52 protein-coding genes, 1 tRNA gene, 1 pseudogene and 1 riboswitch (1 of these 55 only partly in view) are annotated in these 56589 nt (G+C 74.4%); of the genes and pseudogenes, 23 read left to right on the forward strand and 31 right to left on the reverse strand.

The window, feature by feature from the left end; genetic code table 11:
- The 5 genes and pseudogenes from B085_RS50005 to B085_RS42240 all read right to left on the reverse strand — a co-directional run.
- A pseudogene (locus tag B085_RS50005) lies at positions 1-186 on the reverse strand (ABC transporter); the annotation flags it as partial.
- Between the two features lie 80 nt (positions 187-266).
- On the reverse strand, positions 267-1217 hold the full coding sequence (locus B085_RS0113300) for an ABC transporter ATP-binding protein (RefSeq protein WP_026250998.1): 951 nt from the start codon (positions 1215-1217) through the stop codon (positions 267-269).
- Between the two features lie 13 nt (positions 1218-1230).
- Positions 1231-1674, reverse strand: a complete 444-nt coding sequence (locus B085_RS0113305; RefSeq protein ID WP_106434930.1) for a GntR family transcriptional regulator — start codon at positions 1672-1674, stop codon at positions 1231-1233.
- 196 nt (positions 1675-1870) lie between these two features.
- Entirely contained in the window at positions 1871-2764 is an 894-nt protein-coding gene (locus B085_RS0113310) for a DUF4232 domain-containing protein (RefSeq protein ID WP_018559057.1), read from the reverse strand.
- A 95-nt stretch (positions 2765-2859) separates the two neighbouring features.
- The gene (locus B085_RS42240) at positions 2860-3084 is read right to left on the reverse strand and encodes a hypothetical protein (protein WP_018559058.1); all 225 of its coding nucleotides are present in this window, start codon (positions 3082-3084) and stop codon (positions 2860-2862) included.
- A 228-nt stretch (positions 3085-3312) separates the two neighbouring features.
- Between B085_RS42240 and B085_RS0113320 the strand changes: the two genes are divergently transcribed.
- The gene (locus B085_RS0113320; RefSeq protein WP_018559059.1) at positions 3313-4365 is read left to right on the forward strand and encodes an alpha/beta fold hydrolase; all 1053 of its coding nucleotides are present in this window, start codon (positions 3313-3315) and stop codon (positions 4363-4365) included.
- Between the two features lie 145 nt (positions 4366-4510).
- Here the strand turns inward: B085_RS0113320 and B085_RS0113325 are convergent, their stop codons facing one another.
- The 3 genes from B085_RS0113325 to B085_RS0113335 form a co-directional block, all read right to left on the reverse strand.
- Positions 4511-4921 carry an ester cyclase gene (locus B085_RS0113325; RefSeq protein WP_018559060.1) on the reverse strand — a complete coding sequence of 137 codons (411 nt, stop codon included), beginning with the start codon at positions 4919-4921 and terminating at the stop codon, positions 4511-4513.
- 93 nt (positions 4922-5014) lie between these two features.
- Complete coding sequence (locus tag B085_RS0113330; protein ID WP_018559061.1) at positions 5015-6685, reverse strand: LCP family protein; 1671 nt, start codon at positions 6683-6685, stop codon at positions 5015-5017.
- A gap of 376 nt (positions 6686-7061) precedes the next feature.
- Positions 7062-7922, reverse strand: coding sequence for an alpha/beta fold hydrolase (locus B085_RS0113335; protein WP_018559062.1), 861 nt, complete (start codon positions 7920-7922; stop codon positions 7062-7064).
- 110 nt (positions 7923-8032) lie between these two features.
- Here B085_RS0113335 and B085_RS0113340 point away from each other — a divergent pair, with 110 nt between their 5' ends.
- The gene (locus B085_RS0113340) at positions 8033-8998 is read left to right on the forward strand and encodes a DUF1152 domain-containing protein (RefSeq protein WP_018559063.1); all 966 of its coding nucleotides are present in this window, start codon (positions 8033-8035) and stop codon (positions 8996-8998) included.
- Between the two features lie 25 nt (positions 8999-9023).
- Here the strand turns inward: B085_RS0113340 and B085_RS0113345 are convergent, their stop codons facing one another.
- Both B085_RS0113345 and B085_RS0113350 read right to left on the reverse strand, forming a co-directional pair.
- Positions 9024-9953: an SDR family NAD(P)-dependent oxidoreductase gene (locus B085_RS0113345; RefSeq protein ID WP_018559064.1), complete on the reverse strand. Its 930-nt coding sequence runs from the start codon at positions 9951-9953 to the stop codon at positions 9024-9026.
- 86 nt (positions 9954-10039) lie between these two features.
- Entirely contained in the window at positions 10040-11236 is a 1197-nt protein-coding gene (locus B085_RS0113350) for an Ig-like domain-containing protein (protein WP_018559065.1), read from the reverse strand.
- 228 nt (positions 11237-11464) lie between these two features.
- Here B085_RS0113350 and B085_RS0113355 point away from each other — a divergent pair, with 228 nt between their 5' ends.
- The 9 genes from B085_RS0113355 to B085_RS0113395 all read left to right on the forward strand — a co-directional run bounded on the left by B085_RS0113355 (position 11465) and on the right by B085_RS0113395 (position 22306).
- Positions 11465-12685: a lipid II:glycine glycyltransferase FemX gene (locus B085_RS0113355; protein ID WP_018559066.1), complete on the forward strand. Its 1221-nt coding sequence runs from the start codon at positions 11465-11467 to the stop codon at positions 12683-12685.
- On the forward strand, positions 12682-14361 hold the full coding sequence (gene murJ / locus B085_RS0113360; RefSeq protein WP_018559067.1) for a murein biosynthesis integral membrane protein MurJ: 1680 nt from the start codon (positions 12682-12684) through the stop codon (positions 14359-14361). Before B085_RS0113355 ends, murJ begins: the two co-directional genes overlap by 4 nt.
- Positions 14362-14378: 17 nt before the next feature.
- Positions 14379-15059: a response regulator transcription factor gene (locus B085_RS0113365; protein WP_018559068.1), complete on the forward strand. Its 681-nt coding sequence runs from the start codon at positions 14379-14381 to the stop codon at positions 15057-15059.
- Between the two features lie 7 nt (positions 15060-15066).
- Complete coding sequence (locus B085_RS42245; protein WP_018559069.1) at positions 15067-16536, forward strand: sensor histidine kinase; 1470 nt, start codon at positions 15067-15069, stop codon at positions 16534-16536.
- Complete coding sequence (locus B085_RS42250) at positions 16533-17087, forward strand: GerMN domain-containing protein (protein ID WP_018559070.1); 555 nt, start codon at positions 16533-16535, stop codon at positions 17085-17087. Before B085_RS42245 ends, B085_RS42250 begins: the two co-directional genes overlap by 4 nt.
- Positions 17088-17198: 111 nt before the next feature.
- Positions 17199-19625, forward strand: coding sequence for a SpoIIE family protein phosphatase (locus B085_RS0113380; RefSeq protein ID WP_018559071.1), 2427 nt, complete (start codon positions 17199-17201; stop codon positions 19623-19625).
- A 65-nt stretch (positions 19626-19690) separates the two neighbouring features.
- Complete coding sequence (locus B085_RS0113385) at positions 19691-20542, forward strand: class II glutamine amidotransferase (protein ID WP_026251000.1); 852 nt, start codon at positions 19691-19693, stop codon at positions 20540-20542.
- A gap of 46 nt (positions 20543-20588) precedes the next feature.
- Positions 20589-21218 carry an RNA polymerase sigma factor gene (locus B085_RS0113390; protein ID WP_018559073.1) on the forward strand — a complete coding sequence of 210 codons (630 nt, stop codon included), beginning with the start codon at positions 20589-20591 and terminating at the stop codon, positions 21216-21218.
- Positions 21215-22306: a CU044_5270 family protein gene (locus B085_RS0113395; protein ID WP_018559074.1), complete on the forward strand. Its 1092-nt coding sequence runs from the start codon at positions 21215-21217 to the stop codon at positions 22304-22306. Before B085_RS0113390 ends, B085_RS0113395 begins: the two co-directional genes overlap by 4 nt.
- A 7-nt stretch (positions 22307-22313) precedes the next feature.
- On the opposite strand, the gene B085_RS0113400 is transcribed toward B085_RS0113395, so the two are convergent.
- The 3 genes from B085_RS0113400 to B085_RS0113410 form a co-directional block, all read right to left on the reverse strand.
- On the reverse strand, positions 22314-22799 hold the full coding sequence (locus B085_RS0113400; protein WP_026251001.1) for a universal stress protein: 486 nt from the start codon (positions 22797-22799) through the stop codon (positions 22314-22316).
- Between the two features lie 5 nt (positions 22800-22804).
- On the reverse strand, positions 22805-24061 hold the full coding sequence (locus B085_RS0113405; RefSeq protein ID WP_078619881.1) for an SLC13 family permease: 1257 nt from the start codon (positions 24059-24061) through the stop codon (positions 22805-22807).
- Between the two features lie 67 nt (positions 24062-24128).
- On the reverse strand, positions 24129-24854 hold the full coding sequence (locus B085_RS0113410; protein WP_018559077.1) for a Clp protease N-terminal domain-containing protein: 726 nt from the start codon (positions 24852-24854) through the stop codon (positions 24129-24131).
- Positions 24855-24947: 93 nt separating this feature from the next.
- On the opposite strand from B085_RS0113410, the gene B085_RS0113415 reads away from it, so the two are divergent.
- Positions 24948-25022 (forward strand) — tRNA-Pro (locus B085_RS0113415).
- 27 nt (positions 25023-25049) lie between these two features.
- Here B085_RS0113415 and B085_RS0113420 read toward each other — a convergent pair.
- Positions 25050-26006, reverse strand: coding sequence for an NADP-dependent oxidoreductase (locus B085_RS0113420; RefSeq protein ID WP_037731633.1), 957 nt, complete (start codon positions 26004-26006; stop codon positions 25050-25052).
- Between the two features lie 70 nt (positions 26007-26076).
- Here B085_RS0113420 and B085_RS0113425 point away from each other — a divergent pair, with 70 nt between their 5' ends.
- Entirely contained in the window at positions 26077-27021 is a 945-nt protein-coding gene (locus B085_RS0113425) for a GlxA family transcriptional regulator (protein WP_037731625.1), read from the forward strand.
- Positions 27022-27193: 172 nt separating this feature from the next.
- Here B085_RS0113425 and B085_RS0113430 read toward each other — a convergent pair whose 3' ends face one another.
- The 4 genes from B085_RS0113430 to B085_RS42255 all read right to left on the reverse strand — a co-directional run bounded on the left by B085_RS0113430 (position 27194) and on the right by B085_RS42255 (position 30303).
- Positions 27194-27997, reverse strand: coding sequence for a maleylpyruvate isomerase family mycothiol-dependent enzyme (locus B085_RS0113430; protein ID WP_018559080.1), 804 nt, complete (start codon positions 27995-27997; stop codon positions 27194-27196).
- A 168-nt stretch (positions 27998-28165) separates the two neighbouring features.
- Positions 28166-28627 (reverse strand): transglycosylase SLT domain-containing protein, encoded by a 462-nt coding sequence (locus B085_RS0113435; protein ID WP_026251004.1) that lies wholly within the window; start codon positions 28625-28627, stop codon positions 28166-28168.
- A gap of 334 nt (positions 28628-28961) precedes the next feature.
- The gene (locus tag B085_RS0113440; protein ID WP_018559082.1) at positions 28962-29765 is read right to left on the reverse strand and encodes a putative protein N(5)-glutamine methyltransferase; all 804 of its coding nucleotides are present in this window, start codon (positions 29763-29765) and stop codon (positions 28962-28964) included.
- Between the two features lie 220 nt (positions 29766-29985).
- The gene (locus B085_RS42255; protein WP_018559083.1) at positions 29986-30303 is read right to left on the reverse strand and encodes a hypothetical protein; all 318 of its coding nucleotides are present in this window, start codon (positions 30301-30303) and stop codon (positions 29986-29988) included.
- A 171-nt stretch (positions 30304-30474) separates the two neighbouring features.
- Between B085_RS42255 and B085_RS0113450 the strand changes: the two genes are divergently transcribed.
- Together B085_RS0113450 and B085_RS0113455 are read left to right on the forward strand one after the other, a co-directional pair.
- Positions 30475-30954: a hypothetical protein gene (locus B085_RS0113450; protein ID WP_018559084.1), complete on the forward strand. Its 480-nt coding sequence runs from the start codon at positions 30475-30477 to the stop codon at positions 30952-30954.
- A 326-nt stretch (positions 30955-31280) separates the two neighbouring features.
- Positions 31281-33206, forward strand: coding sequence for an Ig-like domain repeat protein (locus B085_RS0113455; protein WP_051102046.1), 1926 nt, complete (start codon positions 31281-31283; stop codon positions 33204-33206).
- Positions 33207-33321: 115 nt separating this feature from the next.
- On the opposite strand, the gene ppk2 is transcribed toward B085_RS0113455, so the two are convergent.
- Positions 33322-34218, reverse strand: coding sequence for a polyphosphate kinase 2 (gene ppk2 / locus B085_RS0113460; RefSeq protein ID WP_018559086.1), 897 nt, complete (start codon positions 34216-34218; stop codon positions 33322-33324).
- Between the two features lie 132 nt (positions 34219-34350).
- Positions 34351-35820, reverse strand: coding sequence for a PstS family phosphate ABC transporter substrate-binding protein (locus B085_RS0113465; protein ID WP_051102047.1), 1470 nt, complete (start codon positions 35818-35820; stop codon positions 34351-34353).
- A 494-nt stretch (positions 35821-36314) separates the two neighbouring features.
- Here B085_RS0113465 and B085_RS0113470 point away from each other — a divergent pair, with 494 nt between their 5' ends.
- Entirely contained in the window at positions 36315-37052 is a 738-nt protein-coding gene (locus B085_RS0113470) for a DUF4142 domain-containing protein (RefSeq protein ID WP_018559088.1), read from the forward strand.
- Positions 37053-37056: 4 nt separating this feature from the next.
- Here the strand turns inward: B085_RS0113470 and cobN are convergent, their stop codons facing one another.
- Positions 37057-40668, reverse strand: a complete 3612-nt coding sequence (gene cobN / locus B085_RS0113475) for a cobaltochelatase subunit CobN (RefSeq protein ID WP_018559089.1) — start codon at positions 40666-40668, stop codon at positions 37057-37059.
- A 52-nt stretch (positions 40669-40720) separates the two neighbouring features.
- Positions 40721-40805: riboswitch (cobalamin riboswitch) on the reverse strand.
- Between the two features lie 127 nt (positions 40806-40932).
- Here cobN and cobG point away from each other — a divergent pair.
- From cobG to B085_RS0113490, 3 genes are read left to right on the forward strand one after another with little or no spacing between them, the layout of a single operon-like run.
- A complete protein-coding gene (gene cobG / locus B085_RS42260; protein ID WP_051102048.1) occupies positions 40933-42273 on the forward strand; it encodes a precorrin-3B synthase in 1341 nt (446 codons plus the stop codon).
- Positions 42270-42902, forward strand: a complete 633-nt coding sequence (locus B085_RS0113485) for a precorrin-8X methylmutase (protein ID WP_018559091.1) — start codon at positions 42270-42272, stop codon at positions 42900-42902. Before cobG ends, B085_RS0113485 begins: the two co-directional genes overlap by 4 nt.
- Positions 42899-44395 (forward strand): precorrin-2 C(20)-methyltransferase, encoded by a 1497-nt coding sequence (locus B085_RS0113490; RefSeq protein WP_018559092.1) that lies wholly within the window; start codon positions 42899-42901, stop codon positions 44393-44395. The genes B085_RS0113485 and B085_RS0113490 overlap by 4 nt, the downstream gene beginning before the upstream one ends.
- Before the next feature lie 16 nt (positions 44396-44411).
- Here B085_RS0113490 and B085_RS0113495 read toward each other — a convergent pair whose 3' ends face one another.
- Positions 44412-45170 carry a cobalt-precorrin-6A reductase gene (locus B085_RS0113495; protein ID WP_018559093.1) on the reverse strand — a complete coding sequence of 253 codons (759 nt, stop codon included), beginning with the start codon at positions 45168-45170 and terminating at the stop codon, positions 44412-44414.
- Positions 45171-45191: 21 nt separating this feature from the next.
- Between B085_RS0113495 and B085_RS0113500 the strand changes: the two genes are divergently transcribed.
- Positions 45192-46292, forward strand: a complete 1101-nt coding sequence (locus tag B085_RS0113500; RefSeq protein ID WP_018559094.1) for a cobalt-precorrin-5B (C(1))-methyltransferase — start codon at positions 45192-45194, stop codon at positions 46290-46292.
- A 344-nt stretch (positions 46293-46636) separates the two neighbouring features.
- Here the strand turns inward: B085_RS0113500 and cobM are convergent, their stop codons facing one another.
- Together cobM and B085_RS0113510 are read right to left on the reverse strand one after the other, a co-directional pair.
- Positions 46637-47407: a precorrin-4 C(11)-methyltransferase gene (cobM, locus tag B085_RS0113505; RefSeq protein WP_018559095.1), complete on the reverse strand. Its 771-nt coding sequence runs from the start codon at positions 47405-47407 to the stop codon at positions 46637-46639.
- Positions 47404-48642: a bifunctional cobalt-precorrin-7 (C(5))-methyltransferase/cobalt-precorrin-6B (C(15))-methyltransferase gene (locus B085_RS0113510; RefSeq protein WP_018559096.1), complete on the reverse strand. Its 1239-nt coding sequence runs from the start codon at positions 48640-48642 to the stop codon at positions 47404-47406. Before B085_RS0113510 ends, cobM begins: the two co-directional genes overlap by 4 nt.
- Before the next feature lie 100 nt (positions 48643-48742).
- Here B085_RS0113510 and B085_RS42265 point away from each other — a divergent pair, with 100 nt between their 5' ends.
- Positions 48743-49231 carry a pyridoxal-phosphate dependent enzyme gene (locus tag B085_RS42265; protein ID WP_078619883.1) on the forward strand — a complete coding sequence of 163 codons (489 nt, stop codon included), beginning with the start codon at positions 48743-48745 and terminating at the stop codon, positions 49229-49231.
- 63 nt (positions 49232-49294) lie between these two features.
- Here B085_RS42265 and B085_RS42270 read toward each other — a convergent pair whose 3' ends face one another.
- The 6 genes from B085_RS42270 to B085_RS42275 form a co-directional block, all read right to left on the reverse strand.
- Positions 49295-49504 (reverse strand): hypothetical protein, encoded by a 210-nt coding sequence (locus B085_RS42270; protein WP_018559098.1) that lies wholly within the window; start codon positions 49502-49504, stop codon positions 49295-49297.
- Entirely contained in the window at positions 49501-49899 is a 399-nt protein-coding gene (locus B085_RS0113525) for a hypothetical protein (RefSeq protein ID WP_018559099.1), read from the reverse strand. Before B085_RS0113525 ends, B085_RS42270 begins: the two co-directional genes overlap by 4 nt.
- A gap of 47 nt (positions 49900-49946) precedes the next feature.
- On the reverse strand, positions 49947-51455 hold the full coding sequence (locus B085_RS0113530) for a sensor histidine kinase (protein ID WP_026251006.1): 1509 nt from the start codon (positions 51453-51455) through the stop codon (positions 49947-49949).
- Positions 51452-52198, reverse strand: coding sequence for a response regulator transcription factor (locus tag B085_RS0113535; RefSeq protein ID WP_018559101.1), 747 nt, complete (start codon positions 52196-52198; stop codon positions 51452-51454). The genes B085_RS0113530 and B085_RS0113535 overlap by 4 nt, the downstream gene beginning before the upstream one ends.
- 62 nt (positions 52199-52260) lie before the next feature.
- Positions 52261-54075: an APC family permease gene (locus B085_RS0113540; RefSeq protein WP_018559102.1), complete on the reverse strand. Its 1815-nt coding sequence runs from the start codon at positions 54073-54075 to the stop codon at positions 52261-52263.
- Between the two features lie 117 nt (positions 54076-54192).
- Positions 54193-55485, reverse strand: a complete 1293-nt coding sequence (locus B085_RS42275; RefSeq protein WP_018559103.1) for a hypothetical protein — start codon at positions 55483-55485, stop codon at positions 54193-54195.
- A 95-nt stretch (positions 55486-55580) separates the two neighbouring features.
- Between B085_RS42275 and B085_RS49260 the strand changes: the two genes are divergently transcribed.
- Together B085_RS49260 and B085_RS0113555 are read left to right on the forward strand one after the other, a co-directional pair.
- Positions 55581-56066, forward strand: a complete 486-nt coding sequence (locus B085_RS49260; protein ID WP_026251007.1) for a hypothetical protein — start codon at positions 55581-55583, stop codon at positions 56064-56066.
- 26 nt (positions 56067-56092) lie between these two features.
- Positions 56093-56536 (forward strand): DUF7144 family membrane protein, encoded by a 444-nt coding sequence (locus B085_RS0113555; protein WP_018559105.1) that lies wholly within the window; start codon positions 56093-56095, stop codon positions 56534-56536.
- Here the strand turns inward: B085_RS0113555 and B085_RS0113560 are convergent.
- A protein-coding gene (locus B085_RS0113560) for a YhjD/YihY/BrkB family envelope integrity protein (RefSeq protein ID WP_018559106.1) crosses the window boundary here: on the reverse strand, positions 56506-56589 show its 3' portion. The gene runs 864 nt beyond the window's last position; 84 of the gene's 948 nt are visible here — the last part of the coding sequence; its start codon lies off the right edge, out of view; the stop codon is at positions 56506-56508. The two genes, B085_RS0113555 and B085_RS0113560, sit on opposite strands and share 31 nt — an antisense overlap.

Raw genomic sequence — 56589 nt, forward strand, 5'->3', positions numbered from 1 at the left:
GAGCCGGGCGCTGTACGGGGTGATGTCCTCCATCCACGTGTCGGGGGAGGAGCGCGGCCAGCCCTTCGCGGTGAGGTGGTCGAGCAGGCCGGCGCGCTGGTAGAGCATCCACGCCACGGCGAGGGCGGTCAGGGCCAGCATGGTCCAGAAGGCGGCGCGGTGCTGGCGCCAGATGAGCCAGGTCATGCCGCNCANCCGNGGGCGGCGGCTGCCACCCCCGGTGACCGGGAGCGCGGGCGGTGCGGACGGGGTCGTGGTCGCGTTGCTCATGCCGCCGCCCCCCGCGGGCCGGACGAGCGGCCCGGTATCCGCGCCACGGGACTGATCAGCGGCGGCGCCTCGGGCGAGCGCAGGTAGGCGAGCAACAGTTCCTCCAACTGCGGGGTCTGGGACTGCCACTGGCCGCTCACCGGACCGTCCGGCCGGATCAGGGCGGTGGCCTGGCGCCCACTGGTGCGGTACTCCACGACGGTGTGCCGGGCCAGCTCCGCGGGCACCCCCACGCCCTCACCGCCGCTCACGCCCTGCAGCAGCACATGGGCACTGCGGATCTCGTCCACGTCCCCGGCCATACGCAGGCCACCGGTGGAGATGACCAGCAGGAAGTCGCACACGCTCTCCAACTCGCTGAGCATGTGCGAGGACATCAGCACCGTGGTGCCGTGCTCGGCGGCCTCCGCCATCAAGGTGCTCATCATCTCGTGGCGCACCAGCGGGTCCAGGTCGGACATCGGCTCGTCGAGCAGCAACAGGTCGGGCCGCTTGCCGAACGCCAGCGCGAAGGCCACCCGGGTGCGCTGGCCGCCCGAAAGGGTGCCGACCTTCGCGTGCAGAGGCACATTGCCCGCGCGGACGATCTGCTCGGCGGCCCGCTGGTCCCAGCCCGGGTTCAGCTCACGCCCCAGCCGCAGCGTCTCGGCCACCGTGAAACGCTTGAACAACGGCTTCTCCTGCGCCAGGAACGCCGTACGGCGCCCCGCCTCCGCCGACCGCGGCTCCGCCCCGAACACCGTCAAGGTGCCCTCCGTCGGCTCCAGCAGATTCGCCGCGATCGACATCAGCGTCGTCTTGCCCGCACCGTTGGGACCCACCAGCCCGCAGATCCGCCCCGCCGGCAACCGGAACGAACAGTCCCGCAGCGCCCAGCCCCGACGGTACCTCCGCCCCACCCCATGAGCCTCGATCGCCGACTCCTCCAAAGGACCCCCCATGTCCATGGGGTCCGTGGTCTCACGCACTGGTCATCCTCTTCTCCCGACCTTCCGGTGTTCCGCCTGCCGCCGGGATACCGGCGTACCGCTCCTCCAGGACCGCCGCGACCAGCGCGGCCACGTCCTCCCGTTCCAGGCCCGCCTCCTGGGCCCGGGCCATCCACGCCTCCAGTTCCCCCCGCAGCGGGGAGTCGGCGCCCGCCTGGGGGCGGGCCAGTGAGCGGCGGATGAAGGTGCCGAGGCCGGGCCTCGGCTCGACCAGACCCTCGCGTTCCAGTTCGCGGTACGCCTTGAGCGTGGTGTTCGGATTGACGGCGCTGCTCTCGGCGACCTCCTTGGCGGTGGGCAGCCGGTCCCCCGGCATCAGGACGCCCAGCCGGAGAGCCTGTTTGGTCTGCTGCACGATCTGCTGGTACGCGGCGATCCCGCTGCGCCGGTCGATGCGAAACTCCACGAGGTTCAACACCCTTTAGCTACTCGATTAGTGGAATGATGATGGGAGGGCGGCGCGAGCCGTGTCAAACAGAGCGGCCACCTCGGTGTCCCTCGGGACAGAACCGTGACAATCGTGATGCGGGGGAAGCGCGTGGTCCCGGACAGCACAAAGGCCCCGGGCGGGCGGCCCGGAGCCTTCGTGCGGACGGGGGGAGTTCAGCGGTTCACGGGGCCGGCGCGGCCTTCCAGGCGCTGACGCCGAGCTTCCCCGTGGTGCCGAGGTCGAACTCCGGGGTCAGCGTCACCGGAGCGGAGCCGGGTGTCGCCCGCACCCTCGCGTAGGGCGCGTCGACGGGCGTGCCGTCGGTGACGGTGTTGCGCCACATCAGGCCGGCCGTCGCACTCTCGCCCGGTGCCAGGGTGACCGGGCGGGGCGGGTCGTCGAAGCCGGTCACGAGGGCGACGCCGCCGCTGCCGCGGAACACCTCGACGTCCGTGACGGGCTTCCGCTCCTCGTCGAGGAGCCGGACCAGCGGATAGCCCTCGACGCGCCGCACACCGGACGAGCAGTTCTCCAGGCGGAGTCCCACCACGCGCAGCCCCATGGCGGCGTCCCCGTCGTCGGCGGTCAGGCGCAGCCCGGAGGCCGGGCAGGGGCCTCCCGGGGCCGGCGCCTCGTCCGCCGGGACGCTCCTGACCTTGACGACGCGCACCCGTTCGCCGCCGGACCGCGGCGCGAGCGGTGCGCCGAGGTCGGCCTCGCCCCGCACGGTCCGGCCGGGCGGGACAGCGGGCACGGTGTGCGGCACGTTCGCCAGAGCCTCTCCCGCACCGGTCGTCAGCCCGAAGGTGACGGTGTACGTGAGGGGTTCGCCGGAGTGATTGGTGACACGGAACGCGACGTGGAACGGGGCGGGGCCGGTGCAGTGGGCGGGCCGGGTGCCCACCGCGGTGATCTCGACGTCGCCGTCCCCCTCGGCGGCCCCGGACGCCGGGGCGACCGGGACCACCGAGGAGGCGCACGAGGGGCGGCCGTCCCCGTGCGGTACGTCGCAGGCCGTCGCCAGGAACAGGGGACCGGCGAGCACGGCCGGGAGGAGGAGGGCGGGGGAGCGCATCCGGCGACCCCATCAGGGCCCTCCCGTCCCGGCCGTGGCGGAGGCCACAATTCCCGTCACACGACGGTCACAAAGTGCGGCGCGCGGGACGGCGGTCAGCGGGAGGCGGCGCTGTCGATCCACGCGACGACGGCGCCGACCGTGGCGTCGTCGAGCTGCCGGGCGATGGTGTGCACGGCGTCGCTGTCCCCCGGGAGCGGGGGCACCCCGGCCGCGATGAGCGCGGCGTGGAGTTCGATCCAGCGCGCGTCGACGGCGTCCAGATGGGCCCCCAGCGGGACACCACCCGGTGACTGATGCGGAGTATCGAGAAGGTTCATGGTGTTTCCTCTCGGATCTCGGACGGTGTCGACCGGACTCGCCGTGCAGGACTGCCGCGCCGCGCCCGCCGGTTGCGCCGCGACCCCGACTTCACCCGTCCGGCCCTCACCGTGTCCCCCGGGGCCTGTGCCATGGGGATGACATTCGGCGCTCCGGCGACGCGGGCTGTGCCGCACGGGGCATGGCCTATCCCAGTGCCCGCGCCCGCATCCCACGGAAGGCCTCGGATGATCGACAGGCGGACCTTCGGCACGATCGTCGGCACGGGAGCGGTCGCGGCCACAGTGGCCGGGCTCGCGACGGGGTGCGCGACGACCGGACCGGACGAGAACAAACCGGCGCCGCCCATGGCGCCCGGCAAGGAACGGCCCGGCGACGCGGCGGCGTTCGGCCCGCTGAAGCAGGTGGAGGCCGGGGTCCTGGACGTCGGCTACGCGGAGGCCGGACCGGCCGACGGCCCCGCGGTGATCCTGCTCCACGGCTGGCCGTACGACATCCACAGCTATGTCGCCGTCGCCCCGCTGCTGGCGGCGAAGGGCTACCGGGTCGTCGTCCCCTACCTGCGGGGCCACGGGACGACGCGCTTCCTGTCCCGCTCGACACCGCGCGACCCCCAGCAGGCGGCGTTCGCGCTGGACATCGTCGCGCTCATGGACGCCCTGGGGATCAAGAAGGCGGTCCTCGCCGGCTTCGACTGGGGGTCGCGGACCGCGGACATCATCGCGGCGCTGTGGCCGGAGCGGGTCAAGGGACTCGTCTCGGTGACCGGCTACCTGATCACCAACCGCGAGGCGAACAAGCAGCCGCTCCCGCCGAAGTCGGAATGGGCCTGGTGGTACCAGTACTACTTCTCAACGGAGCGAGGCCGTAAGGGGCTGGAGCGCTACCGGGACGATCTGGCCCGGCTCGTGTGGAAGTTCAACTCCCCGACCTGGGGGTTCGACGACGCCACGTTCGAGCGCACCGCGACCGCCTTCGACAACCCGGACTACGTCCCCATCGTCATCGGCAACTACCGCTGGCGCCTGGGGCTGACGGAGGGCGACCCGCGTCACGCGGACATCGAGGCGCGGCTCGCCCGCGGGCCCGTCATCACCGTGCCCACGATCACCCTCGACGGGGCGGCCGATCCGTTCACCCCGCCGGGCGACGGCTCGGCCTACCGGGCCAAGTTCACCGGGAAGTACGCGCACCGCACGCTGCAGGGCATCGGGCACAACGTGCCGCAGGAGGCGCCCGCGGCGTTCGCGCAGGCCGTGGTGGACGTCGGGCGGCTCTGACCGTTCGCCGGCCGTCCGGGGCCGCCGCCAGGGTCGTCCGCAAAGCGGCCGGCCCCCGTGACCCGGCCCGTCGGCGCGGCCCCGGCGGGCGGGGCGCTGTTCGAACTCCGCCTGCCGCCGGCGGCCCGGGACCGAGACGCGTCGGTCAGGGGGTGAGGCCGAGCTGGCGCAGCATGCCGAGCTGGTCGCTGCTCCCCCAGCGCTCGACCATCTTCCCGTCGGCGAACCGGCTGATCTGCATGCCCCGGTAGCTGACGGTGCGCCCTGTCGGGGCGTGGCCCATCAGTTCACCGAGGTGCGTGCCGGTGATGGTGTACGCGAAGGCGATCTCGTCGTCGGTGGCCATGACGTGCTCGACCTCGACGTGCAGATCGGGGAACGCCCGCCGCATCTCGCCGAACATCTCCTCGTAGCCCTCCGGCCCGGGCCCCTGGCCCGGGGCGGGGTCGTGGTCCACCGATCCGGCCGCGACGAATGCGCCGAGTTCGTCGAGATGGCCGCCGTTCACCGCTGTTCCGAAGCCCTCCAGGACGGAGATGTTGTCGCTGCGGGACATGCCGCGCTCCTTGCGGTCGCGATCTCGGGCGCGCGGGGCGCCCCTTCCTCCATTCCACCGTAGGCGCGGCGCGGCGAAGCGGCCTGCCGGGACTCAGCCGACGCATTCCTCCTTGTCGGCGCGCGACTGCGGGATGTCGTCCGGCAGGCGGTCCGGGTCGGCGAGCGGGGTCCCTGCGCCCCGGTAGTCGCCGCCGAGGGTGAGAGTCATGTCCGCGCCGGGTTCGGCGTCGGCCGCACCGGGGTGGAGGGCGGTGGCGGGCAGTCCCATCATCGCGGCCAGGGCCCTGGCCTGGTCGGCCTGGTCGGGCGCGTACTCCAGGGTCGTGCGGTCCTGCTTCCCACCGGGGGCGTTGCCGCCGTTGGTCGAATGAGCGACGCCCTTGGTGTTCTGCAGCCACTCCAGGGTGTCCTGCGCCGCGCCCCGCGTGCCGCCGCCGTTGTGGATGAGGACCCGGACCTGCGACGGATCCGCCTTGGGACCGCGGAGCTTGGTGTCGGTGGCGGCGGGCTTCTTCTTCGCCTTGGTCAGCGAGACGTCGTTCTTTATGGCCTTGAAGAGCGCGGGCGCCCTCGTGTCGTCGACGACGACCGTCGCGTGCTTCGTCCCCTCGGCCGGGTTGTCCTTGACCGGGAGCGTCGTGAAGGTGATGTGCTCGGGATCGACCCGGCTCAGGTCCTTGGCGAGATCGGTGAGCTTGGCGACGCCGCCGATGCCGGTGTCGACCGTGAGCGACTTGGTGGCCGCGTTCGCCAGCTTGAAGAGCTTCGTGGGGTCGGTGAGGGTGTCACCGGACTTCATCTGCCGGATCATCGAGCCGAGGAACTGCTTCTGCAGGTCGATCCGGTCCAGGTCGCTGCCGTTCTTCAGGGAGTGGCGGGTCCTGACGAAGGCCAGGGCCTGCTCGCCCTGGACCTTGTTCGGTCCGCTGGGCAGGTCCAGATGGGAGCCCTCGCCCTCGGGGGTCGTGTCCTTGATGGGGTGGGTGAGGCAGATCGGCACCCCGCCGACCGCCGTGGACAGCGTCTTCACGGCCTCGAAGTTGACCAGGACGAAGTGGTCGACGGGGATTCCCGTGATCTTCGTGACGGTCCGCATGGTGCAGCCCGGGTCGCGGCCCTCCTGGCCGAGGCTCTCGTTGAAGCGCGGGCTGAACCGCCCCTGCGGTGTGGCGGGGATCGTCTTGGTGGAGCCGTCCTTCTGCTTGGTCGGGCAGTCCGGTATGCCGGTGACCATGTCGCGCGGGATGCTCATGGCGGTCGCGTTCGACCGGTCCTTGGCCACGTGGAAGAGGATCGTGGTGTCGGCGTGGCCGACACTGCCGGCGTCCCCGTACTTCACGCCCAGGCCCTTGCGGCTGTCGGTGCCGATGACCAGGATGTTCACCGCGTCCTTGCTGGTCACCTGCCTGCTGCCCGCCGTGCCGACGTCGACGGTGGCGATGTTGCCGTCGAGATGCCGGTACAGGAGCCAGGCACCGGTGCTGCCCGCGAGCAGCACGAACCCGAGCGTGCCCGCGGTCCACATCAGGACCTTCCGCTTCATGGAACGCTTCGCCTTGCGGGACGCGGGGGCCCCGGCGCGGCGGCGGCCCTGTTCCGGGACGGGCCGCCGCTCCTCGCGGCGCGCACGCCGGCCGCCCTGCCGGGGCACCGTGGGGGCCGGAGGGGCGTCGGAGTCCAGCCGCAGCCGGTAGTCACCGGTCTCGGGGTCGAGGACCCACTGGTCCGCGGGGTCGATGTCGCTGCCGTCGTGCCTGTCCACGGTCGTACGGGTCCTCCGTCCACGCCCGGGGCGCCGCCCCCCGCGGTGCGCCCGGTCGTCGCCTGTGTGGGTTTGGGTCCACCCCGCGGCCGGCCCGGGGCAACCGTTCAGACATCCGAATACGGCAGATGGTTGTCCTGGCGCGGTCAACTCCCTTGCGAGCCGGGGAAGCACACGGGATTTCCGCGGCGGCCGAACCGGGCCCGCCGGGCCGTCACGTATTCCACCGGCAAGCCGCGCTCGGGGAACTGGCGCGCGCTCGTCGCGGCGACGCGACGAACGACGTGCCGGTCGCCGTCGCCGTCGCCGCCCGCGCCCCGCCCTCCCCCGCCTCGCCCGGCGTCGTCCACAGCCTGTGGACGAAGCCGGCGCGCGCTCAGCCCCGCCCGGCGGCCCGCCGGGCGAGCCAGTCCAGCGCGTCCGTCGCCGAGGCGAGGACCGAGATGTGCCCGGCGCCGGGACGCGACCACAGCTCCGCGTCCGGGCACCGCCGGGACAGCCACGCACCGTGCGCGGCGGGCACGATGCGGTCCGCCTCGCCGTGCAGGACCAGGACGGGCGCGGTCACGCCGGCCGGGTCGAAGCCCCACGGCGCCACATAGGCGAGGTCGTCGTCGACCATGCCGCCCGGACCGCCCTCGAGCGCCTTGCCCGCGACGTCGCCGAGCCACGCCCACGCGCCCGCCAGCGCGGCGTGGTCCTCGGGGGTGAAGAGCTCGGGGTCGAAGTCGTCGGAGGCCAGCCGCGCTTCGAGCGCCGCCCGCCCCCGGACCGCGGCACCGAGCTCCGCCGCGCCGGAGGGCCCCATCCCGGCGAACCAGTCGAGCCCCTCCGCGCCGAACGGCGCCAGGCCGGCCCCGCAGACCACCGCCAGGACCCGGTCCGGCAGCAGGGCGGCGCAGGCCAGCGCGTGCGGGCCGCCGCCCGAGTGGCCCATGACCGCGAAGCGGCCGATGCCCAGCGCGTCGGCCACGGCCGCCGCGTCCCCGGCCGCCGAGGCGATGTCCCGGCCCGGACGGGGCGTCGAACCGCCGTACCCGGGGCGGTCGTAGCCCACCCAGCGGATGCCGCGCTCGGCGGCGGCGGCGAAGAGCGGCTCCGGTGGCGTGCCGATGTTGGGCGTGCCGTGGTGCCACAGGACGGCCGTTCCGGCACCGTCCTCCCTGCCGCCCGGCCCGGTGTCGTACACGTGCAGCGTCCGCCCGTCGGCGAGTGCGATATCCGTCTCCGTCACCATCCGGCCGAGTCTAGGCCGCGTCACCGACACCCCACAGGGACCGGGCGAACGCCCGCCGCGGGCGCGGAAATCCGCTGCCCCGGCGCACCGCCCGCTGTTACCGTCCCCCGGTGTTCTCCCTCCTCGAACCCGCCCTGTTCACCCGGCTGCGCGACGCGCGGCGGATCCTCGTCGCCGGGGCCGGCGGCGGCTTCGACGTGTACGCCGGGCTGCCGATCGCCCTGGCGCTGCGCGAGGCCGGCAAGGAGGTCCACCTCGCCAACCTCTCCTTCGCCGACCTGTACGGCCTGGACCCCGACGTGTGGCTGGACCACGACGTCGCCGCCGTGCGCCCCTCGACGGCCGCCCGCGGCGACTACTTCCCCGAACGGACCCTCGCCCGCTGGCTGGAGTCGCAGGGGCTGCCCTCGACCGTGTACGCGCTGTGCCGTACGGGCGTCGCACCCCTGCGGGCCGCGTACCGGGCGCTGATCGGCCACCTGGGCGGGGTCGACGCGATCGTGCTGGTCGACGGCGGCACCGACATCCTCATGCGCGGCGACGAGAGCGGACTCGGCACTCCCGAGGAGGACATGGCGAGCCTCGCCGCGGTCGGCGGGCTCACCGGCGTCCCGCAGCGCCTGGTGGCCTGCCTCGGTTTCGGCGTCGACGCGTACCACGGGGTGAACCACTCCCTGGTGCTGGAGAACCTGGCCGCCCTGGAGCGGGACGGGGCGTACCTCGGCGCGTTCTCGCTGCCGCGCGACAGCCGCGAGGGCCGGCTCTACCTCGACGCGGTCGCGCACGCCCAGGAGGCGACCCCGGAGCACCCGAGCATCGTCCACGGCTCGGTCGCGGCCGCGGTGCGCGGCGACTTCGGCGACGTGCGGTTCACGGAACGCACCAGGCACAGCGAGCTGTTCGTCAACCCGCTGATGGCGATGTACTTCTGCGTGGACGCGGTGGGACTGGCCGCCCGCAACCTCTACCTCGACCGGCTGGAACGGACGCAACTCACCCGGCAGATCAGCTCGATCGTCGAGGAGTTCCGCGACGAACTGCCGCGCCAACGGCCGCCGCGGACCTTCCCGCACTGACCGTCCCCGCCCCCGCCGGTGGCGGTCAGCCGCGCACGTCCGCCGCGAGGCAGTCCAGCGACATCCGCCACAGCAGCGCGGCCGCGTCCGGGTCCAGCGCGTGGTCGGCCACGCCGCCGGAGGTCCCGGGGAGGTGGCGGTGGGCCTCGGCGCAGTCCTCGAAGTAGCGTCCGGCCACGTGCTCCAGCCCGGGCGCGGTGGCGACGTACACAACGGTGGCGGCCCCCTGTTGCGGGGTCTTGAAGGTGCGGCCACCGGACGCGGCGGCGTCCAGCGCCTCGCGGGTGAGGTGCCGGGACAGGTTCGTGCCCAGCACCGCCCCGGGGTGGACGGCGTTGACGGTCACGCCGTCGGCGGCCCAGCGCCGGCCGGCCTCCACCGCGAAGAGGACGTTGGCGGTCTTGGACTGGGCGTACGCGAGGCCGGCGTCGTAGGGGCGCTCGCGGAAGTGGACGTCGTCGAAGTGCACCGGGCTGTGCAGGTGGGCGACCGAGCTGAGGGAGACCACGCGGGCGCGGCCCGCGGCGGCGAGGGCCGGGTGCAGGCGGGTGGCGAGAGCGAAGTGCCCGAGGTGGTTGGTCGCGAACTGCAGTTCCCAGCCCTCGGGCGTGCGCGTCTGCGGGGTCATCATGACCCCGGCGTTGTTGACGAGGACGTGCAGGGGGCCGTGCCAGGCGGCGGCGAAGGCCGCCACGGAGCGCTGGTCCGCGAGGTCGAGCGGAGCGACCAGCACCCGCCCGGCGCCGCCGGACGCGATGCCGGCGGCCGCGCGTTCGCCGGCGGCGGTGTCCCGTACCGCGAGGGTGACCTCGGCGCCGGCGCCGGCCAGGGCGCGGGCGGTCTCCAGGCCGATGCCGGAGGCCGCGCCGGTGACGACGGCGCGGCGGCCGGTGAGGTCGATGCCGCCGACGACCTCGGCGGCGGTGGACTGTGCGGTGAAGCCGGAGCCGGTCATGGCGCTGCCTTCCTCTCGGCGGGGCGGTGGCGCCGCCCCCTTCCAGGCAACCACCGCCGGCCGTCCGCGGCGCCCCCGGGCGGCGGTCAGTGCAGCGCGCTCTTCTCCCGCCAGCGGTCCCAGCTCACGTTCCAGTCGCCGAAGCCGTTGTTCGGAGCGACCGTGCCCTTGGCCTCCGACCCCTTGATCTCGAAGGGGTCGCCGACCCGGATCCGGGAGTACAGCCAGTCCGCGTCGGCGTCGCTCATGCCGACGCAGCCGTGGCTGCGGTTGGCCCGGCCGAAGAACGCGGCGTTCCAGGGGGCGGCGTGCGCGTACATCCCGGACCAGGTGAGCCGGATCGAGTCGTGGACCGTCTCGTCGTAGGCGTCGCCGAGGCCGACGGTCTCGGAGTTCATCCGGACCGTGCCCTCCTTGGCCAGCACCACCGCCGTGCCGCGCCACGAGCCGGTGTCCGGTCCGGGCGTGCCGCCGGAGACCGGGACCGTGCGCACCGTACGGCCGTCGCGCCGCAGGGTGAGCCGCTTGCGGTCGAGGTCGACCTCGACCACCTGCCGGGCCCCGACGGTGAAGGAGGCCTCGTAGTCGCGGACGAACCAGCCGCCCCGCCCGGAGTCGGTGCCGTCCAGGCGGGCGTCCAGGGTGACCTCGGTGCCCGGCCGCCAGTACTCCCGGGGCCGCCAGTCGACCCGGTCCCGGCCCGAGTAGTCGGTCAGCCAGCCCCAGGAGCCTTCGGTGCCGTCGGAGGTCGTCACCTTCAGTTGCCGCTCCACGGCGGCCCTGTCGGTCACGGGGTTGTCGAAGACGAGGGATATCGGCTGGGCGACGCCGACCGTGGTGCCGTCGCCGGGCCGCCAGTCCACCTTGTTGACCTTGCGCGCCGCGGCCGTGGTGAAGCTCGACTCGCTCCTGCCGGTCCTGCCGCCCGGGGTGCGGGTCCCGGCCTCGACGGTGTACGAGGCGCCGGGCACGACGTTGCGGTCCGAGGTCCAGGTGCGGCGGTCCGCGGACAGGGTGCCGGTCAGCGCCTTGCCGTGCGGCCCGGCGACGGTGACCGCCGTGAGGGTGCCGCCCTTCGCGGTGACGCGGACGGGCTCGCCGGCCCGTACCCGCCCGCCGTGCGGGGTGACGGTGACGGTCGCCGCCCGCTCCTCGCGCTGCTCCGTGTCGCCGGCGGCGTGCGTCGCCGCCGGGGCGGCGCCCGAGCAGGCGGTGAGCACGGCGGACAGCAGGGCGGCCGCGACGGCGGCGGTGCGCAGGCGGGGCCGGCGTATCGGGCCCACACGTTTCCGGGACACGGAGACCTCCGGGAAGGACGGGGAGAGCACGGCCGGAAACGGCCGGACCCCGGGGACTCTAGGCCGCGAGAAGCCCTGGTGGAGCGCCTGGGAGCCGTATGACGGCAGCTGGTGGGAAACGGTCATGGTCCGGTCACATTCGCCGCTCGGCGCGGTCACGAGGGGCTGTGAGCCTTCCTGTGTCCCCACTCGACCACACCTCAGGGAGGCGCAGTGTCGGCACTGCTCGTGACGGCGGGCTGCGGCCCCCGGCAGGCCTGGCTCGGACCGGTCAGCGCGGATACGTACCGCTCGTTCCTGGCGTCCCGGACGGGTCAGGCGCTCGGCCCGAGCTTCCTCCAGTGCCCGTCGTGGGCGCTGGTGAAGCCGGGATGGCGGCCCCGGCTGCTCGGCTGGGGCGTCGGGGACGGCTCCGGTGACGGCTCCGGGGACGGCTCCGGGCGCGGTGAACCGCGCGGCGTCGCACTGGTGCTGCTGCGGCAGTTCCCCGGGACGCGGAAGTCCTTCGCCTATCTGCCCGAGGGGCCGGTCACCGACTGGTCGGACCCCGACATCGACGCCTGGCTGACGCCGCTCCTGCGCCACCTGCGCGGACTCGGCGCCTTCGCCGTGCGCATCGGCCCCTCGCCCGCCCACCGCCGCTGGGACGCCGCCGCGCTGAAGTCCGCGACCGGCCTCGGCCGGCGCCTGTCCGACGTCCTGGCGTGCGAGGTCGACCCGCTCGGCACGGTCGTGGCCGAGCGGCTGCGGGCCCGCGGCTGGCGGCGCTGCGGCGGCGAGGGGCCGGACGGCGGCGGTGACGCGGACGCCCAGCCCCGCCACGTCCTCCGGGTCCCGCTGGCCGGCCGCAGCGCCGACGACCTGTGGTCCGGGCTCAACCAGGAGTGGCGCCGCAACATACGCAAGGCGCGGAAGTCCGGCGTCGAGGTGACCGTGGGCGGCGCGGCCGACCTCCCCGAGTTCTTCCGTCTGCTGCGGATCACCGAGGAGCGCGACGGCTTCCGGCTGGGCCGCTCGCTGGAGTACTACCAGCGCCAGTACGCGGCCCTCAACGCGGAGCAGCCGGGCAGGATGAGGCTCTACCTCGCCCGCCACGAGGGAGAGGTGCTCGCCGCCCACACCATGATCACCGTGGGCCGAAGGGCCTGGTACCAGACCGGCGCCTCGGCGGACCACCGCCGCGAGGTCCGCCCCTCCAACGCCCTGCAGTGGCGGATGCTCCAGGACGCCCACCAACAGGGCGCACTGGAGTACGACATGCGCGGGGTACCCTCCACACTCGACCCGGAGGACCGGGCGTTCGGCCTCACGCGCTGGAAGCTCGGAACCGGCGGGCAGGTCGTCGAGACCCTGGGGGAATGGGAGACGGCCCTGGACGGCACCGCCAACCACACGCTCTACCGGGCGTTCCAGCTCTACCTGGCACGCCGGTGAGCGCCCCCGCGGCGGCCCGGCCGGCCGACGGGACGGCCGCCCCGGCCGGGGCCCCCGCCACCGGCTCGGTGCTGCGCAGCGGCGCCCTCATGGCCGCGGGTTCGGTGGTCTCCCGCGCGACCGGCTTCGTACGGTCCGCGACCGTCGCCGCGGCGCTCGGCGTCGGCCTGGCCGCCGACGGCTACTCGGTCGGCAACTCGGTGCCCACGATCGTCTACATGCTGCTGCTGGGCGGCGCGCTCAACGCGGTGTTCGTACCCGAACTGGTGCGGGCCGCCAAGGAGCACGAGGACGGCGGCGCCGCCTACACCGACCGGCTGCTGACCGTGTGCACCGCGGCACTGCTGCTGATCACGACGGCGGCCGTGCTCGCCGCACCCGCGATCGTGGCCGCGTACACCGGCTACACCGGGGCGCAGGCGGCGACGACGGTGGCCTTCGCGCGCTCCTGCCTGCCGCAGATCCTCTTCCTCGGCCTGTTCACGCTGCTCGGTCAAGTCCTGGGCGCCCGTGGCCGTTTCGGCGCGATGATGTGGACGCCCGTGCTCAACAACCTGGTCGTCATCGCCGTCTTCGGTCTCTACCTGGCCGCGGCCGGCACCGGCGGCGGGCTGACCCCCGGCGAGACCGCGCTGCTCGGCTGGGGCACCACGGCCGGCATAGCGGTGCAGGCGCTGGCGCTGGTGCCGTCCCTGCGGGCGGCGCGCTTCCGCTGGCGGCCGCGGTTCGACTGGCGGGGCAGCGGGCTGTCCCGGCCGCTGCGCTCCGCCGGGTGGCTGGTGCTTCTGGTGCTCACCAACCAGGTCGCCTACTGGGTGGTGACCCGGCTCGCCACCTCCGCGGGACAGCGCGCCGCGGCCCTCGGCATCGACGGCGGCGCCGGCTTCACCGCGTACAACAACGCCTATCTGCTGTGGGCCGTACCGCACGGCATCGTGACGGTCTCACTGGTCACCGCCCTGCTGCCGCGGATGAGCGCGGCGGCGGCCGACGGCGACCGCGCGCGGGTGCGCCGCGACGTCTCGTACGCGCTGCGCAGCAGCTCGGCGCTGGTGGTGCCCGCCGCGTGCGCGCTGCTGGCGCTCGCCGGGCCGGCGATGGCGCTGGTCTTCGAGCACGGCAGGACCGACGCCGCCGACGCCGCGGTCATGGCGAACGCTCTGGTGGCCTTCGCCCCCGGCCTGGTCGCCTTCTCCGGGCAGTACGTGCTGTCGCGCACCTTCTACGCGCTCGGCGACACCCGCACCCCCTTCCTGCTCAACCTGGTGGTCTGCGGGCTCAACGCGGGCCTGTCCGTCACGGCCTACCTGCTGCTGCCCGCGCGCTGGGCGGTCACCGGCATGGCAGGGGCGTACTCCGTGGCGCTCTTCGCGGGATGGGCGGTCACCGCGCACGTGCTGGCCCGCAGGCTGGCGGCGCCGGGCGGCGGTCGCGGGCCGTGGCGCTCGCCGACCGCGGGCGCGCTGGCCCGGCTGCTGCTCGCGGCGGTGCCCGCCGCGGCCCTGGGCAGGACCACGGCGGACCTCGCCGCGGACCTCGGACCGCTCGCCGCCGCGGCGGCCGGGGCCGCCGTCGTCGTACTGGTCTTCTCGGCCGCGGCCCGCCCGCTGCGGCTCACCGAGGTCGAGGCCGCCCGGCGGGCACTGCTCGGCAAACTGCGGCGCGGCGCACGATGAGTTGCGATACTCCGCTCATGCCACGCGTCCTCCTGATCGAAGACGACCCTTCCGTGCGCGAGGGTGTCGAACTGGGCCTGCGCCGCCGCGGTCACGAGGTCCGTACGGCCGCGACCGGCGAGGCCGGGCTCACCGCCCTCGGCGAGTTCCAGCCCGATCTGCTGCTGCTGGACCTGATGCTGCCCGGCATGACCGGCGTCCAGGTCTGCCGCCAGGTGCGCGAGACGAGTCAGCTGCCGATCATCATGCTCACCGCCCGCGGCGACGACTTCGACGTCGTCGTCGGGCTGGAGGCGGGGGCCGACGACTACATCGTCAAACCCGCCCGCACCGAGGTGATCGAGGCCCGCATCCGGGCCGTGCTGCGGCGCATCGAGGAGCCCGGGGGGCGCCCGGCCGTCGAGTTCCACGGCGACCTCGCCGTCGACCGCGCGGGGCTCGGCGTCGCCAAATCCGGACAGCGGCTGGCACTGGCGCCCTCCGAGTTGAAGCTGCTGCTCTTCCTCTCCGCCGCCCCCGAACAGGTCTTCAGCCGCCAGCAGTTGCTGGAGCACGTGTGGGAGCACAGCTACCACGCGGACGCCCGGCTGGTCGACGCCTGCGTCCGGCGGCTGCGCAACAAGATCGAGGACGTGCCCGGCAACCCCCGCTACATACAGACACTGCGCGGCTTCGGCTACCGCTTCGGGCCCCTGTGAGCCGCCGGTGATCCGCCGCAGGGCCCGGATCGGGCTGCGCAGCCGACTGGTGCTGGCCTTTCTGCTCGTCGCCGCGGTCAGCGCGGGCACCACCGCCGCCCTCACGTACCGCGAGGCGCGCAACGCCGTCCTCGAACAGGTCCAGAACACCGCCGTCTCCTCCTTCCGCGAGCAGGCGGCCACCGTCGGCACCACGCTCCCGATGGACCGCGCGGCCCTCCAGGAGGTGCTGCGCGACATCGCGCGCAAGGGCAAGCCGCGCACCTGGGTGGTGTTCGCCGAGTACGGATCGATCCGCGTCTCCTCCGGCACCAGCCCCGTCTCCACCGTCATCACGCCCGAACTGCGCCGCGCCGCGCTGGCCAGTCCCCGGGGCGTCTTCCAGCGGGTCGACAAGGACGGCACCCCCTGGCTGACCATGGCCGTGCCGACCGTCTTCAGGACCGGGCTGTCCGCCCGCCCCACCGGGCTCGTGCTCTACGCCGTGATGCCCCTGGCCGCGGAGGAGGACGACATCCGGGCGATGCTCACCGCCGCCCGCGACGGAGCCCTGCCCGCGCTGCTCGTCGCCCTCGTCCCCGCCCTGCTCGCCGCCCGCAGCGTGCTCCGCCCGGTCCGCGACCTGCGCACGGCGGCACAGCGCATCGGCCGCGGCGAGCTCGACACCCGCATCCTCGCCAAGGGCAGCGACGAACTCGCCGACCTGGCCCACACCTTCAACGACACCGCGCTGCAACTGGAGCGCTCCGTCACCGAGCTGCGCCGCGCCGAGGCACGGGCCCGCCGCTTCGCCTCCGACGTCTCGCACGAACTGCGCACCCCGCTGGCCGGGATGCTAGCCGTCACCGACGTGCTCGACGAGGACGCCGGGCGGCTCGCCCCGGACACCGCGGCCGCCGTCCGCCTCATCAGCGCGGAGACCGGAAAACTCGCCGTCCTGGTCGAGGACCTGATCGAGATCTCCCGCTTCGACGCGAAGGCCGCCGAGCTCAACGCCGACGAGGTCGACGTCGCCGAGACCATCCGCAGGACCCTGGCGACCCGGCGCTGGACGGACCCCGCGCGGGTGGCCGCCGACCTGCCCCCGGGCATCCGCGCCCGGCTCGACCCGCGGCGCTTCGACGTGGTGGTGGCCAACCTCGTCGGGAACGCGCTGCGCCACGGCGGCGCCCCCGTCCGCATCCGGCTGAGCGAGGAGCCGTCCGACGGCGGCCGGGCCCGGTTCGCCGTCGAGGTCGCCGACAGCGGCCCCGGCATCGCCCCGGACGTCCTGCCGCACATCTTCGACCGCTTCTACAAGGCCGACGCGGCCCGCACCCGCTCCGCGGGCAGCGGTCTGGGCCTGGCCATCGTCCGGGAGAACGTCCGGCTGCACGGCGGCACGGTCCGCGCCGCCAACGGCCCGCACGGCGGTGCCGTCCTCACCGTGCGGATGCCGCTGGCCGTCCCCCGCCGGGACGGGGAGGCGGCGCCGTGAGACCGCGGTCCGTCCCGGCCGCCGCCGGCCGCCGGTACGTCCCGGCCCTCGTCTGCGCGGCCGCGGCGCTGCTGGCCGGCTGCGAGGTCCCGGGCTCCGGGGTCGTCGAGGCGGGCGGCCCGGCCACCGTCGAGGCCTTCCCCGGGGCACCGAACCGGCTGACGCTGTTCTTCCTCTCCCCCGACGGCCTGATCACCCCGGTCCTGCGCGCGACCGGCGACGACGCGCAGGCGCCGCCGGTGCCGACCGCGCAGGTCGTGGCGGTGCTGCTGGACGGGCCCGAGCCCCAGGAGAGCGAGGCGGGACTCGGCACCGGGCTGCCCCCCTCCGCCGGGCCGGTGGACGTCACGTCGTCCCGGGGCACCGTGCGGGTCACGCTGCCGTTCCCCGTCCGGCCTCTGAAGGACGACGCCGCGCGCCAGGTCGTCTGCACCGCCGCCTACGCCGAGGGCCGTGAGGACACCGCCGCGATCGTCCTGGCCGGCAGCGACGGCACCCTCCCGGCCGCCCGCTGCGGCGGCGCCCTGCCCGGCACGGCCCCCGCGCGCTGACCGCGACCGGCGCCGAACTGCGGGCGCGCGCCATGAGCGGTAGAAGTGGAGGTGGGCCCGGACGGCCGCGTCCTGGCGGGGCCGGAAGAGGACGGGCGAGAACGGCGACGAATGGCGATGCGAGATTCCAGCCTCGACGACGACTTCGACGGCGGCCTCCCTCCCCGTGCCGAGCCGGGCATTCCGGCCACGGCCGTCATCGACGCCCACGGGGTCGTCACGGGCTGGAGCAGCGAGGCCGAGCGGCTGCTGGGGTACGGGCACGACGAGGTCGTGGGACAGCCCGCCAGCCGGCTGCTCGGCTCGGACGCCACACAGTCCACCGAGTGGTTCCTCGCGATGCCCTTCGGCTGGGGCGGCAGATCCGTACTGCGCCGCCGGGACGGGCGCCACCTGGACGTGTCCGTGCGGGTCTACCCGTCGCTGGACGGCCGCGGCCGGCCGCAGCGGCTCATCGTGGTCTCCCCGATGGACCGGCGCCACTGGGGAGCGGTGGACAGCGTGGTCGAGGAGGCCTTCGACCAGGCCATCCTGCCCATGGCGATCTTCGACAACGAGCTGCGGACGCTGCGCACCAGCAGGGGCATGCAGCGCGAGGCCGGACGCACCGAGGAGCAGATGCGGGGCAGACGCCCCTCGGAGTTCCTGCCGGGCAGCGCGGGGGAGGCCGTCGAGGAGGGCGTCCGGCACGTCCTCGCCACCGGCGAGTCCCACGACCTGCACCTGCGCATCCGCTCCCGGGTGGCACCGGCGCCGCGCACCTGGACGATCACGCTCTCCCCGCTCGCCGACCCCCTGCGGCGCACCCCGCGCGTCCAGCTCACCGCGGTCGACACCACCGAGCAGCACGTGGCGCGGGAGCGGCTCGCCCTGCTCAACGAGGTCAGCACCCGGGTCGGCAGCACCCTGGACGTGGCCCGCACCGCCCAGGAGATGGCCGACGTGGTGGTGGGCCACCTCGCCGACTTCGCCACCGTCGACCTGCTCGACCCGCTGTTCCGCGGGGTGGAGCCGCAGCCCGGTGACCCCGGGGTCGCCCTGCGGCGCGCCGCCCAGCAGTCCGTCCTCCCCGGCATGCCCGAGTCGGTGACCGCGACCGGGGAACTGGACCGCTACCCGCAGGACTCGCCGCCCGCCCGCTCCCTGACCACCGGGCGCGCCTCGCTGCACGTCACCGTGGACCGCGCCATCAACAGCTGGGCCGCGGGCGACTCCGGACGGGCCGAGATGCTGCGCCGGCACGGCATCCACTCGGTGATGGTCATCCCGCTGCGGGCCCGCGGCATCACCCTCGGCGTCGCCGTTCTCGCCCGGCACCGCAGACCCGACCCCTTCGACCAGGACGATCTGCAGGTCGCCGAGGAGATCGGCACCCGGGCCGCGGTCGCCGTCGACAACGCCCGCCGCTACACCCGCGAACGGGCCACCGCCCTGGCCCTCCAGCGCAGCCTGCTGCCCCAGCGGCTCGGCCGCCAGGAGGCGGTGGAGGTCGCCTCGCGCTACCTGCCCGCGGGCAGCGGCGCGGGGGTGGGCGGCGACTGGTTCGACGTGATCCCGCTGTCCGGGGCCCGGGTCGCGCTGGTCGCGGGCGACGTCGTCGGCCACGGACTGCGCGCCTCCGCCACCATGGGACGGCTGCGGACGGCGGTGCGGACCCTCGCCGACGTCGACCTTCCGCCCGACGAGCTGCTCGTCCACCTTGACGACCTGGTCGTGCACCTCGCCGGGGAGGAGGTCGGCGACAGCGACGGCGAGAACGTCGTCACGGACCTCGTCGCCACCTGCCTGTACCTGGTCTACGACCCCGTCTGCCGGCTGTGCACCGCAGCCAGCGCGGGACACCCCCCGCCCGTGCTGACCACGCCGGACGGCGCCGCGCAGTTCCTCGACCTGCCGCCAGGACCGCCGCTCGGGCTGGGCGGACTGCCCTTCGAGACCGTCGAGATCGCACTGGACCCGGACAGCCTCCTGGTGCTCTACACCAACGGCCTCATCGCCACCGAGGACCGGGACGTCGACACCGGCATGGCGCGGCTGCGCCAGGCGCTCACCCGGCCCGACCGCTCCCTGGAGTCCGTCTGCGACCACCTGGTGGCCCTGGTCCCCGACCCCCCGGACGACGACGTCGCCCTGGTCGTCGCCCGCACCAAGGTGCTGGACGCGTGCCAGGTCGTCACCTGGGACGTGCCCGCCGAGCCCGCCGCGGTCGCCGGGATCCGCGCGGAGGTCATCGGACGGCTGGCGGAATGGGGGATGGACGACATCGCCTACACCGTGGAGCTGGTGGTCAGCGAACTCGTCACCAACGCCATCCGGTACGGAACCCCGCCCATCGGGCTGCGCGTCATCCACAGCTCCACCCTCATCGTCGAGGTCTCCGACGGCAGCGGCACCGCGCCCCATCTGCGCCGGGCCCGGGTCTTCGACGAGGGCGGCCGCGGACTGATGCTGGTGGCGCAGGTCACCGAGCGCTGGGGGACGCGGCACGCCCAGGAGGGCAAGACGATCTGGGCGGAGGTCGCCCCGGCCGAGATCTGAGAACGCACGGCGCGCCAGGACGGGCGGCCGACGAGGGACGGCGGACGAGGAAGGGAATGGTGCACATGTGCCGGTGGCTCGCCTACTCGGGCACACCCATGCTGCTCGACAACATCCTCTACAAACCGCGGCACTCCCTGATCGACCAGAGCCTGCACTCCCGCATGGGGGTCGAGACCACCAACGGGGACGGCTTCGGCATCGGCTGGTACGCCACGGACCACCTGGACACCCCGGCGATCATCCGGGACATCGGGCCCGCCTGGAACAACCGCAACCTGCGGGAGATCTCGCGCCACGTCACCTCGTCGCTGTTCTTCGCCCACGTACGGGCATCGACGGGCACCGCGATCCAGCAGACCAACTGCCATCCCTTCCGGCACGGCCGCTGGCTGTGGATGCACAACGGCGCGATCACCGACTTCCACCGGCTGCGCCGCGACCTCTCGCTCGCCATCGACCCGGCGCTGTTCTCCTGCATCGAGGGCTCGACCGACTCCGAGGTGATGTTCTTCCTCGCGCTCACCTTCGGCCTCGACCAGGACGTGCCCGGGGCCGTGGCGCGGATGGCCGGGCTGGTGGAGCGGACCGGCCACGAGCACGGGGTCGAGTTCCCGGTCCAGATGACGGTGGCGGTCACCGACGGGGAGAGCCTGTGGGCGTTCCGCTACTCCAGCGAGCGCACGTCTCGGTCGCTGTTCTACAGCAGCAGGGTGGACTCGCTGCGCGAACTCCACCCCGACCTGTGGTTCCTGCAGGGCGTGTCGGAGGAGACCCGGCTCGTGGTGTCCGAGCCGCTGGGCGATCTGCCGGACGCCTGGCACGAGGTCCCCGAGAGCACCTTCGGGGTGGTGCGGCCCGGGCAGGACGAGCTGATGCCCTTCGAACCCGCGGCGCCCGAGGGCGTCGCGGCGTGACGCGGGTCACGGGAACCCGCGGAGGACGGACGGACAGCCCACAGAGGTGACCACTGATGTACGAACCCGGGTACGGGACGGGGACCCCGCCGCCTTCGCGGAGCTGTTCGACGCGTACGCCCGTACCGTCTACAACCACGCCTTCAGACTGACCGCCGACTGGTCGGTCGCCGAGGACGTCATGTCGGCCACCTTCCTGGAAGCCTGGCGGCTGCGGGAGCGCGTCGACCCCGAAGGGGGCTCGCTGCGGCCGTGGCTGCTGGGCGTCGCCACCAACATCGCGCGCAACCACTGCCGCGGCAACCGCCGTTACCGGGCCGCGGTCGCCGCCGGGGCGCTGGCCGGTACGGCCGCCCTCGAAGTGCCGGACCACGCCGACCTCGTGGCCGGCCGGGTCGACGACCGGCGCCGCCTGGCGGCCGTGCTCACCGCCCTCGCCCGGCTGCGCCGCCCCGAGCGCGAGGTGCTGACGCTCTGCCTGTGGGAGGGCCTGGAGTACGCCGAGGCCGCCGAGGCCCTCGGCGTCCCGGTCGGCACCGTGCGCTCCCGGCTGTCCCGGGCCCGTACGAGACTGCGCAAACTCGCCGACGCGGAGACGGAACCCGCCGGCCGTCGCCGACAGACAGAAGGGGACCGCGCGAACGCGGTCCGGCCCGCACAGGAAGGAATCCGATGAACGCCCATCCCTCGGAATGGGAGGAGACCGCCCGTCTCCTGCCGCGCGTGGAGCGGGACCTGCCGGCGGGCCGTCACCAGTTGCACAAGGAGCGCCTGATGACCCGGATCCACGAGGACCTCGCCCCGAGCCCCGAGCCGCACGCCGCCGGCCGCCCCGCCCGGCGCCGCAACCCCTTCCTGCGCCGTATGGTCCTCGTCCCGCTGACCGCGGGCGTGCTGGCCGGGGCCCTGGCGACCGGCCTGTTCGTGTTCGGCGGTGCGGAGAGCACCGGCACGGGCGACGGCTCCGGCACCTCCGCCTCCGCCCCCGTCCTGACCACCCGCCTCGGCACGGCGGACCCCGAGGGCGCCGCCCGCCTGCTGGACACCGTCTCGCTGGCCGCCGCCGAGTCGCCCGCGGCGCCGGTGGGCGACGGTCAGTACGTCTACATCGAGTCGAAGTCGGCCGGCACCAACGTGCGGCACGTGCACGGCACGACCAGCCTGGCGAGTTCCCCGCTGCACCGGCGCCAGGTCTGGCAGTCCCGCGACGGCAAGGACGGCTGGCTGATCGAGCCCGGCACCACCGGCCCGGAGGGCATGACCCTGGCGGGCACCGATGAGCAGGGCAAGGTACCCGAGCCGACCCTGAACGTGCCGAGCTACGACTACCTCACCACCCTGCCCACCGACCCCGACGTCCTCCTGGCCAAGATCTACAAGGAGACGAAGGGCATGGGCAACGGCCCCGACCAGGAAGCCTTCACCACCATCGGCGACCTGCTGGGCGAGAGCTACCCGCCGGCCGAACTGACCACCGCCCTCTACAAGGCCGCCGCCGAGATCCCCGGCGTCTTCGCCGTGGACGACGCCGTGGACGCCACCGGCCGGCACGGGGTCGCGGTGGCCCGGCTGGACGAGACCAGCGGCGAGCGCACCGAGTGGATCTTCGACCGGAAGACCCACGTCTTCCTCGGCCAGCGCACCGTCCAGGCCGAACGGGACCCCGACGGGGTCGTGCCGCGCGCCACGGTCGTCTTCACCAATGCGGTGCTGACCCGCTCCGTCGTCGACGACCTCAAGCAGCTGCCCGGCGCCGCGGGCTGAGCCCGGGTCAGTGGGGCGGGGGCGGCGGGAGGGTCGCCACGTCCGGCGCGGCCGCGGGCCACACCAGCAGGACCGGGCAGGGCGCGTGGTCCACGACGAAGCGCGCCGCGGGTCCCAGGCTCCTCGGGCCGAGCCGCGCGAGGTCGCCGTCACGGGCCATCACCAGCAGATCGGTCCCGGCCGCCGCGGCGACCACCTCGCGCTCCACCCGCCCGGACCGCTCCTCCCGGCGGCAGGGGCGGCCCAGCCGCCGGGCCGCGGCGTCCAGCAGCCGTCCCGCGGAGTCCGCCCCGAGATCCTCCAGGCGGGTGCCCGGATCGTGCTCCGGGTGCCCGCGGCCCAGCAGCCCGGCGTAGGCGGCGTGCGCCAGACCGGGCACGTCGGGGCCGCTGACGTGCAGCAGGACGACGTCGGCGGCCTCCGGCGCGTGGACGCGGACGGCGTCGACGCAGGCGGGCCAGGTTCCTTCGGCGATCCAGGCGGTCACGATCACGGACATCACCCTCCGAGGACGTACAGCGAACCCCACAGTGCCACCACCGCCAGGCCCAGTGCCGCAGGCACGGTGAGCAGGCCGAGGACGGTGAACTCCTTCAGATCCACGTCGTGTTCGTGCTGGTGCACGATACGCCGCCACAGCAGGGTGGCCAGAGAGCCCGCGTAGGTCAGGTTGGGGCCGATGTTCACCCCGAGCAGCACGGCGAGGACGGCGCCGGGCCCGGCGGGCGCGGTGAGCGGCAGCAGGACCAGCACGGCGGGCAGGTTGTTGATCAGGTTGGCCAGGACGGCGGCGAGCGCCGCGACGCCGAGCAGCGCGGCCGGCCCGGTGCCCCCGGGCACGATCCGGCCCAGCACGTCGGCGAGCCCGTTGTCGACCACCGCCCGGACCACCACGCCCAGCGCCAGCACGAACGCCAGGAACGGCACCCCGGCCGCCCCCGCCACGGCGCGCACCGTCATCCGCCGCCGTGCCACCGCCCGTACCGCCAGCACCAGCGCCCCGGCCGCTGCCGCCCACGCGGGATCGATCCCGAGCGCCGGGGTGACGACGAAGCCCGCCAGCGTGCAGACCACCGTGACCAGCGCGAACACCGGCAGCGGCGGCGTCCCGGCACCGTCCGGGACGGGGACGGCGGCCGCCAGGTCGCCGCGGAACCAGCGGCGGAAGACGACGTACTCCACGGCGATCGCGACCAGCCACGGCAGCACCATCAGCCCGGCGAAGCGGGTGAAGCTCAGCCCGCTGGCCGCGAACGCCAGCAGGTTCGTCAGGTTCGAGACCGGCAGCAGCAGCGAGGCGGTGTTGGACAGGTGCGTGCAGGCGTACACGTGCGGCTTCGGCCGCACCCCCAGGCGGGCGGCGGTCGCGAACACCACCGGGGTGAGCAGCACCACCGTCGCGTCCAGGCTCAGCACCGCCGTCACCGCCGACGCCAGCGCGAACACCGCGCCGAGCAGCCGCCGCGGCCGGCCCGCGGCCACCCGGGCCATCCACGCCCCGCCGGCCCGGAACAGCCCCTCCTCGTCGCAGAGCCGCGCCAGCACCAGCACCGCCGCCAGGAACCCGATCACCGGCCCCAGCCGCGCCGCCTCCTCCCGCGCGTGCTCCAGCGGGATCGCCCCGCTCCCCACGGCCACCGCGGCGGCCGGCACGGCGAGCACCGCCTCCGGAAGCCCGAACGGCCGGATCACCGCCCCGGCGAGCACGAGGAGCAGCAGCGCGACGGACAGCGCCTCCGCGGTCGTGGTGTTCAGGGTTCCGTTCCTCCCGGGTGGGGCTGTGATGGCCCCTCATGGAACCACGCCCCACCCGGGGCGACGCTCACCCCTCCGCGTGCGTGCCGCCCGTGATCTCGGCGAGCGCCGCGGCGACGTGGCTCTCGGTGGTGGCCTTGTCGAGGCCGAGGGAGGTCAGCGGGCCGTCGCCCGCCTCCAGTTCGAGGAGGGCGAGGAGGAGGTGCTCGGTGCCGATGTAGTTGTGGCCCAGGCGGAGGGCCTCGCGGAAGGTGAGTTCGAGGACCTTGCGGGAGGCGAGGTCGTACGGGATGAGTTCCGGGACCTCGGACACGGCCTCGGGGAGGGCCGCGGTGAGGGCGGTGCGGGCGGCGTCGGCGGTGACGCCCTGGGCCGTCATGGCGCGGGCGGCGAGGGCGTCGGGCTCGCTCAGCAGCCCGAGGGCGAGGTGCTCGGGGCGGACCTCGGGGTTGGCGGCGGCCTTGGCCTCGCCGTGGGCGACCATGACGACCTTGCGGGCCCGCGGGGTGAAGCGCGAGAAGCCCTGCGAGGGATCGAGGTCGGGGAAGCCGCCGGGGTCCTTGGGGACGAAGCGCTTCTGGGCGGCCTGCTTGGTCACGCCCATGCTCTTGCCGATGTCGGTCCAGGAGGCGCCGGACCGCCGGGCCTGGTCGACGAAGTGCCCGATGAGGTGGTCGGCGACCTCGTCGAGGTGCTCGGCGGCGATGACGGCGTCCGAGAGCTGGTCGAGGGCGTCGGGGTGGGCCTTCTTGATGGCTTCGATCAGGTCGTCGAGCCGGATCTGCTGCGTCATGCGTCAACGATAGGTTGACGCTGGCCCACGCGTCAACCAGAAGTTGACGCGCAGGACGATTGACCGGTGGCGCCCCGTCGGCGGGCCGTACGGGCACCGGGAAGCTCAGTTGGTGGAGCGCCCGGCTCGGGACCGGGTGGACGCAGGTTCGAGCCCTGCCCCGGTGCCCGTACGGCCCCGCCCTCGCCGCGGCGCTCAGCGGACGGTGAGGACCAGCTTGCCCGTCGTCCGCCCGGTCTCCAGCGACGCGTGCGCCTTGGCGGCCTCGGCCAGCGGGAAGGTGCCGGCGACCGTGACGCGCAGGGCGCCCTCCTCGATCAGGCGGGCGACCGCGGCCATGCCGGCGTGGTCGGCCTCGACGAGCATGCCGGTGGCGCGCACCCCCCGGCGCTCGGCCTCGGCCCGCAGTTCCGGCACGCCGGTCGGCAGGAGGGTCACGAGCAGCCCGCCGTCGCGCAGGGTGCCGAGGGAGCGGACGGAATCGGGGCCGCCGAGGGGGTCGAGGACGACGTCCACGTCGCGGACGGCCTCGGCGTAGTCGGTCGTGCGGTAGTCGACCAGTTCGTCGGCGCCGAGGCCGCGCAGGAAGTCGTGCTTGGCGGCGCTCGCGGTGCCGATGACGTGCGCGCCGAGGGACTTGGCGATCTGGACGGCCACGTGGCCGACGCCCCCCGCGGCCGCGTGGACGAGCACCCGCTGCCCGGGCCGCACCGCGGCGACGTCGGCGAGGGCCTGCCAGGCGGTGAGCGCCACCAGCGGGACCGCGGCGGCCTCCTCGTGGCTCATGGCGGAGGGCTTCCGCACGAAGGCGCGGGCGGGACCGGTGACGTACTCCGCGTGGGAGCCGGCGCCGTACGGGTAGGGGAGCATGCCGAAGACCTCGTCGCCGGGCTGGAAGAGGGCGACCCCCAGCCCGGTCTCCTCCACGACGCCCGAGACGTCCCAGCCGAGGACGAAGGGCGGGTTGCCGAGGAAGAGCCCGGACTGCCGGTGCTTGGTGTCGGTCGGGTTGAGGCCGGCGGCGTGGACGCGGACGAGCAGCTGCCCGATGCCCGGGGCCGGACGCTCCAGCTCCGCCTCCCGCAGGACCTCGGGGCCGCCGAGGACGTCCTGGGTGATCGCGCGCATGGTGCGAGGGGTCGTGTCGTTCATGCGCTCCAGCCTGCCGACCGGCGGCACGGAGGAAAATGGCCTGATAGCCATCCTCCGATAAGATCGTGCCATGCATCGTGTGGTCGTCCTCGCCCTCGACGGCGTCTATCCCTTCGAGCTGGGCATCCCCAACCGCGTCTTCGGCTCGGCCGGGGACCGCTACGAGGTGCTGACCTGCACCGTCGACGGCCGCCCTGTGCGCACCGACTCCGACTTCTCGGTCGCCGTCGAGCACGGCCCCGAGGTGCTCGCCACCGCGGACACCGTCGTGATCCCGCCGTACGAGATGAGGCGGATCACCGAAAAGCTCCCCGCCCCCGTCGCCGCCGCGCTCGGCATGATCCGGCCGGGCACGCGCATCGTCTCCATCTGCACGGCGGCCTTCGCGCTCGCCGCCGCCGGGCTCCTCGACGGCCGCCCCGCCACCACCCACTGGGCGCTCGCCGACCACTTCCGGCGGATGTTCCCCGGGGTGGCGCTCGACGCGGACGTGCTCTTCGTCGACGACGGTGACATCCTCACCTCGGCGGGCGCCGCCTCCGGCGTGGACGTCTGCCTGCACCTGGTGCGCGCCGACCACGGCAGCGCCGTGGCCAACTTCGTCGCCCGCGTCTGCGTCGTACCGCCCTGGCGGGAGGGCGGTCAGGCGCAGTACATCGAGCAGCCCGTCCCCGCGCCGACCGACACCGGCACGGCGGCGACACGGCAGTGGGCACTGGAGCACCTCGACCTGCCGCTCACCCTGAACGACCTCGCGGACCACGCGCGGATGAGCCTGCGGACCTTCGCCCGGCGCTTCCGGGACGAGGTCGGCACGAGCCCGGGGAAGTGGCTCATCCAGCAGCGGGTCAGCCGGGCCCGGCACCTGCTGGAGTCCAGCGACCTCCCGGTGGACCGCATCGCGGGCGAGGTCGGATTCGCCACCGCGACCTCGCTGCGCCAGCACCTCCACGCCGCCATCGGCGTCTCCCCCCTCGCCTACCGGCGCACCTTCCGGGCCGCCGCCACCCGTTGACGCACCCGACCCGGGGGAGGCCCGCCCACTCCGCCAACCGCTGGGCCCTGGCCTGCCTGCTGGGCGGGGTACCGCCGGCGGAGAGCCTCCGGGCCCCCTTCGTCTGGCAGCCGGGCTGGACGTACACCCTGCCCGGCGACTGGCCGGGCCCGGGCGGGGGACCGGCGGGGCCCTAAGGCGCGGTGAAGAGGGTGGGGAAGCGGGGGGCGAGCCAGGGGCGGCGGCCCCAGGCGGCGATCCTGCCGCGGGCCATGGCGGCGGTGGCGCCCCGGCGGCCGAGGGCGATCAGGAAGAAGGTGACCGGCTCGGTGGTGATGGTGCAGTCCGGGCGGCGCGGCGGCTCGTCCGTGACATCGGCGGCGCCGTCGGTGAAGGTCACGGCGAAACGGGTGATCCCGGGGACGCGCAGCGCGTAGCAGGCGGAGAAGCCGGCCGCCGCCCGCGCGTCGACGACCCGGGGCATGGCCGTCCTGAGGAAGGGCATGCAGCGGGCCACCCGCTCGCGGTCGACCATGTGGGGCCGGCGCAGGGCGACCGCGATGTCGTAGCCGTGGCCGAGCATGTGGGTGAGCAGGTACGAGCCGAGCGTGGCCAGGTCCATGGGACCGAGCGGGGTGACCACCGCCGTGCCGGGCGCGCGTACGGCGGCCGCTTCGGTGAACGCGCGGGCGTGCCGCACGATCGCCTCGGCCAGGACCGGGCCGTCGCGCTCGGGAAAGGCGGCCAGGGAGGCGGCGTTCTCCGCGGCGAGGCTGCCGGGGGTGCCGTCGCCGTACGGCCTTTCACGGCCCTCGGCCAGCGCCGCCATGAGTTCGCCCGCGAGCACCAGGTGTGCCGCGGCCTCGCCGACCGTCCACTCGGCGCCGGGTATCGGCACCGAGGTGTCCGGGCACGCGCGGAGCAGCGCGGCTATGTCCTCGGCGGCGGCGTGCAGGGCCTCGGCCTCGGCCGGCGGGCGGTCAGGGGCGACGGTCATGGTCGGACAGCGTGGACCAGCGCCGTTCGCCTGTCCAGGCCCGCGACGGGAAAGCCCTGTGCGAAAGCGCGACCGGAAAAGCCGCGGGATGACGGGAACACGAAAAGGCGGAAGCCCCCGGGCGGCCATGGCCGCCGGGGGCTTCCCCAGGGAATGCGCTGCGCGCGATCAGTACGCCGAGTTGACGTTGTCGATCGTGCCGTAGACGTGGGCCGCGTAGTTGCAGGCGGCGGTGATGTTCGCGACCGGGTCGTAGATGTTCCACGAGGTACCGGGGACGTGGTAGGCCTTGAACGTCGGGTCGATCACCTGCATCAGACCCTTGGAGGGAATTCCCTTGGCGGCGTTCGAGTCCCAGCCGTTGATGGCGTTGGGATTGCCCGAGGACTCGCGCATCAGGTTCTTGTAGATCCCGTTGTACGTGCCCGGGATGCCGTTGGCACGCATCACCTGCAGGGACTGGTTGATCCACGTGTTGACGGAGCCCGACTGCGCCGTGGTGGCGGCGGAGGCGGTGGGGGCCATGGCCACGCCACCGGCGACGACGGCGACGCTCGCGGCAGCGCAGCCGAGGGAGATCTTCTTGGCCTTGGCGACGCGGTTGAGCTTCGACATAGCGGAGATCTGCATTCGAGTAATTCCTCTTCCGTGGGGTACGCCATGAATTGTTGGCCGACTTAAATCCCGAGGTCAATGCACCCCTGTTACTAACGGGATTAGTTGTGGGACCAGGGACGAAAGTCCCGCCGCTCAGGCATGGGAAGGGGATTCCGGGGCGCGGTCTACTAAGAGACCCCGAAAGTGGCACACGTCATATCGGCCACGTCACACGCAGACCCGGACAAATCGCCGATTGGGTGACGCGGGCCATGTGGCCCGCGTCACTTTTCCGGGCGATTATTCACTCGGGGAAACGACGGATTCACGCACGGCGAGGATTTCGGCCGCGCGGGGCCCCGCCCCGCTACGCCGTGGGGGCCGAGGCGATCACGACGGTCGCGTACAGCTCCTCCGACACGGCCACCCGCGCCTCCAGCCCGGCCCGGGCGACCGCGGCGACGGCGGCCGGGGCCTGCTCCTCACCGGTCTCGAAGAGGAGCCGGCCGCCGGGAGCGAGCCACTCGGGCGCGGCGGCGGCGACCCGGCGCAGGACGTCGAGGCCGTCGGCGCCGCCGTCGAGGGCGACGCGGGGCTCGTGGTCGCGGGCCTCGGGGGGAAGGAGGGCGACGGCGTCGCTGGGGACGTACGGCACGTTCGCGACCAGCACGTCGACACGGCCGCGCAGCCCCGCGGGGAGGGGGTCGTAGAGGTCGCCCTCGTGAACGTGGACGTCGCCGTCCGCCGCAGCGAGATTGCGGCGGGCGCAGGCGACCGCCGACGGGTCGATGTCGGCCGCGTGCAGAACGGGACGGTCGAGCGCGGCGGCCAGGAAGGCGCCCACCGCGCCGGAGCCGCAGCACAGGTCGACGACGACGGCACCGGGCCGGCCCAGGGCGTGACCGAGCGCGGCCGCCTCGCGGGCGAGGAACTCCGTACGGCGGCGCGGGACGAAGACCCCGGGTCCGACGGCGATCCGCAGACCGCAGAACTCGGCCCAGCCCAGGACGTGTTCGAGCGGGAGGCCGGCGACCCGGCGCTCCACCATCGCGGCGAGCTCACCGGGGGTGCGGGCGGCGGAGACGAGCAGCCGTGCCTCGTCCTCGGCGAACACGCACCCGGCCGCCCGGAGCGCGGAGACGACCGGCGCGACGGACGCGGCGCGGGGCACGGCGGAGGAGCCGGGAGAACCGGAGGAGGAGCAGCCGGAGGTGGTGGAGAAAGAGGGTCCGGAACAGGAGGAGCCGGAGGAAGACGGTCCGGAGGGAACGGGCGAAGCGGAGGACATGGAGGCCTTTCGGGGCGCCGCGGGGCGCTCTCGACGGCCTAGGTCGTCCGGAGCGCGGGGCCGCCGGAGGAGAGCACCCAACCTGACATGGCGGTAATGGGTCTCACCTCCTCGGTACGTCCACTGCTGGGGACGGCAAGGTTACCCGAGCCCCCGGTACCGCGCCCACCCCCAGGGCGGCGACGGCGGCGCGCGGGTCGTCGGCGTGGAACCGCAGGACGCGGGCCTCCACGGGCGCCCCGAGGGGGCGCAGGAAAGTGACGGGCCCGGTCAGTTCGACGGTGACGGTGGTCTGGCCGCCGACGACCAGGTCGACGGTGCCGTCCCCGGCGAACGTGACGAGTCGTCCGCCGGGGAAGCGCCGGTCGACCCGGGCCGCCGTGATCCGCCCGGCGGGTAGCGGACGGGCCGGGCCGGGCACACAGGGGGAAACCTGGGAAAATCCTGCCAGGGCGGCAGTCGCCGGCGCCCCGGCCGGACCGGCCCGCGCCGCCCCGACGACCGCGGGCACCCTCCGGACCGCCGTCACCGGCGACGCGGCGGCGGGAGCCTTTCGCGACTGTGACACGTCAAAGCGGAAAGGAGGCCAACCATGCGTCATACGACAGCCGCGGCCGTCGCGGCGACCGCACTCCTGCTGGCCGGCTGCGGCACGCAGTCCGGCGGCCCCGCGGACGGCAGCCCCAGCAGCTCCCCGAGCGGCACCGGCACCGCCGGTCCCGGAGACGGGAACGGTACGGGAGGGACCTGCACGGCCGAGGCCGCGCTCACCGCCGAGGACACCGGCCGCACCGTCTGCCTCACCGCCGGCGGCACCGTCCGCGTCACCCTCCACGGCACGCCCGACCGCCCGTGGTCCCCCGTGACCAGCGAGGGCAGTGCCCTCACCCCCACCAACGCGGGCATCGGCGCCCCCCGCGGCGACACCATCGCCGCCTACCGAGCCACCTCCCCCGGCACGGCGCGGCTCACCTCCACCCAGCCGCTGTGCGCCTCGCCCACCGCCCCGGACCAGGTGGCCTGCCTGGGCCTGCGGGAGTGGACGGTCACCGTGCGGGTCGCCGGCGACTGAACTCCCCGCTTCCACAGGAAGGTTGTACTGCGCCGGGCATCGAATCGGGCACGGTATCCCCATCACCTGGCGAAGCGGCGGTAACGGATCGGCGAGGGCGGTCAATGCGGTGGCCCGCTGTCGTAGGCATGTCGTAGCGTTCCGTCTTGCCGACAGCGGGATGCAGGTCACCGGGGGGTACCCGCTCTTCCCTTGTCCGTGCCATGTCCTATGGGAGCAGTCGCGCCCCGCGCGTCGCCGCACGCCTGCGGTCACGTCCGGAAGCCGCGCGGCGCTCCCGTCTCCCGGATCCGGGATTCCTTGTGGGGGTCATCAGTACCGTGCGCATGCGCAACATCTCGGCCGCGACGACGCTCGCGGTCCTCTTCAGTTCGGTGGCGCTGGGCGTCGCCGCGGCCGGGCCCGCTTCGGCGGCCACGGCCACCGTCGCCTCACCCGGCGGCATCGTCGTGGACGGGGCGCTCCAGCGCGTCTTCGTCGGCGACGGCACGGCCGGGAAGATCCTGGCCACCGACTACGCCGGCAACCTCGTCGACTCGGTGAGCGGGGTCGCCGGGGTCACGGACCTGACGGTGTCCGACGACGGCACCACCGTGTACGCGGCGGCGCGGGAGGTCCACGAGGTCATGGCCTTCGACGCGGCCACCCTCACGCTCAAGGCCCGCTACACGGTCCCCGACCTGTACGGCCCGCGGTACATCGCCTTCGCCGGCGGCAAGGTCTGGTTCACCTACGGCGACCAGTGGGACGGCGACCTGGGCTCGGTCGATCCGTCGGTCGACCCGGCCGGCGGCACCGACCCGGTGTCCCTCGGGCAGTTCTCCGGCAAGGTCTGGGGTCAGGCGCTCCTCGACACCGACCCGAACGCGCCCGGCCTGCTGGCCGTCGGCCAGACCGGTATCTCCACCGACTCCATGGCCGTGCTGGACGTCTCCGGCACCGCGCCGCAGCAGGTCGCCTGGTACATGGGCGACTACCGGCTCAACAGCGGCATCCACGACATCGACCTCGTCCCCGGCGCCCCCCAGGTGCTGGTCAACGGCACGGACCGAACCGCCTACGCGGACGGGAGCTTCACCCTCGCCGGCTCCTACCCCGGCGGGCAGAACGCCGACGTGGCGGCGAACGGGCTGGTCGCCCAGGCGAGCGGCACCAACGTGGTGGTCTACACGCCCAACGCCACCGGGCCGCTGCGCACGTATCCGGTCGGAACGGGCGGCGCGGCCGAACTGGCCTGGGCGCCGGACTCCTCGCGGATCTTCGGGCTCGTGGGGTCGACCAGCGGCTACACCGTCAAGGCGTTCACCGAGCCCGGAAAGTCGCAGTCCACGCTCACCGTGAGCGCCCCCGCCACGGCCAAGCGCGCCACGAAGATCACGGTCACCGGCAGGCTCACCGCGACCACCGCGCTCCCGGCCGGTACCGAGGTCACGGTGACCCGCACCGACCTCACCAACCCGCAGGGCAAGTCGCTCGGCACCAAGACGGTCGCCTCCAACGGCACGTTCAGCTTCACGGACACCCCGTACACGGGCGGCACCGTCACCTACTCCGCGCACTACGCGGGCGACGCCACGCACACCGCCGCCCTGGGCAAGGACAGCGTCGCGGTCTCCCGTACGGCCACCTCGGTCAGCATCAAGACCAACCACTCGACCTACTCCTACGGTTCGACCGCCACCGTCACCGGCCACCTCGGCAGGACCGGCAGGAGCCGGGTGCTGTCGATCTACGCCAAGGCGTCGGACGGCACGAAGAAGCTGGTCAAGAGCGGTACGGTCAACTCCTCCGGCGACTTCAAGGTGACCTACAAGGTCACCCGCAACACCACCTTCTGGGCGTCGTTCGGCGGTGACTTCTCCGCGGCGCCGAAGTCCGTGTCCCGTTCGGCCGGCACGCAGGTCAAGGTCTCCACGTCCGTCTCCCGGCACTACAGGACGGGCAAGATCGGCTCGACCACGTACTACTGGTTCCACAAGAACACCGACCCGGTGTTCACCACGACCATGAGCTACTACAAGAACCGCAAGCAGCGGTTCGAGCTGCAGGTCTACTACCAGGGCAAGTGGTACGGCAGCGGCAGCCAGTACTTCAAGCTCGCCACCAACGGGAAGTCGGCCGTGCGGCTCGAGGCCCCCGGTGAGTCCGGCATCCGCGCCCGCATGCGGTCCTCGTACGTCAAGGGCTCCTCGGGCGACTCCGTGAACACCACGACCCACGGCTCGTGGAAGTACATGTACTTCACCAAGTAGGCCGAGGAAGCGGCTGGGGCCGCCCCGGGTGCACCGGGGCGGCCCCGGCCGCGTTCGGGGGACGACGCGTCCGGATCCGGGACCCGGGGTGGACGGATCGTCCACCCCGGGGGGCTCAGGCCTCGCCGGCCTCGAGCAGGTTCGCGGCGGCGCCGACGATCCTCGGGTCGGGCACGCCCACGACCTCCTCGTCCTTGTCGCCGTAGTCGAAGCGGCCGAGCACGCTGCGCATCGCCTCCACGCGGGCCCGCTTCTTGTCGTTGCTCTTCACGACCGTCCACGGCGCCTGCTCGGTGTCGGTCTCCCGGAACATCGTGACCTTGGCCTCGGTGTAGTCGTCCCACCGGTCCAGGGACGCCAGGTCCATCGGGCTGAGCTTCCACTGCCGCACCGGGTCCACCTGGCGGATCGTGAAGCGGGTGCGCTGCTCGTCGCGCGACACGGAGAACCAGAACTTCACCAGGTCGACGCCGTCGTCGACGAGCATCCGCTCGAACGCGGGTGCCTGCCGCATGAACCGCTGGTACTCGTCCTCCGTGCAGAAGCCCATGACCCGCTCCACGCCGGCCCGGTTGTACCAGGACCGGTCGAAGAGCACGATCTCCCCCGCGGTCGGCAGATGCTCGACGTACCGCTGGAAGTACCACTGCCCGCGCTCGCGCTCGGTCGGCTTCTCCAGTGCCACCACCCGCGCCCCGCGCGGGTTCAGGTGCTCGGTGAAGCGCTTGATCGTCCCGCCCTTGCCGGCCGCGTCACGCCCCTCGAAGACGATCACCAGCCGCCGGCCGGTCTCCTTGATCCAGCTCTGCAGCTTCAGCAGCTCTATCTGCTGGAGCCGCTTGTGCCACTCGTACTCCTTGCGCTCCATGCGGAAGTCGTACGGGTAGTTCTCGCGCCACGTCTCGACCGGGGAGCCGTCCGGCCGGATCAGCACGGGGTCGTCCTGGTCGGTGTAGTCGACCTGCATCCCGGCGAGCAGATCCAGGTCCGCGGGGTGCGGGAGCGTCGTCATGTCGCCTCTCACCTCCGGGTCCGCGCGAACGCGCGTACGTCTGACCTCACGGTAACGCCGCCCACCGCCGCCCCGCCCCATGCCCCGGCGAACCCCACGTGACGGGCCCGGGTACATCTCGCCCGCGAGCCGTCAGGGGCGGCAGCGGTCGAGGCCCTCGGGGCTGTAGCAGGGGAGGTGGCCGTGGGACCTGACCACGTCCTGGCCGGCGCCGCGGATCATGTAGGTGAGGAAGCTCGCGGCGAGGGAGCCCGTGGCGGGGCGGTCGTAGGTGTAGGCGTACTCGATCTCCGTGAAGGGGTAGCTGCGGTCGCCGATGGCGGCCGGGGTCGCGGTGCGGCCGTTGATGGCCAGGGTGTGCAGGCCCGGCGAGGCGGTGGCGGCGCGCAGCTCGCCGTAGCCGATGGCGCCGGGGAGGCGGGCGACGGTCCTCAGGACCTGGTCGGTGCTGTCCAGCTCGCAGCGGACGACCTTGTCCTCGGGGGAGTTGCGGTTGCGGCAGTCGCGTGAGGTGAACGCGGGCTCGCCGTGGCCGCCGAGGACGTGGCGGCGGAACAGGTCGCGGGTGCCCGAGTCGGCGTTGCGGCTGACGAGGAGGACGGGCAGGTCGGGGCCGCCCAGTTGGCTCCAGTTGACGACGGAGCCGCTGTACACGCGGCGTATCTGGTCGATGGTCAGGTCCCTGACGGGGACGTCGTCGTTGACGACCAGCGCGAAGGCGGAGACGGCGACACGGTTCTCGTCCAGGCGGGGGTTGCCGTCCGGTTTGGGGCCGTCGGAGAGGGCGACCACTCCGGGGTCCCCGGCGTCGGCCAGCTCGCGGACGCCCTCGTTGCTGCCGTGCGCGTCGACCGTGATCCGCGTGTCGGGGCAGTCCGCGGCGTAGCGGCGGGCGAGCTCGTCCATGACCGGGGCGAAGGCCGTGGAGCCGGTGACGGTCAGCCGTCCGGTGGCGCAGCCGATGGGCGGCGGCGGGTCCTCGCGCACCACGATGATCGCGGCCAGGACCGTCACGCAGAGCGTGAGCATGATGGTGAGCCACCGGGCGGCCCGGCTGAACAGCGGTGGTTTGGAGTCGACCGGCATGGCCTTGTTGGGGACCACCACGCCGTCGCGGACGCCCCCGCTGATCCGGACCCCGCCGCCGACGGGGCCGCCGGTCAGGAGCACGAGCAGCTTGAAGTGCTGGCCCCGGTTGAGGGGGACGCGCGGCAGGTGGATCACGTTGCCCTGGTGCCGTACGCCGCCGGTGCCCCCGGCCGGGGCGAAGTGGTCCATCAGCGCCCCGGCGTCGGCCTCGGTGACGGCCACGCCCCGTACCGTGCGGCCGGCGAAGACGACGGTGAGCGCGCGGTCGGGGTCGCGATTGGTGTAGTCGGAGTCGGTGACGGCCTCGCCGCCGTCGTTCTCGACGCGGATCAGGACCAGGGTGGCGTCCGACATGTCGGGGAGGTCGTCGAAGATCCCGAACCGTACGCTGCGGCCGCCGCCCCCGCCGTCGGGGTCGTCGCTGCCGATGGGCGTGTCCATCTGCACGCGGTAGCCGATGCGCCGGCGGCGCGGGACGCGGCGCTCGTACCAGACCACGCCGACGGAGACCATCAGACCGAGCAGCGCGGTCAGCACCGCCACCACGTTGTCGGCGCTCAGCCAGTCGCCCACCTCTCGCCCCGCTCCCCGCCGGTCTCACCTGCAGTGCGGTCACCGTACGGCGCGCCGCGCGTCCCGGCGGCGCCGTCCCTGTCCCGCCGTCAGATGTTCGCCGGGCGTTTCCCGTCAGGCGCGGGAGACCCGGCGGACGCTCCTGGATCCCGGCGGTGCGGTGGGCCGGGACGGGTTCCAGCAGGGATCGCCCCAGCGCGGTGGCATCCATCCCCCCAGGCTCGCGCTCCGGGCCGACGTCCGCGTTACGGGGAACCGTCGCCCCGCCCAAGAGCCGGGGCGAGGGAGACATACCCCCAACATTTGCACAGGCGAAAGTTTGCACCGTACCAACAACCCCCGCCCCCGGTCAGGGAAATGACGCAGGAGTACCGTCCCGGCGCGACGGGCCCTACCGTCCGGAGGCGCGTACGAATCCCGACCATGGAGGCGCGATGAAGGCCAACCGGTTCACGGCGGCGACCGCCCTGGTCGCCGTGGCGCTGGTGTGCACGATCGCCGCGCTCGTGTACCCGGCGATGTCCGGGGCGAACGTCGCGGCGTCCACCCCCGAGGCACAGGCGGTGACCACCCCGTACGGCCCGCTGACGCCCCTCGACCGGGAGTTCGTCGTCAAGGTGCGGCTCGCCGGACTGTGGGAGTTCCCCGCCGGGCAGATGGCGGAGCAGAAGGGCACGACACAGGCGGTCAAGACCGCCGGGCGGCACCTCATCGACGGACACACCGCGCTGGACAGCGCCGACCGCACGGTGGCCACCCAGCTCGGCATCCCGCTGCCCAACCAGCCCACGCCGCAGCAGATGGGCTTCCTCGGCACCCTTTCCTCCGCCTCCGGGGGCGACTTCGACAGCAAGCTCGCCAACATCCTGCGGCTGACCCACGGCCAGATCTTCAACACGATCGCCAAGGTCCGCTCCACGACCATGAACAGCCTCGTGCGGCAGCTGGCAGACCAGGCCAACGACACCGTGCTGGACCACATCACCGTCATGGAGCAGACCGGGCTGGTCGACTTCCCGCAGATCGTCGCCCAGACCACCGCGAGCCCGACCACGGACCCCCGGGACCTGGTCGCGCCGACCCCCGTACCGGGCGAGCCGACGCTCATCGTCAACCCCTCGGGAGCGCCGCCCTCCTCGGCACCGGCCTCGGCCGCGCCGACCATCGGCTGACGGCCTACTCCCCGCCCTCCAGGTCGCCCTCGGTCTCCAGGAAGGCCTGGCGGAGCTGCTCGACGACCTCGGGGTCCGGCTCGGCCCACATGCCGCGCGACTCCGCCTCCAGCAGCCGCTCCGCCATACCGTGCAGGGCCCAGGGGTTGGCCTCCTGGAGGAAGGCGCGGTTCTCCGGGTCCAGGACGTAGGTGCGGGCCAGCTTGTCGTACATCCAGTCGGCCACGACGCCGGTCGTGGCGTCGTAGCCGAAGAGGTAGTCGACGGTGGCGGCCAGTTCGAAGGCGCCCTTGTAGCCGTGCCGCCGCATCGCCGCGATCCAGCGGGGGTTGACGACCCGGGCCCGGAAGACCCGGGAGGTCTCCTCCGCAAGGGAGCGGGTGCGCACCGTCTCCGGCCGGGTGGAGTCGCCGATGTACGCCTCGGGGGAACGGCCGGTCAGCGCGCGGACGGTGGCGACCATGCCGCCGTGGTACTGGTAGTAGTCGTCGGAGTCGGCGATGTCGTGCTCGCGGGTGTCGGTGTTCTTCGCGGCCACCGCGATCCGCCGGTAGGCGGTCTCCATCTCCTCGCGGGCCGGGCGCCCGTCGAGGCCCCGCCCGTAGGCGTAGCCGCCCCAGACGGTGTAGACCTCGGCGAGGTCGGCGTCGCTGCGCCAGTCCCGGCTGTCGATCAGCTGCAGCAGGCCCGCCCCGTACGTCCCCGGCCGGGAGCCGAAGATGCGGGTCGTGGCCCGCCGCTCGTCGCCGTGGGCGGCGAGGTCGGCGCGCGTGTGGGCGCGCACGAAGTTGGCCTCGTCCGGCTCCTCGAGACCGGCGACCAGCCGCACGGCGTCGTCCAGCAGGCCCACGACGTGCGGGAACGCGTCCCGGAAGAAGCCGCTGATGCGCAGGGTGACATCGACGCGCGGACGGCCCAGCTCCCGCGCCGGGACAGCCTCGACCCCGGTGACGCGGCGGGACGCGTCGTCCCACACCGGCCGCACGCCCAGCAGCGCCAGCGCCTCGGCGACGTCGTCGCCCGCGGTGCGCATCGCGCTGGTGCCCCACAGCGACAGGCCCACCGACCGCGGCCAGGTGCCGTCGTTGTCCTCGCGGTAGCGGGCCAGCAGAGAGTCGGCGAGGGCCTGGCCGGTCTCCCAGGCGAGCCTGCTCGGCACGGCCTTGGGGTCGACGGAGTAGAAGTTGCGGCCGGTCGGCAGCACGTTGACCAGGCCTCGCAGCGGCGAGCCGGAAGGGCCCGCGGGCACGAAGCCGCCGTTCAGCGCGTGCACGAGGGCCTCGGCCTCGTCCGTCGTACGGGCCAGGCGCGGCACGACCTGCCGGGCGGCGAAGTCCAGGACGCGGGCGACGTCCTCGGGCAGGCCCCCCGCGACCCGGGCGACGGACTCCGGCGCCCAGCCCGCGTCCTCCATGGCCTGCACCAGGGCACGGGCCTGCTCCTCGGCGGCGTCGGCGGTCAGCCGTGTCGCCTTCGACTCGTCCAGGCCGAGGGCCTCCCGCAAGCCCGGCAGCGCGGCCGTACCGCCCCAGATCTGCCGGGCGCGCAGGATCGCGAGCACCAGGTTGACCCGCTCGGCACCGGTCGGGGCCTGGCCCAGCACATGCAGACCGTCGCGGATCTGGGCGTCCTTGATCTCGCAGAGCCAGCCGTCGACGTGCAGCAGGAAGTCGTCGAACTCCGCGTCGTGCGGCCGGTCCTCCAGGCCCAGGTCGTGGTCGAGCTTGGCGGCCTGGATCAGCGTCCAGATCTGGGCGCGGACGGCGGGCAGCTTGGCCGGGTCCATGGAGGCGATCGCGGCGTGCTCGTCGAGCAGTTGCTCCAGGCGCGCGATGTCGCCGTAGGAGTCGGCGCGGGCCATCGGCGGCACGAGGTGGTCGACGAGGGTGGCGTGGGCACGGCGCTTGGCCTGCGTGCCCTCGCCGGGGTCGTTGACGAGGAACGGGTAGATCAGCGGCAGGTCGCCGAGGGCGGCGTCGGGACCGCAGGCGGCGGACAGGGCCGCGTTCTTGCCGGGCAGCCACTCCAGGTTGCCGTGCTTGCCCAGGTGGATCATCGCGTCCGCGCCGAAGCCTCCGTCGGCCTCGGCGGCGGCGATCCAGCGGTAGGCGGCGAGGTAGTGGTGGGAGGGCGGCAGGTCCGGGTCGTGGTAGATCGCGATCGGGTTCTCGCCGAAGCCGCGCGGAGGCTGGATGAGGATCAGCAGGTTGCCGCGGCGCAGTGCCGCCAGCACGATCTCGCCCTCGGGGTCGGCGCTGGTGTCGACGAACATCGCGCCGGGCGGCGGGCCCCAGTGCTCCGTCACCGCGTCGCGCAGCTCCCGCGGCAGCGCGGCGAACCAGCGGCGGTAGTCGGCGGCCGGGATGCGGACCGGGTTGGCGGCCAGCTGCTCCTCGGTCAGCCAGTCCTGGTCGTGGCCGCCCGCGTCGATCAGGGCCCGGATCAGCTCGTCGCCGTCACCGGAGACCAGGCCCGGGATCTCCTCCCCGGGCCCGAAGTCCCAGCCCTCGGCGCGCAGCCGGCGCAGCAGGGCGACCGCGCTGGCGGGGGTGTCGAGGCCCACCGCGTTGCCGATGCGGGAGTGCTTGGTCGGGTACGCGGACAGCACGAGCGCCAGACGGCGCTGCGCGACCGGGATGTGCCGCAGCCGTGCGTGGCGGACGGCGATGCCCGCGACACGGGCGGCGCGCTCGGCGTCGGGGGCGTAGACGGGCAGGCCGTCCTCGTCGATCTCCTTGAAGGAGAACGGGACGGTGATCAGCCGGCCGTCGAACTCGGGGACGGCGACCTGCGTCGCGGCGTCCATCGGGGAGAGCCCCTCGTCGCTGCCCTCCCACACCTCGCGGGAGGAGGTCAGGCAGAGCGCCTGCAGCACCGGCACGTCCAGCGAGGCGAGCGCGCCCGCGTCCCAGGCCTCCTCGTCGCCGCCCGCTGAGGCGTCGGCCGGGCGGGTGCCGCCGGCCGCCAGCACGGTGGTGACGACGGCGTCCACGCCCCGCAGGGCGTCGAGCAGTTCGGGTTCGGGCGCGCGCAGCGAGGCCACGTACAACGGCAGCGCCCGGGCGCCGGCCTGCTCGACCGCGGCGCAGAGGGCCTCCACGAAGGCGGTGTTGCCGCTCATGTGGTGGGCCCGGTAGTAGAGGACGGCGACCAGCGGGCCGTCGGCCACCGCGGCGGCGCGCTCCAGCCTGCCCCAGGACGGCGCGGAGGCGGGGGGCTCGAAGCCGTGGCCGGTGAGCAGCACCGTGTCGGACAGGAAGCGGGCCAGCTGCCCCAGGTTGGCCGGGCCGCCGTGCGCGAGGTACGCGTGGGCCTCGGCCGCGATCCCGACGGGGACGGTGGACAGCTCCATCAGCTGTGCGTCCGGGGCCTGTTCACCGGTGAGCACGACCACCGGCCGGGGTCCCGCGAGGAGGGCGTCCAGGCCCTCCTCCCAGGCGCGGCGCCCGCCGAGGAGCCGTACGACGACCAGTTCGGCGCCGTCGAGGAGGCCGGGCAGGTCCTCCTGCGGCAGCCGGGCGGGGTTGGCGAAGCGGAACGGGACGGGGCCGCCGGCGGCGTTCGCGGCGCGGGCGCTGAGCAGGTCGGTGTCGGAGGTCGACAGCAGCAGGATCACGTCGGACGTGCCTTCCTCGGGGTCCGCGCCCCGGGCCGGTGGAGGACGGCGGGAGTTCCTGGCTCCCAGGGCCCGGCGTTCGCGCGCCGGCCCCGGTGACAGTGGCGGGACCGCACCGGAATCGCACCGGTTTCCTCCGCTGATGCCGTCGATGGCGTGGGCGCGGCTGGGTGGCCTGCCCGCGCAGCATACTAAGCGCTGGGCCTGCCGGAAGGACCCCTCGGGCCACACGTCCCCGGAGTACCCGCAGGTATGCTCGCGGCCATGCCGTCGCCCTCCGATCCCCCCGTGAGCGGCGCCTTCGCCGCAGCGACGGCGGGGCGCGGACGCGACGACGCCTGCCCCGGAGCACTGCGGCTGCACGCCGCCGACGACGGCGCCCTGGCCCGGATCCGCGTCCCCGGCGGCCTGCTGACGCTAGGTCAGGCCGAGGCTGCGGCGACCGCCGCGGACCGCCTCGGCGACGGCCGCATCGACCTCACCTCCCGCGGGAACCTGCAGGTGCGCGGGCTCCGCGACCCCGGCGCGGGGACGGAGCTGGCGGCACTGCTCGGCGAGGCCGGACTGCTGCCCTCGTGGGCCCACGAACGGGCCCGCAACCTCGTCGCCTCCCCGCTCGCCGGACTCGACGGCCGGGGCCACGGCGACCTGCGGGTCCTGATACGGGACATGGACGCCCTGCTGTGCGCGAGCCCGGCCGCCGCCGGGCTCTCGGGGCGCTTCCTCTTCGCCCTCGACGACGGCCGCGGCGACACCGCCGCGCTCGGCGCCGATGTGACATCGATCGCGCGGCCCGGCGGAGCCACGGCCGAACTCCGCCTCGCCGGACGGCCCGTCGCGCTGGTACCGGCCGCCGACGCGCCGCGCTGGGCGGTGCGCGCCGCGGAGGCCTTCCTGACGCTCGCCGCCGAACGCGGCGCCCGTGCCTGGCGGATCGCCGACATCGACCCGGACGGCACCGCGATCGCCGCGCTGCTGCGTGCGGAAGGCGCCCCGCCCGCGGGGCCCCCGGACACCACCGCCGGCGGCCCGCCCCCGCTCGGCCTCGTTCCCCACCCCGACGGAACCACCTGCGCGCTGTCCGTGGGCGTACGCCTCGGCCGTCTCACCACCGGGGCCTGGCGGCTGCTCGCGCGGATCGCCGGAACCGGCGCCGGGGAGCTGCGGGTCACCCCCTGGCGCGGTGTCGTCCTGCCGGGCCTGCCGCGCGCCGCCGCGCGGGAGGCGCTGGACCGCCTGGCCGCGGCCGGCCTCCTGACCGGCGAGGAGTCCCCGTGGCGCGGCGTGACCGCCTGCGCGGGACGCCCGGGATGCGCCAAGTCGCTGGCGGACGTCCGCGCCGACGCCGGGGCCGCACTGCGCGACGCCGCCCCCGAGCCGGGGCACCGCCTGCTGCCCGCGCACTTCTCCGGCTGCGAACGCCGCTGCGGCCACCCGGACGGCTCGTGGGTCGACGTGCTCGCCGGCGCCGACGGCCGCTACCGCGTCGCCGTGGCCGGCGCCGCCTCCGACGCCACCGCCGCGGACCTGTCCGCGGCGGATCTGCCCGCCGCCCTGGACACCGCCCGCCGCACCAGCACCCCACCACCCCCGAGGACGACGTGATCGAGTACGAGAAGGACGGACCGGAGATCTACCGTCAGTCCTTTGCCATCATCCGCGCCGAGGCGGAACTCGACGGTCTGCCACCGGACGTGGCGCAGGTCGCCGTCCGCATGATCCACGCCTGCGGCATGACCGACCTCGTACGGGACCTGGCCTACAGCCCGTCGGTGGTCGCGGACGCGCGCGCCGCGCTGCGCGCCGGGGCGCCGATCCTCTGCGACGTGCAGATGGTCGCCAGCGGCGTCACCCGCAAACGGCTGCCCGCGGACAACGAGGTGGTCTGCACCCTCTCCGACCCCGCCGTCCCGGCCCTCGCCGCCGAACTCGGCACCACCCGCAGCGCCGCCGCCATGGAACTGTGGCGGGACCGCCTGGAAGGCGCCGTCGTCGCCGTCGGCAACGCCCCGACCTCCCTGTTCCGGCTGCTGGAGATGATCGAGGCGGGCGCACCGCGTCCCGCCGCGGTCATCGGCGTGCCCGTCGGCTTCGTCGGCGCCGCCGAGTCCAAGGACGCCCTGGCCGCGCACCCCTCCGGCCTGGAGCACCTGGTGGTGCGGGGCCGGCGCGGCGGCAGCGCCCTGGCGGCCGCCGCCCTCAACGCCCTTGCGACCGAAAGCGAAATTGTATGACCACCGGCCGTCTGTACGGAGTGGGTCTCGGCCCCGGCGACCCCTCCCTGATGACCGTGCGGGCCGTGGACGTCATCCGCTCCGCCGACGTCATCGCGTACCACTGCGCCCGGCACGGCCGCAGCATCGCCCGCTCCATCGCCGCGGCGCACATCCGCCCCGAGCAGATCGAGGAGCGGCTGATGTACCCGGTGACGACCGAGACCACCGACCACCCCGGCGGCTACCGGGGCGCGCTGGACGACTTCTACGCCGAGTCCGCGGAACTCCTCGCCGCGCACCTGGACGCCGGGCGCACCGTCGCCGTGCTCGCGGAGGGGGATCCGCTCTTCTACGGCTCGTACATGCACATGCACAAGCGGCTCGCCGACCGCTACCCCGCCGAGGTGATCCCCGGCGTCACCTCCGTCAGCGCCGCCGCCGCCCGCATCGGGCGGCCCCTGGTGGAGGGCGAGGAGGTGCTGACGATCCTGCCCGGCACCCTGCCGGAGGAGGAGCTCGCCGCGCGCCTCGCGACGGCGGACGCGGCGGCCGTGATGAAACTCGGCCGCACCTTCCCCGCCGTGCGCCGGGCCCTGGAGACGGCCGGACGGCTGGAGGACGCGTACTACGTCGAACGGGCCACGATGGACGCCGAGCGCCGGGAGATGCTGGCCGACGTCGACCCGGAGTCCGTGCCCTACTTCGCCGTCGCCGTGCTGCCCAGCCGCGTCGACGAGCGGCCCGCCGCGGAACCGTCCCCGGCGGACGGCGAGGTCGTGGTCGTCGGGCTCGGGCCGGCCGGGCCGATGTGGCTGACGCCGGAGGCGAGGTCCGCGCTCGCCGGAGCCGACGAACTCGTCGGCTACACCACCTACATGGACCGGGTGCCGGTCCGCCCCGGGCAGTTGCGGCACGCCTCCGACAACCGCGTCGAGGCCGAACGCGCCGAGTTCGCCCTCGACCTCGCCCGGCGCGGGCGGAGGGTCGCCGTGGTGTCCTCGGGCGACCCGGGTGTCTTCGCCATGGCCACGGCCGTCCTGGAGGCCGCCTCCGCCGAGCCCTACCTCGGCGTCCGGGTGCGGGTCGTGCCCGGCATCACCGCCGCCCAGTCGGCGGCGGCGCTCGCGGGCGCGCCCCTCGGCCACGACTACGCGGTCGTCTCGCTCTCCGACCGGCTCAAGCCCTGGACGGTCGTCGAGGAGCGGCTGCGCGCCGCCACGTCCGCCGACCTCGTGCTCGCCCTCTACAACCCGGCCTCCCGCAGCCGCCGGACGCAGTTGGAGAACGCGCTGAAGGTGCTGCGCGAGGGCCGTGTGCCGGGTACGCCCGTGGTCGTCGCGCGGGACGTAGGCGGCCCCGAGCAGGCCGTACGGGTCACGACGCTGGAGGACCTGGACCCGGCGACCGTCGACATGCGGTGCGTGCTGCTGGTCGGCTCCTCGCAGACGAGGACGGTACGGCGCGGCGACGGCACCACGGTGGTGTGGACGCCCCGGCGGTACCCGGCCTGACGCCGGGGCTCCTGGCTCAGGCCGTGCGCGCGCGGAGCCACTCCAGCGCGCCCGGCACGTCCGGGACGACGGGCACGCCCCCGGGGACGGGCGGGCGCTCCACGACGACCACGGGCAGGCCCAGTTCGCGGGCGGCCGCGAGCTTGGGCGCGGTGGCGGTGCCGCCGCTGTCCTTGGTGACCAGCACGTCCACGCGGTGCCGGCGCATCAGCTCCAGCTCCCCGCCCAGGGTGAACGGGCCCCGGTCCAGCAGCACCTCCATCAGCGGCGGGTGCGGCGGCTCCGGGGCATCCACCGAGCGCACCAGGAACCACAGGTCGGTGACTTCGGCGAACGCCCCCAGCCCCGTACGGCCCGTGGTGAGGAAGACCCGCCGCCCGAGCCCCGGCAGCACGCGCGCAGCCTCGGCCAGTGAGGCCACCGGGTGCCTGCGGTCCCCGGGACCGGCGACCCAGCCGGGGCGGCGCAGGGCGAGCAGGGGAACATGGGTGGCCGAGGCCGCCTCGGCGGCGTTGAAGGACATCGTCCCGGCGAAAGGATGGGTGGCGTCGATGACCACGTCGACCGCGTGCGCGCTCAGCCACGCCGCGAGCCCCGCCGGGCCGCCGAAACCGCCGGTGCGCACCTCCCCGGGCGGCAGCCGCGGCCGTTCCACCCGTCCCGCGAGCGAGCTGGTCACCCGCCACGCCGCCGGGTCGGCGGCCAGCGCCTCCGCGAGGCGGCGCCCCTCGGTGGTGCCGCCCAGGACGAGGACGTGCCGCTGTCTGCCGGTCATCCCCGCACCCTACGGTGCGCGGTGAGCGGCGGCCGGAGCGCCCAGCTGGAACGGACCGGGCTGCGGCACGGCTGGACCACCGGCGCCTGCGCGACGGCGGCCGCCACCGCCGCGTACACCGCCCTGCTGGGCGGCGAGTTCCCCGACCCGGTGACGATCACCCTGCCCAAGGGGCAGCGGCCCGCCTTCGCCCTCGCGGTGGAGGAGCGCGGCCCCGGCCGGGCCATGGCCGGCGTCGTGAAGGACGCCGGCGACGACCCCGACGTCACCCACGGCGCCCTGGTCCGGGCCACGGTGCGCCACGGCGCCCCGGGCAGCGGGGTCGTCTTCCGCGCCGGTCCGGGTGTCGGCACGGTCACCCGCCCCGGCCTCCCGCTGGCCGTCGGCGAACCCGCGGTGAACCCCGTCCCGCGCATGATGATGCGCGAGCACCTCGCGGAGGTGGCCGCCCGCCACGGCGCCGTCTGCGACGCCGAGATCACCGTCTCCATAGACGGCGGCGAGGAGTTGGCGCGCCGCACCTGGAACCCGCGGCTCGGCATCCTCGGCGGGCTGTCGGTGCTCGGCACCACCGGCATCGTGGTGCCGTACTCCTGCTCGGCCTGGATCGACAGCATCCGGCGCGGGGTGGACGTGGCACGCGCGGCCGGCCGCACGCACGTCGCGGGCTGCACGGGGTCGACCTCCGAGAAGGTGGCCGTCGCCGTTCACGGCCTGCCCGAGGACGCGCTGCTCGACATGGGGGACTTCGCGGGCGCCGTGCTGAAGTACCTGCGCCGCCACCCCGTGCCGCGGCTCACGATCGCGGGCGGTTTCGCCAAGCTCTCCAAACTGGCCGCGGGCCACCTCGACCTGCACTCCTCCCGCTCCCAGGTCGACAAGGCCTTCCTCGCCGACTTGGCCCGTCGCGGCGGCGCGGACGAGACCCTGGCCGAGGCCGTCGCCCACGCCAACACCGGCCTGCAGGCCGTGCAGTCGTGCCTCGCCCGCGGCGTCCCGCTCGGCGACCTCGTCGCCGAGGCCGCCCGCCGCACCGCCATGGGCGTCCTCCGCGAGGCGCCCGTCGCGGTCGACGTCCTCTGCGTCGACCGCGCCGGGACGATCGTCGGCCGCGCGGGCTGAGGCCCACCCGCGGGGCGGGGCGCGTCGCTGGGCTCCGATCTCCCGCCGACGGGTCGGCAGCATCCTGGAGTACCCGCAGACGCGGGTCACGGCGGGCGCGCCCACCACCCACGGACGGCGTGGCAGCGGCCGTCCGCACCCGCGGACGGCAACGAGACCCCAGGCGAACGGAAAGGCACCCCGCTCCGGCGCCTGAACGCCCGCCACGCGCCCAGCCGCACATCGCAGACAAGGCAGACCACCCTCCCGTCCGCGGCCGGCGCTGTGCGCCCCAAGGGCGCGAGCGGTGCGGAAGCCGACGTCAGCCGGTCCCACCACCCGGTGACCGACGGAAGCGACTGCCCCTACGAGGAGGCGCCGCACTCCGTCGCGTGGCGGTGGACCCGCTCGGCCGAGTACAGGTGGCTGTCGCGGAACTGCTCCGCGCCCAGCGTGCGGCCCACGATGATGACCGCCGTTCGGACCACACCGGCCGCCTTCACCTGGTCCGCGATGTCCGCGAGCGTCCCGCGCAGCACCAGCTCGCCGGGGCGCGAGGCCATCGCGACGACGGCCGCCGGGCAGTCCGCCCCGTAGTGCGGGGTGAGTTCGGCCACCACACGGTCGACGTAGCGGGCCGCCAGGTGCAGCACCATCAGCGCGCCGCTGCGGCCCAGGGTCGCCAGGTCCTCGCCCTCCGGCATGGGCGTGGCCTGCTGCGCGACCCGGGTGAGGATGACGGTCTGGCCGACGGTCGGCACCGTCAGCTCCCGCTTCAGGGCGGCCGCGGCCGCCGCGAACGCGGGGACGCCGGGGACGACCTCGTACGGGACTCCGGCCGCGTCGAGTCGGCGCATCTGCTCGGCGACGGCGCTGAACACGGAGGGGTCGCCCGAGTGCAGCCGGGCCACGTCGTGGCCCTCCTCGTGGGCGCGGACCAGCTCCTCGGTGATCCGGTCGAGCGTGAGCTGCGCCGTGTCCACCAGCCGCGCGTCCGGCGGGCACTCGGCGAGCAGTTCGCGGGGAACGAGGCTCCCCGCGTACAGGCACACCTTGCTGGCCGCCAGGATCCGCAGGCCGCGCAGGGTGATCAGGTCGGCGGCGCCGGGTCCGGCGCCGATGAAGTGGACGGTCATGGCTGCGCTCCCGCGGGTTTGACGGCGGACCACTGGGTGACGGGCATGGCCTGGCGCCAGCCCGTGAAGCCGCCGACCGGGGCGGCGTGCGCGACGGCGAGCCGGACGAGCTCGCCCCCGTACCGTGCGTACCAGCGGGCGAGCAGGGCCTCGGACTCCAGCGTGACGGTGTTGGCGACCAGCCGCCCGCCCGGGCGCAGGGCCGCCCAGCAGGCCTCCAGGAGGCCGGGCGCGGTGAGCCCGCCGCCGACGAAGACGGCGTCGGGGACGGGCAGTCCGTCCAGCGCCGCCGGGGCGGCCCCGGTCACCACCCGCAGCGCCGGGACGCCGAGCGCGACCGCGTTCCGCCCGATGCGCTCCGCGCGGACGGCGTCGCGCTCCACGGTGACCGCGTGGCAGGTGCGGTGCGCCCGCATCCACTCGACGGCGATCGAGCCCGAACCGCCGCCCACGTCCCACAGCAGCTCGCCGGGCGCGGGCGCGAGCGCGGCGAGGGTCGCGGCCCGTACGTGGCGCTTGGTGAGCTGCCCGTCGTGCTCGTACGCCGTGTCCGGAAGCCCGGGGACCAGGCCCAGCCGCGGTGCGGCGGGGTCCGCGGCGCACTCGACCGCGACGACGTTCAGCGGATCGCCGGGCGGGTGCGGCCAGTCGCCGGCGGTGCCGTCCACGATCCGTTCGCGGGCCGAGCCCAGCTGCTCCAGCACCCGCAACCGGCTCGCGCCGTAGCCCCGTTCGCGCAGCAGCCCGGCCACCGCGGCGGGGGTGTCCGCGTCCCGGCTCAGCACCAGCACCCGGCGCCCGTCGTGCAGCGCGCCCGCCAGCGCGGGCAGCGGCCGCCCGACCAGGCTCACCACATCGGTGTCCTCCACCGCCCAGCCGAGCCGCGCGCAGGCGTACGACACCGACGAGGAGTGCGGGAGCACCCGCAGCCGCTCCGCGCCCAGCACCTCGCCGAGCGTCCGACCGATGCCGTGGAACATGGGGTCGCCGCTGGCCAGCACCGCGATCCGGCGCCCCGCGTGGGCGGCGATCAGCCCCGGCACGGCCGGCCGCAGCGGCGACGGCCAGGCGACCCGCTCGGCGGTGACCTCGGGGGGCAGCAGTTCGAGCTGGCGCGGGCCGCCGACGACGACCGCGGCACCGGTGAGCGCCTCCCGCGACGCCGCGGTCAGTCCGGCCCAGCCGTCGGCGCCGATACCGACGACGGCCACGGGGGCGGACGCGTCGTCGTCCATCACGGTCACCTCGGGAGTCGGCGGGAACGGTCGGGCACAGAAGCCGCACTCTACGTGACGTGCCAGGTGAGCCCCGGGTCCGGGGCCACTACCCTCGGAACTGCTCTTCGGCGTCGCCAAGGGCTTCGCCGAACTCCACCGCCTCGGCCTGGCCTGCGCCGTCCCGCGCCTGTTCAGCTGCGAGCCCGCCGCGGGCGGCCCGCTCGCCGCCGCCATCCGCCGGGGCCTGCCCGCGGTCACCGTGCCGGTCGGCGCGACGGACGCGTATTCCATCGCCTGCCAGGTGGGGGGTTACCGCGGTGTCCGGGCGATACGCGACAGCGGCGGGGAGGCCCTGCTCGTCGCCGACCCCGAACTGGTCGCGGCCCGCAGCGAACTGGCCCGCGCGGGCCTGTGGACGGAGCTGTCCGCCGCGGCCGGGCTGGCCGGCCTGCGCCAGTACGGCGCGGACCGCTTCGACGGGCCCGTGGTGTGCGTGTCCACGTCCAGTGGCTTCAAGGACATCGCGGTGGGAACCCAGCGCGTGCCCCCGCCCGCCCCGGACCGGGACACCGTCCGCCGCCGTCTGGAGTCCGCCTCCGGGCCCTGAGTCGGGAGCGGGGCGGCCGGTCGCTCGCGGGCGGGGCCGCGTGCCGGGGCGGGCGGGCTCGCGTCAGCCGTCGCCGCGTGCCGCGTCGGCGTCCGCCGCGGCGGCGGCGCTCTCCGCGTCGTCGACGATGCGGGTGAAGTCCGCGGGTGCCGACGGGGCCCCGGCCGCCGGGGCGGTGGGGGCCGAGGCCGGGCCGCCGGAGGGACCGCAGGCGGCCAGCAGTCCCGCGCAGGCCGCCGCGGCCGCGGCGAGCGCGGCGAGGCGGCGGGTCACGAGGCGGCGCCGTTGTCGTGGGAGTCGCACCAGCTGCGGACCCGCGCGAGGTCGGTGCGGCGCTTCTCCAATGTCGGCAGCAGGGACTTGCGGAAGGTCAGCCGGTCGTCGAGGTAGGTCTCGATCTCGTCGTGCCCGGCGGCCCGGGCGTTGGCGACCCGCTTCTCCAGCCGCTCGATCGAACCGCGCCGGGTGACGGGCCCGTTCAGCCGCTTCAGTGCCCGGTCGATGCGCGCGTCGATCTTCCCGGCGCGCTTGCACAGGCCCTTGGCGCCGTCCCCGGTGGGGGTGGCGGCCGGGGCGGGGGTGCCCTTGCCGTCGGCGGTGGCCGGGCCGGCGAGGCCCAGCAGGGTGACGACGGTGGCCAGGGCCACGACGGTGGTGCGGTGTCGCATGACGTCCTCCTTCGGGTCGGAGGCGCGGAGCGCCTTCGCGACGGACGTTAGGGGGCGTCCTTGTGGAAACCTTGTGGCTCCCGCGGCTCCCCCGCCCGCCCGGACAGCCAGTCGCGGCGCGGCAGCGGCAGCGTCGGCTGCCCGCCGTCGCGGACGCCGCTGAGCGGCAGGCGCACCTCGAAGCGGGTGCCCGGCGCGCCGTCGGGCCGGTCGAGCACGGCGATCGTCCCCCGGTGCAGTGCGATCTGCTGGGCGACCAGGGTGAGTCCGAGCCCGGAGCCCGGGCTGTCCGCGCGCCGGTGGAAGCGGGCGAAGACGGCGGCCCGCGCCCCGGGCGGGATGCCGGGCCCGTGGTCGTCGACGGTGAGGACGACGGCCGGGGCGTGCCCGTCCCCGCCGCGCCGCAGCGTCACCTCGACGTCGGGCCGCCCTCCCGGAGCGGCGCCGTGGACGGCGGCGTTGGTCAGCAGGTTGTCCGTCATGGACCGAAGTCCCTGCTCCCAGCCGTGGACGAGGAGCCCGGGCGCGGCCGTCACCTCGACCCTCGCCCCGGGGTGGCGCCGCCTGAGGCCGGCGGCGGAGGCGTCGACGAGTTCGGCCGCGTCGACCGGTCCGAAGGCGTCCTCCTCTACCAGGTCGCCCTGGGCGAGGGCGCGCAGCATGACCAGCAGGCCCAGCACGCGGGCGTGTTCGGCACCCAGGTCGTCCACGATCTCGTGGCGTTCGGCGGCCGGCAGGTCCGGGTGACCGGCGAGGACGTCGAGGTTGGTGCCCATGCTCATCAGCGGGTTGCGCAGCTCGTGGGAGGCGGCCGCGGCGAAGGAGCGGGCGGTGGCGAGCGCCTCGCCGGTCCTGGCGGCCTGCTCGTCGTAGCGGGCGAGCACGGTCTGCAGGGTGCGCGCCAGGTCGTCGACCTCGGTGATCCGGGTCGGGGCGTGGTCCAGACGTACGGAGCTGACGCGCGGGTCGAGGCCGCTCGCGCGCTGCTGGAGCCGGCGCAGCGGGCGGACGGCTCGGCCCGCCGCGGCCCAGGCCAGCAGCGCGGACACGGGGGCGGCCAGCAGCGCGACCGTCACCACGCGGCGGCGCACCTGCTCCACCTGGGTCTTCGTGGCCGCGTCCGGCGAGAACAGCCAGAGGGTGCCCCGGACGCCCTTGCGGCTCCCGTTCACCGGCACCGACAGCACACGCCAGCGGGCACCGCCGGCCCGGATCGTGACCGGTGAGGGCGCCCGGGCGGGCAGCGCCGCGGACGCGTCCGGCTGGGGACCGCCCGACACCGTGCCCTCGGGGCCGGTCAGCCGGATGCCCACGTCGAGCGCGGAGCTGAACAGCCTCCGCGTACGCGCCTGTTCGGCCGCCGGGCGGTCCGCGGCGGTGGCCCGCAGCAGGGCCTTGGCGTCCGTCGCGACGGCCGCGGCGCGCTCGCGCAGGTGGGCGTCCTGCTGTGCGTGCAGGTCGGCGGCGACCAGCCGGATCAGCAGCACGCCGGAGGCGAGGACGAGCAGCGGGACGACCACGCCCACGGCGAGCGCGACCCTTGTGGACAGCCTCATGCCGGGCCGCCACGGCCGTCCCGGCAGTCCCGGCCGTCCCGGTCGTCCCGGTCGTCCCGCAGGACGAAGCCGACGCCCCGCACCGTGTGCAGGATCCGCGGCCTCCCGCCCGCCTCCGTCTTGCGCCGCAGATAGCTGACGAAGGTGTCCACGGCGTCCGTGCGCACGTCGAAGTCGTAGCCCCAGACCCGTTCCAGCAGCTGGTCGCGGGTGAGCACCAGGCCCGCGTTGCGCGCGAAGGCCTCCAGCAGCTCGAACTCCCGCCGGGTCAGCGCCAGGAGCTCCCCGTCGAGCCGGGCCTCCCGCGTCGCGGGGTCGACGACCAGGCCCCCGGCGCGTACCCTCCCGCCGGCGGCGGGAGGACGGCGGCGCAGCAGCGCCCGCAGCCGCAGCACCAGTTCCTGCAGCGCGAACGGCTTGACCAGGTAGTCGTCCGCGCCCGCCTGCAGTCCGGCGACCCGGTCGGCGGCCTCGTCCAGGGCGGAGAGCATCAGGACGGGAACGTCGTCGTCCTCCTCGCGCAGCGTGCGGCACACCTCGATCCCGCTGAGGTCGGGCATGGAGATGTCGAGGACGACCACGTCCGGCGCCCCGTCGCGGACGGCGGCGAGCGCGGCCCTGCCGCCGTCGGCCAGGCTCACCGAGAAGCCCTCCAGGCGCAGCCCCCGTTGCAGGGACCGGCGTATGGCCGCGTCGTCGTCGGCGACCAGGACCCGGCCGCCCGTGTGCGCTTCGGTTCTCACGGCGGCGATGGTAGGCGCACCACCGTGCCCGCGAGGAGGCCCCCCCGGGGCTCCTCTCGGCGTCAGATGTCCAGCCGGTACGGCAGGAGGCAGACGACGGCGTCGGTGCGGGAGCGCAGGATCGTGGCGAGGAGGATGCCGCGCTGGTTCTGCAGGATGCGGTAGCGGGCGTGGCGCGGCTGGATCTCGGGGATGAGGACGGCGATCTGGCGGCCGTCCTTCGACATGCGGCGGACGTAGGAGAGGATCGGCAGCACCAGTGAGCGGTGCGGGCTCTCGAGGACGTCGAGGCGGACGCCGGGCTGCCAGCGGGCCCACGTGTCGAGCAGTTCGCGCGCCTTGGCCTGGTCGGGTTCGACGGTGACCGCGACGACCTCGTCGCCGAGGGCGATGGCCGCGGTCAGCGCGTGCCGGGCGAGCCGGCTGACCCCGCCGAGGGGGACGATGACCAGGCTGTCGGTGCGTCGCGGCCGGTCGGGGACGGTGCCGAGGGCGAGTTCCCTGCCGACCTCCGTGTAGTAATGCTCGATGCGGGCGAAGAGCAGCATCAGCAGCGGCACCACGACGACGACCATCCAGGCGCCCTCGGTGAACTTGGTGGTCACCAGGATCACCCCGGCCAGCGCGGTCAGCAGGGCGCCCAGTCCGTTGAGCGCCGCGCGCGGCACCCAGCCGCTCGGGCGCGCCCCCGCCCAGTGCCGGACGAGCCCGGTCTGGCTGATGGTGAAGCCGGTGAACACCCCGACGGCGTAGAGCGGGATGAGCCGTTGCGTCTGCGCGTCGACGGCTACGAGCAGCAGCGCGGCCACGACCGCCAGGGCGACGACCCCGTAGCGGTAGACCGGCCGCTCGGCGCGCAGCCCGAAGACGTGGGGCAGCCGGTTGTCGCGGGCGAGCAGGCTCATCAGGACCGGCAGGCCGCCGAAGCTGGTGTTGGCGGCCAGTCCGAGGACGAGGGTGACCAGCAGATTGCCGGCGTAGTACGGCCATCCCGTGCCGAAGGAGCCCGCGGTCAGCTGGGCCAGCAGGGTCACGCCGCCGCGCGGGGCGACCTCGTCCCGGCGGATGAGGAACGCCAGCCCGATCAGCATGAGTCCCAGCAGGACGCCGAGCATCAGTTCCGTGCGCTGGGCGCGGCGCACCTTGGGCGGCCGGAAGGCGGGCACGGAGTTGGCGATGGCCTCCACCCCGGTCAGGGCGGAGCAGCCGGAGGAGAAGGCCTTCAGGACCAGCAGCACGCTCAGCGCCTCCGTCGCGTGGACGGGCTGCGGGCTGCCGACGACCGCCGCGGGGTGGGCGCGCAGCAGCCCGGCGACGACGATCCCGCCGATGCACAGGACGAACAGCGCCGCGGGCAGCATCAGCACCCGAGCGCTGTCGGCGACGCCGCGCAGGTTCACCAGGGTGAGCAGGGCCAGCCCGCCGAGGCAGATCTCCAGCAGGTACGGGGTGAGCGAGGGGAACGCCGAGGCGAGGCTTGCGGCGCCGGCGGCCAGGCTGACGGCGACGGTGAGCACGTAGTCGACGACGAGACTGCCCGCCGCCAGCAGGCTCGCCCGTGCCCCGAGGTCCTTCTTGGCCACGGCGTAGGAGCCGCCGCCGTCCGGGTGCACCGCGATGACCTGCCCGTACGAGATGACCAGGACGACCAGCAGTCCGGCGATGACCAGCATGACGGGCAGCGTCACGGTCAGCGCCGCGGTCCCGGCGGCGATCAGCACGACGACGATGGCCTCCGGGCCGTACGCCACCGAGCTGAGGGCGTCCAGCGACAGCGCGGCGAGCCCCTGCGTGCTGGTGAGCAGGGAGCGGTCCCCCTCGCCGTGCCGCAGCGGCACCCGCGGCCGCACCTGGCGGCGTGCCAGACCGAAGGTCATCGGCGGCCCGCCGGCTGCGTCTGGCTCATCGCTGGTCTCCTCCGCCGGCGGGCCCTCCCGTCAGCCTCCGGCGGCGGCCTTCCCCGCGCAGCGCGGGGCGGCCGATCGGGTGAGCGGTCAGTCGGGCCTGGCCAGGAACTCCACGACGGCGAGGACGAGGACGACGGCGAGGGCCAGCCCGAGGACGACCCAGCCGGTCGGGTAGGACCAGAAGGCGAGCGCGAGGGCCGCGGCCGCCACGACGATCCAGCCGACCAGCGGTTTGTGGCGCACCAGCCAGGGGCCGACGTGGCCGGTCCGCAGCCCCACCCGGTGCGCCGCGTCGCCCGCGCCGCCCAGCACCGACTCCCACACCCCGCGGGTGCGGCGGGCGTACCGCCCGGGCCCGCTCAGCCAGGCGCCCAGCGCGACGACGACACCGAGCACGAACACGGCGCGGACGGTCTGGCGCAGGAAGCGGATCAGGGTGTCGTAGACCGTCCCGGCGGCCTGCTGGTCGACGCTCGCGGGCAGCGCGTCGAGGTAGATCGCCCGGAAGACGGTCAGCGCGGCGCCGAGTACGAGGGCGGCGGCGGCGAAGCCCAGCGCGGCGGCGACCAGGGCGCGGCGCCGGCGGAGGGCGAGCAGCACGCCCGCGGCCGCGAGGACGACGGTGACGATCGGCAGCCAGAAGCCGGCGAGCTGCAGGAGCCGGAAGGCGGTCCTGATCTTTCCGACCTTCTCGGAGCGGACGACGGTGAAGTCGGTGTGGACCTCGGGGATCTTCGCGGCGATGGTCAGGCCCCCGTCGACCAGCCGCTGCTTGACCTGGTCGATGACGGGGGCGAGGTCGACGGCCACCGTGTCGTTGGTGAGCTTGACCGCGCCGCCGCCCTGGCCGGTCAGCGCCTTGTCCAGCGAGCCGTGGATCCTGCGGTTGGCGTCGGTCCAGACCTTCTCGAAGGCGTCGCTGCGCACGACCTTCTCCGCCGTCGAGTGCACCAGGCTCTCGATGCCGCTGGTCAGCGGGCCGGAGACGCGGCCGAGGAGCTGGTCGAGGCGGGGGCGGTCCTGCGGGGCGACCTCGTCCAGAAGGCTTTTGACGTCGATGTGCTGCATCACCACGGACGTGATCCGGTTGGCGGCGGCGTCCTGCACGGCGGGGTCGCTCGCCAGGGGCGCGACGGTGGCGACGTAGCGGCCGGTGTCGCCGACCTCGGAGTCCACCCAGACGGCCAGCGCGCTCAGCGGCACGAAGACGCAGGCCACGACGATGAACAGGGCCGAGAAGAACGCCCGGACGGGTCGCCGGTGAGGCGGCGGGGCCTGCGGTCCGGCGCCTGCGGGAACGTTCTCCCGCGCCTCCAGTGCCGACAGCCGGGCGCGCAGTTCGGCGAGATCGTCACGCCCTTCGGGCGTCGCACCCGCCATGCCACCGCCGCCTCTCTTCACCACGCGACACGGCAATTTAATCCGTATTGTGAATTATGTGCCATTTGAGGCGCATGAAACTGTGGAGGTAGGGAATGACGAGGCCGTACCGGGGCCGTGCGATGTGCGCGGCGGTCGTACTGTCAGCCACCGCGCTGGCGGCGAGCGCCTGCTCGGACAACGAGAGCACCCCCGCCGAGAAGGCGTCGAAGGCCGCGTCCGCCGCGTCCTCTCTGGTGTCCGAGGGCGCGGAGGCCGTCGCCTCGGCGACCGCCGCCGCGCAGTCCCAGCTGGCGAAGATCAAGAACGGCGTCAACGCGAAGGGCGACGTCGCACTCGACCCCGTGACCGTCGAGGGCGGCAAGGCCACCACCACGGTCACGGCCACCAACAGCGGCGACAAGCAGGCCACCTACACCGTCGAGGTGACCTTCCGCGACACCAGCGGGAACCTCCTCGACGCCGCCGTGGTCAACGTCGCGGACGTGGCCCCGCAGAAGTCCGGCGAGGCCACGGTACGCAGCAACCGCGACCTGACGGGCACGGTCAAGGCCCAGGTGGAGCGGGCGCTGCGGCACTGAAGCACCATCACCGCGAGGAGGCAGCCATGGCAGCCACCGGCACCACACCCACACCCGCACCCGCACCCAAGAGCGGCAACCACAGCGCGTGGGCGCACGGCGGCGTCACCTTCGCCGGCGTCCTGCTGCTCGTCGACGGCGTCCTGGCCATCTTCCAGGGCATCTCGGGGATCGCCGCGGACAACGTGTACGCGCGGATCGGCGACTACGTCTACAAGTTCAACCTGACCGCCTGGGGATGGATCCACCTGGTCCTCGGCGTGCTCCTGGTGGTCACGGGCACCGGACTCCTCAGCGGCGCCGCGCTCTGGTCACGGATCACGGGTGTCGTCCTGGCGGGCCTGGGCATCATCGTGAGCTTCCTGTACCTGCCCTACCTGCCGTTCTGGTCGATCATCCTCATCGCGCTCGACATCTTCATCATCTGGGCGCTCTCCCACTACAGGCCGGAGCGTTCACCGACCGCCTGACCGCCGCCCGCCCGGCCCTCCCCCGGCGGGCCGGGCGCGGCAGGCACGGCGGG

It is taken from the genome of Streptomyces sp. BoleA5 (genome assembly GCF_000373665.1).
Taxonomy (GTDB): Bacteria; Actinomycetota; Actinomycetes; order Streptomycetales; family Streptomycetaceae; genus Actinacidiphila.

Coding starts and splice junctions, on each gene's coding strand:
- B085_RS0113300 (WP_026250998.1), bottom strand. CDS start 1,217: ATGGACATGGGGGGTCCTTTGGAGGAGTCGGCGATCGAGGCTCATGGG.
- B085_RS0113310 (WP_018559057.1), bottom strand. CDS start 2,764: ATGCGCTCCCCCGCCCTCCTCCTCCCGGCCGTGCTCGCCGGTCCCCTG.
- B085_RS42240 (WP_018559058.1), bottom strand. CDS start 3,084: ATGAACCTTCTCGATACTCCGCATCAGTCACCGGGTGGTGTCCCGCTG.
- B085_RS0113320 (WP_018559059.1), top strand. CDS start 3,313: ATGATCGACAGGCGGACCTTCGGCACGATCGTCGGCACGGGAGCGGTC.
- B085_RS0113325 (WP_018559060.1), bottom strand. CDS start 4,921: ATGTCCCGCAGCGACAACATCTCCGTCCTGGAGGGCTTCGGAACAGCG.
- B085_RS0113335 (WP_018559062.1), bottom strand. CDS start 7,922: ATGGTGACGGAGACGGATATCGCACTCGCCGACGGGCGGACGCTGCAC.
- B085_RS0113345 (WP_018559064.1), bottom strand. CDS start 9,953: ATGACCGGCTCCGGCTTCACCGCACAGTCCACCGCCGCCGAGGTCGTC.
- B085_RS0113365 (WP_018559068.1), top strand. CDS start 14,379: ATGCCACGCGTCCTCCTGATCGAAGACGACCCTTCCGTGCGCGAGGGT.
- B085_RS0113380 (WP_018559071.1), top strand. CDS start 17,199: ATGGCGATGCGAGATTCCAGCCTCGACGACGACTTCGACGGCGGCCTC.
- B085_RS0113385 (WP_026251000.1), top strand. CDS start 19,691: ATGTGCCGGTGGCTCGCCTACTCGGGCACACCCATGCTGCTCGACAAC.
- B085_RS0113395 (WP_018559074.1), top strand. CDS start 21,215: ATGAACGCCCATCCCTCGGAATGGGAGGAGACCGCCCGTCTCCTGCCG.
- B085_RS0113410 (WP_018559077.1), bottom strand. CDS start 24,854: ATGACGCAGCAGATCCGGCTCGACGACCTGATCGAAGCCATCAAGAAG.
- B085_RS0113420 (WP_037731633.1), bottom strand. CDS start 26,006: ATGAACGACACGACCCCTCGCACCATGCGCGCGATCACCCAGGACGTC.
- B085_RS0113425 (WP_037731625.1), top strand. CDS start 26,077: ATGCATCGTGTGGTCGTCCTCGCCCTCGACGGCGTCTATCCCTTCGAG.
- B085_RS0113430 (WP_018559080.1), bottom strand. CDS start 27,997: ATGACCGTCGCCCCTGACCGCCCGCCGGCCGAGGCCGAGGCCCTGCAC.
- B085_RS0113435 (WP_026251004.1), bottom strand. CDS start 28,627: ATGCAGATCTCCGCTATGTCGAAGCTCAACCGCGTCGCCAAGGCCAAG.
- B085_RS0113450 (WP_018559084.1), top strand. CDS start 30,475: ATGCGTCATACGACAGCCGCGGCCGTCGCGGCGACCGCACTCCTGCTG.
- B085_RS0113455 (WP_051102046.1), top strand. CDS start 31,281: ATGCGCAACATCTCGGCCGCGACGACGCTCGCGGTCCTCTTCAGTTCG.
- ppk2 (WP_018559086.1), bottom strand. CDS start 34,218: ATGACGACGCTCCCGCACCCCGCGGACCTGGATCTGCTCGCCGGGATG.
- B085_RS0113465 (WP_051102047.1), bottom strand. CDS start 35,820: ATGGTCTCCGTCGGCGTGGTCTGGTACGAGCGCCGCGTCCCGCGCCGC.
- B085_RS0113470 (WP_018559088.1), top strand. CDS start 36,315: ATGAAGGCCAACCGGTTCACGGCGGCGACCGCCCTGGTCGCCGTGGCG.
- cobG (WP_051102048.1), top strand. CDS start 40,933: ATGCCGTCGCCCTCCGATCCCCCCGTGAGCGGCGCCTTCGCCGCAGCG.
- B085_RS0113490 (WP_018559092.1), top strand. CDS start 42,899: ATGACCACCGGCCGTCTGTACGGAGTGGGTCTCGGCCCCGGCGACCCC.
- B085_RS0113495 (WP_018559093.1), bottom strand. CDS start 45,170: ATGACCGGCAGACAGCGGCACGTCCTCGTCCTGGGCGGCACCACCGAG.
- cobM (WP_018559095.1), bottom strand. CDS start 47,407: ATGACCGTCCACTTCATCGGCGCCGGACCCGGCGCCGCCGACCTGATC.
- B085_RS0113510 (WP_018559096.1), bottom strand. CDS start 48,642: ATGGACGACGACGCGTCCGCCCCCGTGGCCGTCGTCGGTATCGGCGCC.
- B085_RS0113525 (WP_018559099.1), bottom strand. CDS start 49,899: ATGCGACACCGCACCACCGTCGTGGCCCTGGCCACCGTCGTCACCCTG.
- B085_RS0113530 (WP_026251006.1), bottom strand. CDS start 51,455: ATGAGGCTGTCCACAAGGGTCGCGCTCGCCGTGGGCGTGGTCGTCCCG.
- B085_RS0113540 (WP_018559102.1), bottom strand. CDS start 54,075: ATGACCTTCGGTCTGGCACGCCGCCAGGTGCGGCCGCGGGTGCCGCTG.
- B085_RS42275 (WP_018559103.1), bottom strand. CDS start 55,485: ATGGCGGGTGCGACGCCCGAAGGGCGTGACGATCTCGCCGAACTGCGC.
- B085_RS49260 (WP_026251007.1), top strand. CDS start 55,581: ATGACGAGGCCGTACCGGGGCCGTGCGATGTGCGCGGCGGTCGTACTG.
- B085_RS0113555 (WP_018559105.1), top strand. CDS start 56,093: ATGGCAGCCACCGGCACCACACCCACACCCGCACCCGCACCCAAGAGC.